This is a genomic window from Lelliottia sp. EB106-05-01-XG201 (genome assembly GCF_058791735.1).
Genome location: NZ_JBYTDV010000001.1, coordinates 4,475,555 through 4,533,225 on the forward strand (window position 1 = coordinate 4,475,555; position 57,671 = coordinate 4,533,225).

The following is a 57,671-nucleotide window of genomic DNA, read 5'->3' on the forward strand; positions in this document are numbered from 1 at the left end:
CTGAATGTGAGCTGGGATGGTGAAGTGCAGTGCGCACTCACCGTGCCGGAGAAATTAACAGGACTAAGCCAGAACGGAAATCTGTTACTGCCGTGCCAGCACTGAGCTGCCGGTACAGATCAAAACTAACTGAGTGATAAAGATGAAGATGTCTAACTGCAAAAAAACTGTTTCCGTTCTGGCCCTGAGTGTTGCCGGTATCCTGCTGGCGCAACAGGCAAATGCCGCCATTGCGCTGGACCGCACCCGCGTGATTGTGAACGGCGGAGAAAAATCCGTCAGCCTGAATATTACTAACGAAAACAAAAACCTGCCCTATCTGGCCCAGGGCTGGATGGAAGACGCGCAGGGCAACAAAATCTCCTCGCCGCTGACCGTGCTGCCACCGGTACAGCGCGTGGAAGCGGGGGCAAAAAGCCAGGTGAAGGTTCAGGTTTCTCCTGCGTTAAGCGCCCTGCCACAGGATCGCGAAACCCTGTTCTACTTCAACCTGCGTGAAATTCCGCCGCGCAGCAACAAACCAAACGTTCTGCAGATTGCCCTGCAGACGCGCATCAAGCTGTTCTATCGCCCACAGGCGATTGCCCTGGACAAAACCCAGGCTGCAAAAGGGGATTGGGTAGAAAAAGTGACCCTCACCCGCCAGGGTGACAAATATGTCGTCAATAACCCGTCAGCCTATTACCTGACCATCGTTGAGGGTCGCCCTGGCGCCAAAGGCGCGCCGGTTGGCTTCCAGCCAATTATGGTCGCGCCCAAAGGACAGGCATCCATTGAAGCCTCCGCCAGCGCGCTGGGCAATTCGCCGGTGCTGACCTACGTCAACGACTACGGCGGACGTCCGCAGATCCAGTTCTCCTGTGGCGGTGCCAGCTGCACGGCAAAACTGCTGAACGACAAATAATTCAGGCGCTGAGGAACAACGGAAGATGAACGGAAAATGGAAAACCCTGTTGGCCACCAGTCTGCTAATGGCGCTCACAGCGACAGCGAGCGCAGATGAAAAACCACTGGTCGATACCGGGGCGTTATATGTCCACGGCGATCTGCTGGAGAACACCTGCCATATGACCATGGACTCGGCCTGGCAGGATGTGGATCTGGGCAGCACAACGCGCGCCGATGTGAGCCTGGTGGGTGATACCACGCAACCCGTGACGGTGAAGATCTACCTTAGTGACTGCCCGGAGCTGCCGAACTGGAGCACCAACATTACACCAATGACCACCACCGCCAGCATGATGCAGCCGCCTTACAAAGCCCGTTTTGTCGCGGTAGCGGACGAGAATAATCCCGAGCTGATTAAAGTGACGGGCGCTTCCGGAATTGGCCTGCGTCTTCGCGACAGCCACGGCGAGACGGTAAAACTCTCGCGCATCAGCGATAGCCAGTTGCTCAATCCGGGTCAGAACGAAGTGGTCTTTACACTGCAACCAGAGCGTACCGGGGCGATATTTGTGCCGGGCCCGTACCATGCCGTGATCAACTTCAGCATGATTTATCAGTAGGAGGGGCCATGTGGAAAACAATTTTCTTAAGCGCGATATGCGCACTGGTGGCTATCAGCCAGAAAGTGTTGGCGGATGAGAATGGAAGTACGACGGCGACGATTACCATTAAAGTCACTGTGAATGCCCCACCTTGCACAATTAAGCCTGACAACATCGATGTGGATTTCGGCAGTGAAGTACCGGTTACGGACGTAACCGCAGGTCTGGTCGAAAAACCCATCGAGTACACCCTCGATTGCAGCAACATGGACATGGCGAAGTCTCTGAAAATGATTATTAAAGGCGTGGGAGCGGATTTTGATGCTGGCGTACTGAAAACCTCAGCGACCGATCTTGGAGTGCAAATTAAGGCGGCCGGTGCAAAGTACCCACTGAATACGGCCCTTAATTTTGTGAATGCCGATGGAAAGCCAACGCTGACTGCCCTGTTGGTTCAGAAAGCCGGGGCAAGACTGGAACCGGGCGAATTCAATGCAGGCGCAACAATGATGGTGGATTACCAATGAAATGCTTAATTTCACTTCTGTACCTGCTGCTCCCACTCTGCGGGTCTGCAGCCGAGAATATGCAATTTCATGGCACACTTGTTGTCCCTCCTTGTGAGATAGGTGACGCCGCTCATTCCACAATTGACGTGACATTTGGTGATGATCTGGGCGTCAACAAGATCGATGGGAATAACTATAAGCAGCCGGTGAAATATACGGTGAATTGTCAGGCAGGCTACATTGCAAATAACCTGGCGATTGTGATTGATACTACCGCTCCGGCGTCCTTTGATGCCTCAGCGGTAAAAACGGACAAAGAAGGTCTGGGCATTCGCATACTGGTGGATGGTGCCGCCGTGAATTTTGCCCAACGCGTTCCCGTTAGCGACCCTACCACACCGCCGGTTATCGAAGCGGTCCCGGTTCAGGATCAAAGTAAGATACTGACCGCAGGGGCGTTTAACGCCACCATGACGCTTCGCACGGACTACATGTAGGAAATGGGTATGAAATCACTGACTCTTTTCCCCGCCGTGCTGGCGGGAGCCCTGCTTTTTAACAGCGCACAGGCCGCCGAGGATAATGTACATTTTTCCGGCGCACTGGTAGCAGAGCCTTGCACGCTGCCTGAGAGTAAAGCAGATATAAAGCTGGATTTTGGCAGTGTAATTGAAAAATCGCTATATCAGTATCAGCGGACCAAAAGTCAGCCTTTTACCATTAATCTCGAAAATTGTGATCCCTCGATTATGAAAACGGTGAGCGTGACCTTTGAAGGCAATGCTGATGATGAATTAACGACGTTACTGGCACTCGATCCCTCAAGCACTGCAAAAGGGGTAGCGATTGGGCTGGAATTACCAAATGGTTCTCCGTTGGCGATTAATAAGACTGCGCCTTATAAACAGTTAGAGTCGGGAAATAATACACTGACGTTCGATGCCTATGTGCAAATAAAGCCCCAGGCACTTTCGGCAAAAACCGTCACATCAGGTGATTTCACCGCAATTAGTACTTTTATTTTAGGTTATCAGTAATAACCCCAGGTATTTGTGTAAATGAAAAAGATTATTATGGCTTTTCTGTTATTATCGAAATGTGTCACTGCGGGGCAATATCCTGTAGTGACAAGCATAACTTCTTCGTGGTATGGAAATAGGGTAACGGTCCATTTGAATCAGGCATTGCAAGAAATTGGTCCAGCCTCTGAGCAAATCATTTCTGCTGGCCAAAAGGTTGGGGTGTTCTATAAGTATTATAATAACGGAGCGCCACAGCTTAACCTGTTGCCCGATTCGGCATATGGTTTTAGTTATGTTCAGGATACTAATGGTCGTACATCTATCGGCGATCTAGCTGTAACTGCTTATAACATGGGGGGACAACGCGCCGTGCAGGTACAAACAGTAATTCACGACGGTGATAACCTTGAAGTATGTGCCGGATATATGAGTGCAACCCAAATGAACGGCTCTGTTTACAACTGGAATAGTTCAATTAGGCCTGCTGGCTGTACTATTGCTCCCCCTCCGGCAGACTGGTGTAAAATAACCACTCCAGAAATTGTACTGGATCATGGCACTGTGACGCTACAAAACGCCGAAGGAAGTCAGGCAACAGCGAATGTGAATATCCAATGCACCAGTCAAAGCGATGTTTCATTTAGTTTACTGGGTGATAATTATGTTTATCTCGATGACGGAAAATCTGAGATTACTGTCAACGATCAACCTTTGGGCACACCCATTTCGCTAAATGCGGGAGATACTCAACTGCAGGTTAAAGACACACTGTCTGGAGTGACCAAGGAAGGCCCTCATACTGGTTCAAGTGTATTAATGATATCGCCATATTAATTATATGGGTATCACAATAATATTTTGCCTGTGGTTTAATGCCGTTTTACTAAACGTATTACCCAACCACGGCGGCTCCGGCCTGGCGCTGCCGCAGAACCTCTTAGCCTGGTCGGTACTGGCATTGATCGCCCTGTGGTGTGCCGTGACTGCTCAACATCGCCAAACGATTTATCCTCCGGGAACAATCTGGATCGTTGTCGGTGCGGCGCTGTGGTCGCTGCCGATTCTCTGGTCCCCCTCTCCTGCCTGGCAATGGAATGCCCTGCCGAAAGTGCTGGCGCTGTGGGGGTTGGTGGCCGTCTGGCTTCTTCTGCTGAAATTGACGTCCAGTCGTCGCCTGATAAACGTCTGGTTGCTGATTCTGGTCGCGGCCACGATGTTACAGGTGGTGTACGGCGCGGTTCAGCTGAGTGACATGCCCCATTTAACCGGCGGTCGCCCGTACGGCAGCTTTCAGCAGATCAACGTTTACGCATCATTTCTGGCCACGGGGCTGCTCTGCGCACTGTGGCTGTTTACGATGAGCCGTCAGAAAGCTGTCACCCTGCTCTGCGCCGTCGCGCTGGTCGTTGTTCCTGCGATGCTGATTCTGGTACAGAGCCGCACCGGTTATCTTAGTGCTGCTCCAGGCAGTGTGATTTTACTGATGGTCTCAAGTAAAACACGTCGCACGGGCAATGCCGCTCTGCTGCTGATGGCGGGGGTGGTAGCTGGACTGGGCTTGCTCTGGTTTGGCCCGACACTGTTCCCCGGCATGATCCCCGGCTTTGTAGAGAAAGAAGGCTCGACGCTACAGCGCTGGTACATTCTCAGACTTACCTGGCAGTTGATATGCGCTCACCCAGTCATTGGTAACGGCTACGGCAGCTTTGAGGCGCTGTTTGGTCAACTGGCACAGCAGATGCCGCAGGGGCTTGAAAACTCCACGATCCAGTATCCGCATAACGAACTCCTCTATACCTGGATGGAGGGAGGGATCGTCGCACTGCTCGGGCTTCTGCTGATGGTGGCGGGCGTCTTCATCAGATTATGGGGTAAAGGCGGACGTCGCTGGACGGGCCTCGCGCTACTCCTGCCGATTGCCATCCACATGAATCTGGAGTACCCGCTGTATCAGTCCGTCACGCACGGGATCACGCTGGTGATGCTCCTGACCATTACAGGGCCCGCGGCGCGCGCGCAGCAAACCGCGAAATCATCCGGCACATTGTTTCGTATCAATGTCGGCGTGGTGGCAAGCGCCGTGCTGGTGTTTATGCTCTCCGGCGCGGTCAGCGAAGTGCAGCTCACCCACATCGAACAGCAGGGGCTGATGCCGCTGGCGCAGGACGACACTCTCTCGCTGGTGAATCCCTGGAGCCAGCACGACCGGCTGGATTTCGACAGGCACGTAGCCCTGCTGGTGAGATTTAATCGGACACAGAATGCGGCGCTGCTGACGCAATACCGCTCGTGGGCAGAAGGTTACTTGCAGGTGCACAACAACCCCGACGTCTATAACAGCCTGATGATGATCTACCACGCCTTGGGATTATCGACAGCGCAGGAACTGTGCCTCAAGGCCAAAGCCATGTGGCCGGCAGACCTGCGCTTCAATTGTACTTAACTTTCAGCCAGCGCCTGCGCGCACGCCCACGCACTTGCCCAGGCCCACTGGAAGTTATATCCGCCCAGCCAGCCCGTCACGTCCATCACTTCACCGATGAAATAGAGCCCCGGAACCTTGCGCGCTTCCATGGTGCGGGACGAGAGTTCATCCGTGTCCACGCCGCCGAGGGTCACTTCCGCCGTGCGATAGCCTTCGGTGCCGTTCGGCTGAACGCGCCAGTTGGTTAGCGTCTCGACCAGCGCCTGCTGATCGCGCACGTTGAGTTGCTTGAGCGTGACGTCCGGAATTTGCCCCAGCAGTTGCAGGCACTCGATCAAACGTTTCGGCAGTTGCATCGCCAGGGTGTTTTTCAGGCTTTGATTCGGATGAGCAGCGCGCTGTTCGTCGAGGAACGCCGCCAGATCGCAGTCCGGCACCAGATTCACGGTGACGAATTCGCCCGGCTGCCAGTAGCTGGAGATCTGCAGTACGGCGGGGCCAGAGAGACCGCGATGGGTGAACAGCAGGTTTTCGCGGAACAGGGTGCCGTCTTCGGCGGTAATGGTGGACGACACCGAGACGCCGGAGAGCGTCTGGAGCTGCTCCAGCAGCGGTTTGTGCAGAGTAAACGGCACCAGACCGGCGCGAGTCGGCAGCACCTTCAGGCCAAACTGCTCGGCGATTTTATAGCCAAAGGGCGTCGCGCCCAGGCCCGGCATCGACAGCCCGCCGCTGGCGATCACCAGTTTGTCGGCGCTGACCGTGTCGCCGTTCAGCTCCAGAATATAGCCGCTGTCGTCGCGAGAGACGCTCAGCACTTCGGTGCGCAGGCGCGTGGTGACGCCGCCCTTCTCGCACTCGGCCACCAGCAGGTCGACGATCTGCTGCGCGGAGTCATCACAGAAGAGCTGGCCGAGGGTTTTTTCATGCCAGGCGATGCCATGTTTGCCGACCAGATCGATGAAATCCCACTGGGTGTAACGCGCCAGGGCAGATTTGCAAAAATGACGGTTTTGGCTCAAATAGGCCGCGGGTTCGACATATAAATTAGTAAAGTTGCAGCGACCCCCGCCAGACATCAGGATCTTGCGACCGGGTTTCTTGCCATTATCCAGCAACAGAACGCGACGACCCGCCTGTCCGGCCATCGCCGCACAGAACATTCCCGCCGCACCGGCGCCAATTATGACGGCATCAAACCTTTCCACATCAAAATCCTCATGTTTAACAGGCGCGAATTGTAAAGTTTCCTCTGTGGTCACACCAGCGCAAAAAACTGATATGTCAGTCATATAATTGAAATATAAAATATATTTCTTTACCAGACGTAAACAATCCAGAAGGTATATCAAAAAAAAGCTATATTTCACTTTGCCCGTTGCGCATTTGTCCTGGATAATGCGCCGCGTTCATGTCCTCCAAAATGGCGTAACGTCCTATGCTACATTTGTTTGCTGGTCTGGATTTACATACCGGGCTTTTACTATTGCTTGCTCTGGCATTTGTGCTGTTTTACGAAGCTATCAATGGCTTCCACGACACTGCGAACGCAGTCGCAACGGTTATCTACACTCGCGCAATGCGATCGCAAGTTGCGGTTGTTATGGCGGCTGTCTTTAACTTCTTTGGTGTTCTACTTGGTGGCCTAAGCGTAGCCTATGCCATCGTTCACATGCTGCCTACAGACCTGCTTCTGAATATGAGTTCAGCGCACGGTCTCGCGATGGTATTTTCCATGCTGCTTGCTGCGATTATCTGGAACCTCGGTACCTGGTATTTCGGCCTGCCTGCATCCAGTTCTCACACGCTGATCGGCGCGATTATCGGTATCGGGTTAACCAACGCCCTGATGACCGGCACGTCTGTCGTTGACGCGCTGAACATCCCTAAAGTGATGGGGATCTTCGGCTCTCTGATTATCTCCCCTATCGTGGGCCTGGTCGTTGCAGGTGGATTGATTTTCATCCTGCGTCGTTACTGGAGCGGAACCAAAAAACGCGCCCGTATTCACCTGACTCCCGCAGAACGTGAAAAGAAAGATGGCAAGAAAAAGCCTCCGTTCTGGACGCGTATCGCTCTGATTCTTTCCGCTATCGGCGTCGCCTTCTCTCACGGCGCAAACGACGGTCAGAAAGGCATTGGCCTGGTCATGCTGGTCCTGATTGGTGTCGCTCCGGCAGGGTTCGTGGTCAACATGAACGCCACCGGATACGAAATCACCCGTACCCGTGATGCAGTAAACAACGTCGAAACGTACTTCCAGCAGCACCCTGAACTGCTGAAACGCGTGACCGGTGTTGATCAGCTGATTCCTTCTCCTGAACCGGGTGCGACCACCGCTCCGGGCGAGTTCCACTGCCACCCGGCAAACGCGATCAACGCGCTGGAACGCGCTAAAGGCATGCTGAGCGATATCGAAAGCTACGACAAACTCTCCGTTGAACAACGTGGTCAGCTGCGTCGCATCATGCTGTGCATCTCTGATGTGACCGATAAAGTCGCGAAACAGCCAGATGTGAACAACGATGACCAGCGTCTGCTGAAGAAACTGAAAGGCGATATGCTCAATACTATTGAGTACGCGCCAATCTGGATCATCATGGCCGTTGCGCTGGCACTGGGTATCGGGACAATGATTGGCTGGCGTCGTGTGGCGACCACCATCGGCGAGAAGATTGGTAAGAAAGGCATGACGTATGCGCAGGGTATGTCCGCGCAGATGACCGCTGCCGTTTCTATCGGTCTGGCGAGTTACACCGGTATGCCGGTTTCAACGACCCACGTTCTGTCATCTTCGGTGGCCGGTACGATGATTGTTGATGGCGGCGGTTTGCAGCGTAAAACCGTGACCAACATCCTGATGGCCTGGGTGTTCACCCTCCCGGCGTCGATTCTGCTTTCGGGCGGCCTGTACTGGCTGTCGCTGAAACTGATTTAATGCAGGATAAGCAATGAAAAAGCGGGTCAGGAAACTGACCCGCTTTTTTTTGGCTCAATGCCAGAGCGCTAACGCCACCATGCTCACCACCACCAGCCCGCACAGGGCGCTGGTCAGAATGAACTGGCGACGCAGACGCTCACAGCGACGGATAAACTCGTCGTCATGATGATCGCGATAGCGCTGGGCGTAGATGTACCACACCAGACGCATCTGTTTGCTGGGCTGTCCATGCGACGTGAAGAAGCCTCCACCATCCACATACTGATAAAGCAACGGATCGCAACCTCGAAGTACCACTAATAGCGCACGTAACGATGAGAAATAGCGCGCCATATTCACTATGCAAACCACACATAACGCCCAAAACAATGCGACGGTGCTAATCATACTTCCTCCCCGGCGTCCGCCCACGAAGCGAGACTTCTGGACAACCGCACCCCAATGCCCTGACAGACAGATCAGTGAAAGAATGACGAAAGTCGATCGGGTTCACGTTTTAATATCCGAACGGCTCATTAAATAGTGTAGGAGATCCGTTAATTTTTTTGCCACAAGGTTAATCGTTATCAACACCAAAGCTTGAAAAATTTGTTGAACTGGGCCGTAATGAAGGCAGAAAGGCGACGGCTTACCTGATAGTCATCGATAACTTAAGGAAGGAGTAACACTATGGCTTACAAACACATTCTCATCGCGGTAGACCTCTCCCCGGAGAGCAAAGTGCTGGTTGATAAAGCGGTATCCATGGCACGCCCATACAACGCGAAAGTTTCTTTGATTCACGTTGATGTGAATTACTCCGATCTCTACACCGGTCTTATCGACGTTAACCTTGGCGATATGCAAAAACGCATCTCCGAAGAGACGCACCACGCGCTGTCTGAGCTCTCCACCAACGCCGGCTATCCGATTACCGAAACCTTAAGCGGCAGCGGCGACCTGGGCCAGGTACTGGTCGATGCGATTAAGAAATACGATATGGACCTCGTCGTTTGCGGTCATCACCAGGATTTCTGGAGCAAACTGATGTCTTCCGCGCGCCAGCTGATCAACACCGTCCACGTGGATATGTTGATTGTGCCGCTGCGTGATGAAGAAGACGAGTAAGTGTGAATTGCCGGGCGGCGCTAGCGCTTGCCCGGCCTACGATCAGGTTTTGTAGGCCCGGTAAGCGTTAGCGCCACCGGGCTTTGTTATTCAGGGGTGCCGGAATAAATATCAAACCGATGCCCCTTCGTCACCACCGCGTTGGTGGTCGCGACATCCGCCAGCGGCGGCGCATAGTCCGGGCGCTTCACCACTACGCGTTTGGTTGCCAGCAGACGCGCCGGTTCGAGCAATCCATCCGCATCCAGATCCGGCCCCACCAGCGACTGAAACACCCGCATCTCTTTCTTCACCAGCGCACTCTTCTGCTTGTGCGGGAACATCGGATCGAGATAGACCACCTGCGGACGCGGGGTGATATCCGTTAGCGCCGTCAGGCTGGAGGCGTGAATCAGCTGTAAGCGCTCCTGCAACCACGAGCCAATCTCCGGGTCGGCATACCCGCGCGCCAGACCGTCGTCGAGGAGAGCGGCGACCACAGGGTTACGTTCCAGCATCCGCACGCGACAGCCCACGGAGGCCAGCACGAAGGCATCCCGCCCCAGGCCTGCCGTGGCATCTACCACGTCCGGGAGATAACTGCCCTTCACGCCGACTGCTTTGGCCACCGCTTCGCCGCGACCGCCGCCAAATTTGCGACGGTGCGCCATCGCGCCGCCGACGAAATCGACAAAGATCCCGCCAAGCTTCGGCTCATCGCTTTTGCGCAGTTCCAGATGCTCCGGCGTCATCACCAGCGCCATCAGATTTTCAGCATCGTGCTCCAGCCCCCAGCGGGCGGCAAGAACAGATAAGGCGCCGTCTCCGGCGCCTGTTTCATCCAGCAAACAAATTTTCACGAACGCGATTAGCCTTTGATTCCGTAATGTTCCAGCATCGCATCCAGCTGCGGCTCGCGGCCACGGAAGCGTTTGAACAGCTCCATTGGCTCTTCGGAACCGCCGCGCGTCAGGATGTTATCCAGGAACGACTGACCGGTATCGCGGTTGAAGATCCCTTCCTCTTCGAAGCGAGAGAAGGCATCTGCTGCCAGCACGTCGGCCCACAGGTAGCTGTAGTAGCCCGCCGCGTAACCGCCCGCAAAGATATGGCTGAAAGCGTGTGGGAAACGGCCCCACGATGGCCCAGGAATGAGCGCCACCTGCTTCTTAATCTCGCCCAGGGTTTCGAGGATTTTAGCCCCCTGCTCCGGGCTGAACTCCGCGTGCAGGCGGAAATCGAACAGGCCGAACTCCAGCTGGCGCAGGATAAACATCGCCGCCTGGTAGTTTTTCGCCGCCAGCATTTTATCCAGCAGTTCTTTCGGCAGCGGTTCACCGGTTTCATAGTGACCGGAGATAAACGCCAGCGCGTCCGGCTCCCAGCACCAGTTTTCCATAAACTGGCTCGGCAGCTCGACGGCATCCCACGGCACACCGCTGATGCCAGACACACCCGCCGCTTCGATACGGGTCAGCATATGGTGCAGACCGTGGCCGAATTCGTGGAACAGGGTGATCACTTCGTCGTGCGTGAACAGCGCTGGTTTGCCATTGACTGGACGGTTGAAGTTGCAGGTCAGGTAGGCGACCGGTTTTTGCAGCGAGCCATCGGCTTTACGCATCTGGCCGACGCAGTCGTCCATCCACGCCCCGCCGCGTTTGTTCTCACGCGCGTACAGGTCCAGATAGAAGCTGCCGCGCAGCTCGTTTTTCTCGTCGTACAGCTCGAAGAAACGCACTTCCGGGTGCCAGACTTCCACATCGTGACGCTCTTTGGCGGTGATGCCGTAGATGCGTTTCACCACTTCGAACAGGCCGTTAACGGCTTTGCTTTCCGGGAAGTACGGGCGCAGCTGCTCGTCGCTGATGCTGTAGAGATGCTGTTTCTGTTTTTCGCTGTAGTAGGCGATGTCCCACGGCTGCAGGTCATCCACGCCACACTCCGCTTTAGCGAAGGCACGCAGCTGAGCCAGCTCTTTTTCGCCCTGCGGACGCGCGCGTTTAGCGAGGTCAGTTAAGAAATCGAGCACCTGCTGCGGGTTTTCCGCCATTTTGGTGGCGAGGGATTTTTCGGCGTAGCTGTCAAAGCCCAGCAGTTGTGCCAGCTCGTGACGCAGAGCGAGAATTTCCGCCATCACCGGGCTGTTGTCCCATTTACCGGCGTTCGGGCCCTGGTCAGAGGCGCGGGTGCTGTAGGCGCGGTAGAGTTCTTCACGCAGCGCCTGGTTGTCGCAGTAGGTCATCACCGGCAGATAGCTCGGGATATCCAACGTCAGGAGATAGCCTTCCTGCTCTTTCGCTTCGGCCTGCGCTTTGGCGGCGGCCAGCGCGCTTTCCGGCATGCCTGCCAGTTCGGCTTCATCGGTGATGAGCTTCGACCAGCCCATGGTGGCGTCGAGGACGTTGTTGCTGTACTGGTTGCCAAGCTCGGACAGACGCGCGGCGATTTCACCGTAGCGCTGCTGTTTCTCTTTCGGCAGGCCGATGCCCGACAGTTCAAAATCACGCAGGGCGTTATCGACCGCTTTCTTCTGGGCGATATCCAGCTTCGCGTAGTTTTCGCCGTCGCGCAGATCGCGATATGCGTTGTACAGCCCTTCATGCTGACCGACCCAGGTGCTGTACTCAGAGAGCAGCGGCAGGGTTTGTTCATAGGCTTCGCGCAGCTCCGGGCTGTTTTTCACCGAGTTCAGGTGGCTCACCGGCGAGAAAATACGGCCCAGCACGTCATCCACTTCCGCCAGGCGCTGGCACAGATTGTCCCAGGTGTAAGGTGCGCCCTGCGCAACCACGCGCTCAACCGCCTCGCGACAGTTATCCAGCGACTGGGTCACAGCCGGGACAACGTGCTCAGGGAGGATTTTAGAAAACGGCGGCAACGAAAAAGGCGTGAGTAATGGGTTGGTCATAAGCGCTGTCCTGTTGAATAAGGTGAATGAAGCGCGCATCCGGCGCTGGGCATATTGTTTCTGTAATGGGGATAAGTGTAGTGAATTTCAATGCCAGGCGCAGCGCTTTCGCGGCGGCGGGGACTTTTCTGTATACTGTGCCAATACGCTCTTTTTTCGCCTGGGGCGCGCAGCGATCCGGGCCTACGATTCTCTACTGGAACACCTTTACCCATGCTCAGTTATCGCCACAGCTTCCACGCGGGCAACCACGCCGATGTCCTCAAACACACCGTTCAGAGTCTGATTATTGAATCTCTGAAAGAGAAAGATAAGCCATTTCTCTATCTGGACACCCACGCGGGCGCGGGCCGTTATCAGCTCAGCAGCCAGCACGCGGAGCGTACCGGTGAATATCTGGAAGGTATCGCCCGCATCTGGCAGCAGGACGATCTTCCGGCTGAGCTGGAGCCGTACATCGGCGTGGTGAATCATTTCAACCGCAGCGGCCAGCTGCGCTACTACCCTGGCTCGCCGCTGATTGCGCGCCAGCTGCTGCGCGAGCACGACAGCCTTCAGCTGACCGAGCTGCACCCGAGCGATTTCCCGCTGCTGCGCTCTGAGTTCCAGAAAGATGACCGCGCACGCGTGGAAAAAGCCGACGGCTATCAACAGCTGAAATCCAAACTGCCGCCGGTCTCCCGTCGCGGCCTGGTGCTGATCGACCCGCCGTACGAAATCAAAACTGACTATCAGGCGGTGGTCACTGGCATCAACGAAGGCTACAAACGCTTCGCCACCGGGACCTACGCCCTGTGGTATCCGGTGGTTCTGCGCGCGCAAATCAAACGCATGATCAAAGAGCTGGAAGCGACCGGCATCCGCAAAATCATGCAGATCGAGCTGGCGGTACGTCCGGACAGCGATCAGCGCGGCATGACCGCCTCCGGGATGATCGTCATCAACCCGCCGTGGAAACTCGAAGCGCAGATGAACAACGTCCTGCCGTGGCTGCATAAAACCCTGGTGCCAAGTGGTCATGGCCACGCGACCGTCAGCTGGATCGTGCCAGAGTAATCGCAGTCATCGGTGGAACCTATGGATTCCAGGTATACAATCGCGGCAATCAACGATTAAGGAAGAAGTTATGACTAAGCATTATGACTACATCGCCATTGGCGGCGGCAGCGGCGGTATCGCCTCGATTAACCGTGCAGCCATGTACGGCCAGAAATGTGCGCTGATCGAAGCCAAAGAGCTGGGCGGCACCTGCGTGAACGTCGGTTGTGTACCGAAAAAAGTGATGTGGCACGCCGCGCAAATCCGTGAGGCCATCCATATGTACGGCCCGGATTACGGCTTCGACACCACCATCAATCACTTCGACTGGGACAAGCTGATTGCCAGCCGTACCGCCTACATTGACCGCATCCATACTTCGTATGACAACGTGCTGGGCAAGAATAACGTCGATGTGATCCGCGGCTTTGCGCGCTTCGTCGATGCGAAGACGATCGAAGTGAACGGCGAGACGATCACCGCCGATCATATTCTGATCGCCACCGGCGGTCGTCCAAGCCACCCGGACATTCCGGGCGTGGAATATGGTATCGACTCCGACGGTTTCTTCGAACTGCCTGCCCTGCCAAAACGCGTGGCGGTAGTCGGTGCGGGTTATATCGCTGTCGAACTGGCGGGTGTGATTAACGGCCTGGGCGCGGATGCGCACCTGTTCGTGCGTAAACACGCGCCGCTGCGCAGCTTTGATCCGCTGATTGTCGAGACGCTGGTCGAAGTGATGAACGCCGAAGGGCCAAAACTGCACACCAACGCGGTACCAAAAGCGGTGGTGAAAAACGCCGACGGCAGCCTGACTCTGGAGCTGGAAGATGGCCGCAGCCAGACCGTCGATTGCCTGATCTGGGCGATTGGTCGCGAACCGGCTAACGACAACTTCAATCTCGCCGTCACCGGCGTGAAAACCAACGCGAAAGGCTACATCGAAGTCGATAAGTTCCAGAACACCAGTGTTCCAGGAATTTATGCGGTCGGTGATAACACCGGTGCGGTTGAGCTGACGCCCGTTGCCGTTGCCGCAGGCCGTCGTCTGTCTGAGCGTCTGTTCAACAACAAACCGGACGAGCATCTGGATTACAGCAACATCCCGACCGTGGTCTTCAGCCACCCGCCAATCGGCACCGTCGGATTAACCGAACCGCAGGCGCGCGAGCTGCATGGCGACGATCAGGTGAAAGTGTACAAATCGTCCTTCACGGCGATGTACACCGCAGTGACGTCTCATCGCCAGCCGTGCCGCATGAAGCTGGTTTGCGTCGGCCCGGAAGAGAAAATCGTCGGGATCCACGGCATCGGCTTCGGCATGGATGAAATCCTGCAGGGCTTTGCGGTAGCGCTGAAAATGGGTGCCACCAAGAAAGACTTCGACAATACCGTGGCGATCCACCCGACGGCGGCGGAAGAGTTTGTGACGATGCGTTAATGTCTTAACGACAATCTCGCTGCAGAAGAAATGAAACTGACCATGCAAAACCATGGTCAGTTTTTTTATGTTAAGAATTAAGCATGGTATGTGCTTTATCAACAATCCGTTCGACATTAATCTTATTATTATGCTTATCAAAAATAAGCTGGTGTGCGTTTTCGCCGACGGGAGCGAAAATAATATTACCCTGATAGGCGCTGTTATGATCCAGCAGCATAGAATAATAGATGCCAATCATCTTTTTATTCAGCGCACAGGCAATATGGACCATCGCGGTATCAACCGAGATAACCAGATCCGCTTTTTCAATTAATGCGATAGCATCCCAGAGGGAATTAAAATTACAGACGGTGATCCTGTCGCTGTCAAAATGTAAGTCTGATAACTTGCGGGCCTCCCCGACAATAAACACATGCGTGTTGTCTTGCTCAGAAACCAGGGTTGCCATTTTTTCCAGCTGAGCCCGTGATAAGCTTCGTTCTTCCACGCTGGCGAAGGGATTAATCACCACGATTTTTTCATAATCATATGAGGCAAGATAATCAGTGATAAAACTATCATGCTTCATAGGGACGGAGAGCGAATAGAGCAGGTCATCGGAGGCAATCCCGAGGACTTTCAGGATTTCACGCTGCGGGTGTGTGATATGAAAATCATTCGTTATCGGGATGGTCTTATTCCACGGTTTCTTCAGCCAGCCACCGAAGTTAATGGCATATTGATAGTTAACACGCTGTAATAGCTGAACATCAAAAAGTTCTTTTCGCTTCATCCATGAGTAATGGCTGATAACCAGATCCGTATCAATCATGGGCAATGACTGAATATCATTGAGATTGACGATATACACTTCGTCGATAAAAGTCATTTTCTCAAAAAGATCGCGATTGCGCTCTTCAGCAATAATTTGCAATGTATATCCGGCCTGCTTGAGCTCACGCCATATTCCTGTGTGACAGACGGCATCACCGATACCTAAATCCACAAAAGGAAATAGAATTCGACTCACCGAACTCATGTCTATTTCTTTATTACGATTATCTTTAATATTTTTAGATGCACGAAGCAGCTTAAACCGACGCTTTAACTCTTTGGTTTTTATATTTCGCTGTCTGTTTAATTGCTTTACAAAAGAAATGACCTGTTTCATTTTAAGCATTGCCCTAATTTCCACTATTGGGCACATTGTAATCTTTTATAATCTTGATTGGAATAATTAAGATACCGTATTCCCCCATCAGGAATAGTGGTAAATAGTATTGCTGACATTAAGCCTCCTCTGCGCAAAGGCATGTTATCCATTCATAAATCGTTGCAAAACGAATGCTCTGAATTTCAATGACGCGCCTCGCGCAGTCATGGCTTGATTAGAATAGAAATATCAGCGAGATACATAACATTCTGGTCGACAAGGCCAAACCACAAAACGTGATCTACCGCACACTTCGTCCTTCACACACCGAAGCGAGTGTCTAAGCTTAGTAGATGCCCGGGAAACACCCGTATGTGTGACAACGCAAACCGGAGGTCCTAACCACCATGTTCAACCAGAAATTACACGCTGCAGATATCGTCGAGTTCGAGATTGCAGAAGAGCTGCGCTACGAAACCGATCCCTGCGAGTTGAAACTGGATGAGATGATCGAGGCGGAACCGGAACCCGAAATGATTGAGGGGCTGCCCGCGTCTGACGCGCTCACCCCGGCCGATCGCTATCTTGAACTCTTCGAGCACGTCCAGTCAACGCGCCTGTTTGCCGACAGCAAAACCTTCCCCGACTGTGCGCCGAAGATGGACCCGCTCGACATCCTCATTCGCTATCGCAAGGTGCGACGCCACCGTGATTTCGACCTGAAGCGCTTTGTCGAAAATCACTTCTGGATGCCGGAATCGTTGACCACCGAATACGTCTCCGACCCGAGCCAGTCCCTCAAAGAGCACATCGATAATCTGTGGCCGGTGCTGACGCGCGAGCCGCAGGATCATATTCCGTGGTCGTCCCTGCTGGCGCTGCCGCAGGCCTATATCGTGCCCGGCGGGCGTTTCAGCGAGACCTACTACTGGGACTCCTATTTCACCATGCTAGGGCTGGCGGAGAGCGGGCGCAACGATCTGCTGAAATGCATGGCCGACAATTTTGCGTGGATGATCGAGCGCTACGGTCATATCCCGAACGGGAACCGTACCTATTATCTCAGCCGCTCGCAGCCGCCGGTGTTTGCCCTGATGGTTGAGCTGTTTGAAGAGGACGGCGTGCGCGGGGCGAAGCGTTATCTCGACCACCTGCTGATGGAGTACGCTTTCTGGATGGACGGTGCCGATTCGCTGGTGCTGAATCAGGCCTATCGCCACGTGGTGCGCATGCCAGACGGCTCGCTGCTCAACCGCTACTGGGACGACCGCGACACACCGCGCGATGAGTCGTGGATTGAAGATGTGGAAACGGCAAAGCACTCGGGCCGTCCGCCGAATGAAGTTTACCGGGATCTGCGCGCGGGCGCGGCGTCGGGCTGGGATTACTCCTCCCGCTGGCTGCGGGATGCCGGGCGTCTCGCCAGCATTCGCACCACCCAGTTTATCCCGATCGATTTGAACGCGTTCCTGTTCAAGCTGGAAAGCGCTATCGCCAATATCTCCGGCGCAAAAGGCGATAAAGAGACCGAAACTACCTTCCGCCAGAAGGCCAACGACCGCCGTGCCGCCGTGAACCGCTTCCTGTGGGACGACGAAAACGGCTGTTACCGCGATTACGACTGGCGTCGCGAAGAGATGGGGCTGTTCTCCGCTGCCAGCATCGTGCCGCTGTACGTTGGGATGTCGACCCATGAACAGGCCGATCGTCTGGCCGATACGGTGAAAGCCCGTCTGCTGACGCCGGGCGGCATTCTCGCTACCGAGCACGAAACGGGCGAACAGTGGGACAAACCGAACGGCTGGGCGCCGCTACAGTGGATGGCGATTCAGGGGTTCAAACAGTACGGCAATGACTCGCTGGGAGATGAGATCGCCTGGAGCTGGCTGCAGACGGTGAACCACTTCTACAAAACGCACCACAAGCTGATTGAGAAGTACCACATCGCCAGCGGCACGCCGCGCGAAGGCGGCGGGGGCGAGTATCCGTTGCAGGATGGCTTTGGCTGGACCAACGGCGTCGTGCGACGACTGATTGGGCTGTACGGAGAGCCCTAGCGGTTTCTGGTTTCGGTGCTGAAATAAGCCGGGTGGCGGCTTCGCCTTACCCGGCCTACAAAGGCTGAGCCCTAACCCGTAGGCCCGATAAGCGCAGCGCCATCGGGCGTTTTCTGGCTCTTGTGCCGCGCCTTACCCGGCCTACAAGGTGGTGGAGATTAGCGAATCACATCATAAATATCGGTCTGGATTGATTGCCATTTTTTCGTGCTCGCATCCGGCTGCGCCAGGGCGCGCCGCTTCGCCTGATCGGCTTCGTATTTCTGTCGCTGCACCACCGCGGGTACCGTACAGAACGCCTTCAGATATTGCTTGCGTATGGAGGTCAGCTGTTCGCCGTTCGCCATCGCATGACTCACGGTTGCAATAAAGCGTCGACAGGGTTTCTGCTCGACCATTTGCAGGCGGTAGCGCATCAACACTTCCAGCACGTCATCGTATCCGGCTGACATCGCCTGTTCGGTCCAGGACATCTTCCAGTCCATTCCGCCCTTCAAAAACAGCAGCGTCGCGCGAGTATCATTGCGATCGATGGCCGAGCGGAAGTTATTCTCATCCCAGGTCACACCCATACGCGTCAGTTTTTCCCGCGAGGACGGGGCTTCGCGCATCTCTTGCGCCACCTGCGGCGGCTCAGGGTTGGGCGCGGCGGCCGCTGACGGCGGGCTGCTGCCAAACACCAGCCAGACTCCGCCCGCAACGATCGCCAGCACCATCACCCCCACCGCACCCCACAGTGCGCCGGAGATAAGCTGGTCGCGCTGCTCGGGTGTTCGCGGCGCGCGCTGGGTCGGTTTTTCAATGCTGTCGCGAATTTCAAACAGATCGCCGCCAGTCTGACGGTCCATCTTCTGGGCATTTTCCCAGAAGTTGTGCAGCTCGCTGGCGTCGACCGCCATCAGCCCGGTCGGGTTGATGCGCGTGCGCCCTTCTTCAAACGCCCGCTGGATCGGCCCGGCAATCTGGGCGTAGTAGTTATCCAGCAGCAAAAGTTGCGCCGAACTCAGCGCCTGCTGCACGGTGAGCATATTGCGGATCTGGCGGATGTCATCGAGGAAGGTTTGCAGGGTTTTGCGCGGTTCAACCAGCAGCGTTAAATTCGAGCGGTCATTGAACAGCGACGAGTAGTAGCGGCTGAACTCTTTCTTATCGACCAGCATCTGCGCCATTTCGCTGAACATCATGCCGCTCAGCACGTCGTTGCGCTCGCTGTTCTTCAGCCAGCGGCGGACGCGGTCGGCGTTGAAGAGAGTTTTGAGGTGATTATTAAGCCGCACCGGATCGGGCCACGCCTGCATAATCAAGGATTTAATCATCAGTTCGAGCGCGCGCACCTGCTTATGGGCCTGAAGTTGCAGGGATTCGTTGCCCGGCGCGAGATCGGTGTTATAGCCCAGCAAGGGCTGCTGCAGACGAAGATGTTCCAGCGCCGTGACGAAACGCACCGCGGCAATCAGCTGGTTTTGGCTGACATCCTGGCCGCTTTCATATTTCGGCACGCGCTGCTGCAACAGGCGTAATTGCAGCGTGAAGTCGGACATTTCGGCGTCATTCAGATTCAGCCGTTTCGCCACCGGTCCCCATCCGCCCAGCGCCAGTCGGGCCGTATCGAGTTGGTCGAGGAACCAGCGCGGGTCTTTCCCTTCAGAGACGTGCACATCCAGGAGCAATAAAATCTCCACGGATGCATGACGAATAATGCCAATACAATGTTCAAACTGCTCGCCGATATGGTGCGATGTACCCGATGTCATCATTTTCCTTAAGTACTACAAAGCTGATTAAGCTGGCCTTAAAGGCAATTTTTTCTTTTATTTCTGTGCTGTTAAACCATAACTGAGATTATGGAGAAATAAAGTGACAGCTCTATAATCATTGAAAATAGTTATGGGAGAAAACGAATGCCGGTACTCACTACTTCACGCCTGACCTGCTCGCCTGTACAGGAACAAGACTGGCCGTTTTACCTGTCGCTGCAACAACACCCCGATGTGATGCGATTTATCGCCAATAAGCGGCCAATTGCCGTCATTCGGGAGGCATTCGAACCTCGTCTACAGCCGTGGGAACCTGGCAGCGCACATTGGCTGTGTCTGATTGTGCGTGACACTGCCAGCCAGACACCACTGGGGGCTACCGGTTATATTCACAGAGAAAATGACTGCGCGGAAGTGGGCTTTATTTTCGCGGCAGAATCGCAGGGGAAAGGTTACGGATATGAGTCGTTACGCGCCGTGTGTGATTACGCGTTTAACGAGGGTGGGATTCGCCGTCTGACCGCCACGGTGACGGTGGGCAACGCCGCCTCCCGCGGCCTGCTGGAGAAAGCAGGCTTTGTGCTGGAAGGCGAGTTGCGGGAAAACTACTGGCTGGCGGATAGCTGGCACAACGACTGGATTTTCAGCCTGTTAAAGCATGAATATCAGCCTGAAAGCCGTTAAGAACTTACAGGAACATCCCGCCTGACACTTCGATGCGCTGGGCATTCATCCACCCCAGTTCGTCGCTCAACAGGGCCGCGATGGCGTCACCGATGTCATCCGGCAGTCCGACGCGTCCAAGGGCCGTATTCGAGGCCACCATCTGATTAATCTGCGCATTATCGCGCACCCGTCCGCCGCCAAAATCGGTCTCAATCGCGCCCGGGGCGATGATATTTGCGGTGATTTTACGTGCGCCTAACTCTTTAGCCTGATAGCGAGTCAGCACTTCCATCGCCCCTTTCATCGCCGCGTAGGTACTGGAGCCCGGCTGGGCAAAACGCGCCAGTCCGCTGGAGACGTTGAGGATGCGCCCGCCGTCTTTGATCAGCGGCAGCAGGCGCTGGGTCAGGAAGAACGGGCCTTTGAAATGGACGTTCATCGCGTCGTCAAACTGCGCTTCGCTGGTCTCTGCAAAGGGCGCGTATAAACCCGTTCCAGCGTTGTTCAATAAATAATCGAAGGTGTCACGCTGCCAGACATGCTTAAGCTGGGAGAGCACTTCTGCGGCAAAACGTTCGAAGGCTGAGGTATCCCCGACGTTCAGCTGCAATGCCACCGCTTTCACCCCTTTTAATTCAATTTCGCGCACCACTTCCTGCGCTTCTTTCTGGCTGCTGTTGTAGGTCAGGATGATGTGGGTTCCCTTCGCCGCCAGCTTCAGCGCTGCGTTTTTACCTAAGCCGCGGCTGCCACCTGTCACTAATGCAATACGTTCACTCATGATAAACCTCGTTTCGTTTGATATGGCGATTGAGTAAGAGCTTATTAGGTGATAGAAAATCAATAAAGATGGCAGAAAACGCTTCACTGTTTCACTGACAACAATAATGAGCGCAGCCTATGGATAAAATTCACGCAATGCAGCTCTTCATCCGCGTGGCGGAAATGGAGAGTTTTTCTCGCGCCGCGGACACGTCAGGACTTCCTAAAGGTAGCGTATCGCGCCAGATTCAGGCGCTGGAAAACCTGCTCGGCACCCAGCTGTTACACCGCACGACGCGCCGCGTTAGCCTCACGCAGGACGGGATGGTCTATTACGAGCGGGCAAAAGATCTGCTGGCCAACCTCGACGAACTGGACGGTCTTTTCCAGCACGACCCCACCAGCATCAGCGGGCGCTTACGCGTCGACATGCCCGTTGGCGTTGCGCGAAATTTAGTCATCCCGAAACTACCCGCCTTTTTGCAGCAGTACCCCGGCATTGAGCTGGAATTGAGCAGCAGCGACCGGATGGTCGATGTGATACGCGAAGGGTTCGACTGCGTGGTGCGCGTCGGCACGTTGAAGGATTCGGGGTTAATCGCCCGCTCGCTCGGCAAACTGTCGATCATTAACTGCGCCAGCCCTGATTATCTGGCGCGTTTTGGCTACCCGGAGAATCTGGACGATCTGGCCTCTCACGCGGTGATTCACTACGCCCTGAATCTGGGCACGCGTCCGCAGGGGTTTGAGTTTTATAACGGCGATAGCACCCAGTGGGTGAAAACCGGCGGCATTTTGACAGTCAACAGCACCGAGACCTATCACGCGGCGTGCCTGGCCGGTCTGGGCATTATTCAGGTTCCGCGCGTGGGCGTGCGTGAGGCGATCAAGGCCAAAAAAATGGTCGAGATCCTGCCGCAATACCGCGCAGAACCGATGCCGGTTTCCCTGATTTACCCGCATCGGCGCAACCTCTCGCGCCGCGTTCATCTGTTCATGGAGTGGCTAACGACGATAATGAAAGCCTACGTTGACTAGTCGCAGTCTATAATTCAGTAAATTCCCGCCAAACGAAAAAAGGAAAATGCGCGTGACGCCGGAAAACAACCCGCAACGACCCACCCAGGAACTGGAGTACGACCCCATCAAAAAGATGGAAGCAGAGCCAGAAAAAAATCCCTCATCCAGCAAGGCCACCAAAGCGCTGGAAACCGTCACCGGAACGGCGCAGAAGATTCAGCGCCGCCCGATGATTGCGCACCTGATCCGCGCCGCAGAACGCTTTAACGACCGTATGGGCAACCAGTTTGGAGCGGCCATCACCTACTTCTCCTTCCTGTCGATGATCCCGATTATGATGGTGTCCTTTGCCGCGGCGGGTTTTGTCCTCGCCTCGCACCCGACGCTGTTACAGGACATTTTCAACAAGATCCTGATTAACGTCAGCGACCCGACGCTGGCCGCCACGCTCAAAAGCACCATCAACACCGCCGTGCAGCAGCGTACCACCGTGGGGATTGTCGGGCTGTTGATCGCCCTCTACTCCGGGATCAACTGGATGGGGAACCTGCGCGAGGCAATCCGTGCCCAGTCGCGCGACGTCTGGGAGCGCACGCCGCAGGACCAGGAGAAAATCTGGATTAAGTATTTCCGCGACTTCGTGTCGCTGATTGGCCTGCTGGTCGCCCTGGTCGTGACGCTGTCGATCACGTCCGTGGCCGGCTCCGCGCAGCAGATGATCATCTCGGCGCTGTATCTGGACTACATCGAGTGGCTGAAACCCGCCTGGCGGCTGATTGGCCTGGCGATTTCAATCTTCGCCAACTATCTGCTGTTCTTCTGGATTTTCTGGCGTTTGCCGCGCCACCGTCCGCGCAAGAAAGCGCTGATCCGCGGGACCTTCATCGCTGCCATCGGCTTTGAAGTGATTAAGATCGTGATGACCTACACCCTGCCGTCGCTGGTGAAATCCCCGTCCGGCGCGGCGTTTGGCTCGGTGCTGGGCCTGATGGCGTTCTTCTACTTCTTCGCCCGCCTGACGCTGTTCTGCGCCGCCTGGATCGCCACCGCCGAGTACAAAGACGACCCGCGCATGCCGGGCAAAACCCACCGCTAAACCCCTTATCGGGCTGAATAAGAATGCAAAATTTCAGCCCGATTCGGCATTTCAGCATATAAATCCAGCCTGTAACTTTTATTTAACCAAAAACCAGTTTTATCGACTGATATTTAAATTCTGTGAAGCATTTCATGGAAGGGTTTTCGTCAGGCTGAAGATTATCCGCTTTTTGCTGCTTTTCTCGCCGCTTCGCGCCCCTGTTACAGATTGAAATGTCGCTTTTGCTATGCGTAATATGGCCTTTCGTCAGACCAAACAATAAGAAAATTTTATGCAAGCCACCGCCACAACTCTTGATTCAGAACCGGAAAGCACGCCGGTCAACTCGCGTAATAAAGTCGTCGTTGCCTCACTGATTGGCACCGCCATCGAATTCTTCGATTTCTATATTTACGCCACCGCCGCGGTCATCGTCTTTCCGCATATCTTCTTCCCGCAGGGCGATCCGACGGCGGCAACGCTACAGTCGCTGGCTACCTTCGCCATCGCCTTTATTGCCCGCCCGATTGGTTCGGCGGTGTTCGGTCACTTTGGCGACCGCGTCGGGCGCAAAGTCACGCTGGTGGCCTCGCTGCTGACGATGGGGATTTCCACCGTGGCGATCGGCCTGCTGCCGACCTACGAAACCATCGGTATTCTGGCGCCGGTGCTGCTGGCGCTGGCGCGTTTTGGTCAGGGCCTGGGCCTTGGCGGTGAATGGGGCGGCGCGGCGCTGCTGGCGACAGAGAATGCGCCACCGCGTAAACGCGCGCTGTACGGCTCTTTCCCGCAGTTGGGCGCGCCGATTGGCTTCTTCTTCGCCAACGGCACCTTCCTGCTGCTCTCCTGGCTGCTGACCGACGAGCAGTTCATGAGCTGGGGCTGGCGTATTCCGTTTATCTTCTCGGCGGTGCTGGTGCTGATCGGCCTGTATGTCCGCGTTTCCCTGCATGAAACGCCGGTGTTCGCCAAAGTGGCGGCGGCGAAAAAGCAGGTGAAAATCCCGCTCGGCACGCTGCTGACTAAACATCTTCGCGTGACCGTGCTGGGCACCTTCATCATGCTGGCGACCTACACGCTGTTTTATATTATGACGGTCTACTCCATGACCTTCAGCACCGCCGCCGCGCCTGTGGGTTTGGGTCTGCCGCGTAACGAAGTGCTGTGGATGCTGATGATGGCGGTGATCGGGTTTGGCGTGATGGTGCCGATTGCCGGGCTGCTGGCCGACAGATTTGGCCGTCGCTCGAGCATGATCGTGATTACGTCGCTGATTATTCTGTTCGCGCTGTTCGTCTTCCCGCCGCTGCTGGGTTCCGGCAGTCCGGCGCTGGTGATGGCTTACTTACTGATTGGTTTGAGCTTGATGGGGCTGACCTTTGGCCCGATGGGGGCGCTGCTGCCGGAGCTGTTCCCGACGGAAGTGCGTTATACCGGGGCGTCATTCTCTTATAACGTGTCGTCGATTCTGGGTGCGTCTGTGGCGCCGTATATCGCCACCTGGTTACAGGCGAATTATGGTCTGTTCTATGTGGGTGTGTATCTGGCGGCGATGGCAGGGTTGACGCTGATTGCGTTGTTGTTGACGCATGAGACGAAGCATCAAGCGTTGTGATGGGTTTTGCCGGGTGGCGGCTACGCCTTACCCGGCCTACGATTAGGTTTGGATTTGGGTTTTGTAGGCCCGGTAAGGCGAAGCCGCCACCGGGCGGCAGACCGTACCTTCGCTACTTCTTCATCTGCGACAAAATCGTCCGGCACTGATTCGCATCCCCTTCTGACGGCGAAATCAACGCCAACAAGGCTGCCGCTGGCGTCACCAGCGTTGCCAGCGCGGCGGCCACGGCTCCGCGCGCAATCAACGGCCCCGCTTTCACACCCGCCTGCGGATTCTTGAACGACCCGCGCACATACAGCGGCGAGCGCAGGGTGATAATGCGGAAGCCCTTACTCTCCGGATCGATGGTCAAATCCAGCTGCTCCGAAGCCATGCTCGCCGTCCCCGTCACGTTAATCACCGCATTCTCCGTATCGAAGGCAAAAATCTGCGGACGCGCCACGCCGTTGACCAGGTCGAGGTTCGCCGCCGCGCAGTTCACCCGCACTTCGTCATCGCCAAAAATCTGCCCGATGATAAAGTTACCGACGTTGAGCCCAAGGATCTCCATCAGGTTTCGACTCACCAGCCCGTCGTTCATCAGCAGTTTGAGATTCCCGTTGCTGCTGCCGAGCAGTGCCGCCACCGAGTTCCCGACCCCACGAATATCCGCGTCGCCGTTCATCTCACCGAGGGTTTTCTGCATCAGTTCAACGTTCGGCATCAGCTCTTTCAGCTTCAGCCTGCGCGCCTGAATGTCGGCCCGCCCCTGCATCGGCTTTTTATCGCCTTCGAGGTGAATGTTGGAGGAAATCGTCCCGCCCGCGAGACCAAATTTCAGCGGCTGCAGGCGCAGGTCGGCGTTTTTCAGGATGATATGGGTCGAGAGGTCGCTGATCGGCAAGGTGCTGCCGTGCTCGATTTTACGCCCCTTGAAGCGCACGTCGGCGTCCATCACATCCCACTTGTCGGTTTCAAAGCGATCGTACGGCAGCACTTTGTCCGACGGCTGAATGTCCTTCTCGCCTTTCTTCTGTTCGGAACGTTTGGACTGCTGCGCACCTTTCCCGGAATCGACGCCAATCAGCGGGCCGAGATCGGCGAGGCGCAGCTGGCGCGATTCCACATCCCCTTCCAGCTTCGGACGCGGTTTACCGGTGGTGTAGGCGAGCGAGCCGTGAATATCGCTGTCGCCGATGCGACCATTGAAATTGCGGTAATCAAAGACCGATGATTTTTCCGTATCGATTTTGGCGACCAGATGCCCGTCCGTCTCAAACGGCGGCGTATCCGGGAGCAGCACGCCGGTTAAGTCATACAGCTCGCCCAGAGAATCGCCGGAGAATTTGAGCTGCAGATCCACGCCGCCCATTTTCATCGGATCGTTCACCGTGCCGACAAAGGCCACGCGGGTGTTACCCGAGCGGAAATCCGCCTGCACCGGGAACGGCGTGCCTTCACTGCGCAACGCCAGCACGCCGCCGATTTTACCTGTCCCGGTCAAGGGCTGATCGTTGTAACGCCCTTTCGCCTTCAGGCCAAAAACGTAATCGCCAACGCGGGCTTTATCGTCTTTTCCTTTGGTGCCGGTGACTTCGCTGAACGGCAGCGGTTTGCCGAGCGGATCGACCAGGATCTCGATATCCGCTTTGCTGACTTTGTCGTCGATGGCGATCCGCCCGCGATCGAACAGAATATTATCCAGACGGAAGGACCAGGCCGACGGCGGCGCGTTGGGATCTTTCTCTTCACCGCTGCTGGCGAGATTAAAGGTCCAGTTATTGTTCTTCTCTGACAGGCGAATCAGCCGCGCATCGGGCTGTTGCAGTTTGATCCACGGCAGATAGACCGTTTTGGTCAGCAGCGCGAGCGGGGCCAGCGTCGCTTCCACGCGCGGCAGATGGACCATCGTCACATCAGGAATATCAGGGGGGTTGCCGAGAATAATATCGTTGGCATGTACGTGCGGCCAGGGCACCCAGCTGCGCCAGCCGGTTTCGTCTTTCTGACGCTCCCAGACCACGCCGAGATCGCCGCGAATGGCGAAGGGCCGGTTCAGTTCGGTGGAGACTTTCTGGTTGATGGTCGGTTTGAGGCGGTTCCAGTCGAACGTCGCAATGATGATGATCGCGACCACAATCAACAACAAGAAGATCCCTGCTACCCAGGCAACGATCCTGGTGGTTTTGGTCATTGTTATCCCCTTTTTTATTACCTTGCCTTTCATGAATATAGTTCAGGCAGCGGCAAACAGCAGGGGTTACAGCGTGATAATGACCTTATCGAGCGTGTCCATTGGCACCGGACGGGAGAGGAAATAGCCCTGTGCCGCCGCCGCCGGTGAGTTTTGCACATCGCGCCACTCTTCGAGGGTTTCGACACCTTCGACGATCACGCCCTGGCAGTAGCGATTCATCAGCTGGAGCAGCAGCGTGAACAGGTTACGGCCTTCCGAGGTCTGGCGCAGCATGATGAACAGGTCACGCGCCACCTTGATGTAGTCGTAACGCACTTCGCTGAGCGCGGAGAAGTTCGCCATGCCGGTGCCAAAATCGTCCAGCCACAGCGGGCCGAACTCGCACATCGAAGCGAACGAAGAGTCCTGCGGCAGACGCACGTGCTCCACCAGCTCAAAGCGCATCCACGGCAGCGAGGCGACCAGTTTTTGCAGCTTCGGGTTCTGGCGCAGGGCGATAAGCGTAGGGCCGTCGACATTCACCGACGCCAGAATGTCGTGGCAGGCGAAAAAGTCCTGCTTTGTGCCCAGCATTTCGAGCTGCTCTTCCAGCACATCCAGACGCTGGCGCACGCTCACTTCGGCAAAGTAACGGTCCGGTGCGATACGCTGCGTGGGATTCGACGGATGGGTCACGACGGTCAAAATCTCAATCGCCATCAGCCTGCCGTCAGTACGGTAAATGGGCTGATAAGTATAAGCACGCTCACATTGCAGCCAATAGCGATGCTCCTGCAAGCTTTCAATACTTGCTTCCGGAGTGGTGCTTAGCCGCTGGATAACCTGCTCTGACTTCATTTCAGATGTCCTGTTGAGAAAAAGATGACGTGTCTGGACTCGTCAAAGGGTTATCGGCCCGGGAAGTGAGAACTTTATGTTCAGTTGGCGGGGAAAATGAAATTAAGATGACAGAATCTGTCCGGAACGCGCGCTGGCTCAAAAAAAATTTTGGAACGTCGTTTTAATATAGTTGACCATAAAATCCCCACAGCGCACACTTACTTTAATTTATCTGTTCAGGTTCACGACTATGTCTAAAAAAATTGCCGTGATTGGCGAATGCATGATTGAGCTGTCACAAAAAGGGGCGGACGTTAGCCGCGGTTTTGGTGGCGATACGTTGAATACTTCGGTGTACATTGCCCGCCAGGTCGCGCCAGACGCGCTGACGGTGAACTATGTGACCGCGCTGGGTACCGACAGCTTTAGCCAGCAGATGCTGGAAGCCTGGCAGAGTGAAAACGTCGGGACGTCGCTGATTCAGCGTATGGAAAACCGTCTGCCGGGGCTGTATTACATCGAAACCGACAGCACCGGTGAGCGCACGTTCTACTACTGGCGCAACGAAGCGGCGGCGAAATTCTGGCTGGAGAGCGACGACTCTGCGGCGATCTGCGAAGAGCTGGCGACCTTTGATTATCTCTACCTGAGCGGGATTAGCCTTGCGATCTTAAGCCCGTCAAGCCGCGAAAAACTGCTCTTCCTGCTGCACGAATGCCGCGCCAACGGCGGGAAAGTGATTTTCGACAACAACTACCGTCCGCGCCTGTGGGCGAGCCGCGAAGAGACGCAGCAGGTTTATCAGCTGATGCTGAACTGTACCGATATCGCGTTCTTAACGCTGGACGACGAAGATGCCCTGTGGGGCGAGAAACCGGTCGACGAGGTGATCGCCCGCACGCATCAGGCCGGTGTGTCAGAAGTGGTGATCAAGCGCGGTGCAGACTCCTGCCTGGTTTCAGTTGCGGGTGAAGCCGTAGTGGACGTCCCTGCGGTAAAACTGGCGAAAGAAAAAGTGGTGGATACCACGGCGGCGGGCGATTCGTTCAGCGCCGGGTATCTGGCGGTGCGCCTGACGGGCGGTACGGCCGCCGAGGCCGCAAAACGCGGACACCTGACGGCGAGTACGGTGATTCAGTACCGCGGGGCGATTATTCCGCGCGAGGCGATGCCGGAATAAAATGCAAAAGGGCGACCATCGGTCGCCCTTTTTAATGTTTTCTCCCTCTCCCGTGGGAGAGGGTCGGGGTGAGGTCATCAGCCCGCACACACTGACATTACTGCGCCTGCGGTATATCCGTCGCATCCGGGTGTAAATCATCCGCCGCTGGCTGCGCGGTGCGCTCTTCCTGCGTCATGATGCTGTCCCAGGTCGCCTGCAGATCTTTCACGTTGTATTCCGGCTCGCCTTTCGGCTGCAGCAGCACCAGAGCCATATCCTGCGACAGCTGCTGGCGAAGATCCTGATTAATCATCTCGACGGTCAGGCTGTTCAGGAAGTCCTGACGCAGCTTCTGATACTGCTCCGGCGCGATATCCACCACCTGGTTTTGCAGGGAGCGAATGCGCTGGCTGATCAGGATATCCGTGTCAGTACGGGCGTAAGTCGCGAACAGTTTTTGCAGCTCCAGATTCTTCTGCGCGACCAGGGCGTTGAACTCTTCTTCCCCCAGACCCTCTTTACGTACTTTCGCCAGCTCTTTAGCGACCACGCCGAGATTGGCATTCAGCTTATCGTTCGGCGATTCCACGTTGATGGCGCACTGGGCGCGCTGGAACAGCACGCGGCAGTCGAAACCGATCCCGATATCCTTCGCGTTGTTTTTGCTGAGCGTTTGCTGAACGTGCCAGAACAGCGCCTCACGCGCGAGATCTGCACGCCAGTAGCGCAGCAGCGCCGCGGACTCGCGAATCGGCTGCCACGGGGTGTCCCACATCAGCGCCAGGCGATCCTGACGCACGGTGTCGGTCATGATGCTGACCGGCTCCGCACGCAGCGGTGCGAGTGTCGAAACAGGCGCTGGCACTTCGCGTTTGCCTTTCAGCTCGCCGAAGGTTTTGCCAATCTGCTCGATCACCGCGCGGCTGTCGACGTTGCCGACCACGATCAGCGTCATTGCATCCGGGGTGTACCATTTTTGATAGAAGGATTTGACCTGCTCAATGTCGACAGGCTGTTTGATAGGCTCGGCCGGATCGTGCCCCAGCAAAGATGACCCTTTCAGGCGATAGCGCCACCAGCCGTCTTTGGTGTCAGCAGGCCAGGTCGCCACCATGTCGCTGTTGCTTAGCGCATAGTTGACCGTATCCGGAGTGATCGCCACTTTACCGGCGGTATCGCCCAGCCACGTGAGGGCCTCTTTCAGGAGGTCGTTACGGTTGTTCGGCAGGCTGAGGTTAAACATGGTGTAGTCGTAGGAGACGACCGCAGGTGGAAGTGGACGTTTCGGGTCGATGCCCTGCTGCCACAGTGAACGCACCTGTACTGCTTGCAAACTGCCGCTTTGGGTCAGCGCCAGTCGAGGAATAAAATGGCTAAGCCCGCTCTGCTGCGTGTTTTCGGTCAGTGAACCGGTGTTCACCGACAGGCGGATCTCAATGCGATCGCTGGGACGTTGCGGCGTGGCTAACACCTGCCACTGAAACCCATTCGCCAGTGTGCCCTGCTGCCAGGCTGGGTCGGGCTGGAGTGTATCTGCCTGCACATAACTGGCTGCTGCCATCATCAGCAAACCGCCGGTTAAGAGTCGAATTTTTGTGCCCTGCATGTAAACCCCTGATCAACATTCCTGGTTAAAAAGAGTGTCTCACTACATTGAGCACTCTGAAGATAACGTTCAAACACTTCGATTAGACCGCGTGTTCGGCTAAACGTCACGGCGTGAAGTGAAATATACCCGAAAAAAATCTTGTCGAAGTATGACAGGTATGAGCAGTTATTATGCGCAGGAGCCCGCTCCCCGACAAGGGTGAGCGGGCATAAGTATCGAATTTAAGAGGATAAACCGTGGGATTTGCTCTCGGTGACGCGATTATTGAGCGTGTCGTCGAGTTTTTTATGGTCGAGCTCTTTGACCCATTTCGCCACCACAACCGTCGCCACACCGTTACCGATCAGGTTAGTCAGGGCGCGGGCTTCGGACATAAAGCGGTCAATACCGAGGATCAGCGCCAGGCCCGCCACCGGCAGATGCCCGACTGCGGAAATGGTCGCCGCCAGCACGATGAACCCGCTACCTGTTACGCCCGCCGCCCCTTTCGAGGAGAGCAGGAGCACCACCAGCAAGGTTATCTGATGGAAGATATCCATGTGGCTGTTGGTCGCCTGAGCGATAAACACCGCGGCCATCGTCAGGTAGATCGACGTCCCGTCGAGGTTAAACGAGTACCCGGTCGGAATGACCAGCCCCACCACCGATTTACGGCAGCCCAGTTTTTCCATCTTATCGAGCATGCGCGGCAGCGCGGATTCAGAGGATGAGGTCCCCAGCACGATCAGCAACTCTTCGCGGATGTAGCGGATGAATTTGAAAATACTGAAGCCCGTCGCGCGCGCAATACTGCCCAGCACCACGACCACAAACAGAATACAGGTGATATAGAAGCAGATGATCAGCTGGCCGAGCTGCACCAGGGTGCCGACGCCATATTTACCGATGGTAAAGGCCATCGCCCCGAACGCACCGATGGGCGCGAGGCGCATGATCATATTGATGATGCCGAAAATCACCTGCGAGAAGCTTTCAATGACGTTGAAAATCAGCTGCCCTTTGCTGCCCAGACGATGCAGGGCAAACCCAAACAGCACGGCGAAGAGCAGCACCTGCAGGATATTCCCGCTGGCGAAGGCGCCAATCACGCTGCCGGGAATGACATCCAGCAGGAAGGCGACGATGCCCTGGTCTTTTGCCTGTTCGGCGTAAACGGCGACGGCCTTCGCATCCAGCGTGGAAGGATCGACGTTCATCCCCGCGCCCGGCTGCACCACGTTCACGATAATCAGACCGATAATCAGCGCCAGGGTACTGACCACTTCAAAATACAGCAGCGCCACCGCACCAGTCCGGCCTACCGCCTTCATGCTTTCCATGCCAGCGATACCGGTCACCACGGTACAGAAGATAACGGGCGCGATGATCATTTTGATGAGCTTAACGAAGGCATCGCCAAGCGGTTTCATTTGAGCGCCCAGTTCAGGGTAGAAATGGCCAAGCAGAATACCGATGGCAATCGCTGTCAGGACCTGAAAGTAAAGGCTTTTAAAGAGAGAGGTTTTCATAGGGTGTCCTTGGGAAGAAAAACCACAGGATTTTTATGGGTAAGACTTACCTGCGGCTTTAAAATAACACCCGTAAAACATGACAGAAATGAACTTAGATCAAATATGAAACATGAATGTTAAAAACTGTGTGCTGACTCGTACAAGCCAGCAACAAAGTTAGACTTTTGCGGGGGGATTGTCGTCACTGAAGTAACGTTTTTCGAACTCTTCCGCCGGAACGGCTTTGGCAAACAGGAATCCCTGACCGCTTTCGACGCCCGCTTTCGCCAGCCAGTCGCGCTGGGCTTCGGTCTCGACGCCTTCGGCAATCACGTGCAGATTCAGGCTGCGCGCCATCTGGATAATGGCTTCCACCATGCTGCTGTCATCCGGCAGCCCGTCGACAAAGGTTTTGTCGATTTTCAGCACGTCCACCGGCAGCGTTTTCATATGCTGCAGCTGACGCAGACCGGCGTAGCCCATGCCGAAATCATCCAGTGCGATGCGGATCCCGGCGTTACGTAACGGTTTGAGGATCGCCACCGCCTCGTTCGGGTCGTCGATGCGACGGCTCTCGGTGACTTCCAGAATCAGGGTGCCCGGCTTGATACGGTAGCGATTGATCAGCTCCAGCATCTCCGAAACCATCGTCGGGTGCATCAGCTGTAGCGCCGAGAGATTCACCGACAGCGGCATGTTGATCCCGCGCTCCTGCCAGGCCGACAGCTGGCGGCACGACTCTTCCAGCACCCAGTAGCCGACGGTCACCATCAGGCCGCAGGACTCAATGCGCTCGATAAGCCCCTCAGGCAGCTCCCAGGTACCGTCCGCCTGCTTGACGCGCAGCAGCGCTTCCGCACTGGTGACTTCGCCCGTCGCGAGGTTGACCTGTGGCTGGAGCCAGATCGCAAAATGGTCGTTATCCAGCGCGGTGAGAATATCGCTCTCTTCCGTCAGGCGCTGCTGCGCCTTTTCCATCTGCTCCGGCTCGAAGAACTGGATCTGGTTTTTGCCTTTGCGGCGGGCGGTGAAGGCCGCCGAGAAGGCGCGGCGATAAAGCTGTTCCGCCGTGAGATCGCCGTAATACATCGCCAGTCCAATACTGGCGCTCGGGCGCAGCTGGATGCCCTGAATCGGCAACCGCTCATTAATGACAGTGAGTACTTGCTGACCTAATGTGATGGCGTGCCACGGCTCTTTGACGCCGTGAGCCAGAATAACAAAGTCGTAGCCGCTTACCTGGGTGAGGATCATGCGCGGCGCCAGCACCGATTTGATCTTCTCCACCAGCGTTAAGAGCAGCATCTCGCGCTGGCTCTCTTTCAGCACGCCCGCCGTGTCCTGCAGGGTTTCACAGGCGACGGCCATCAGCGCGGTGGTCTGCTGGCGCGCGACGGTCTGCTCCAGCAGTGCCATCAGGAAGGCTTTGTTCGGCAGGTCCGAGACCGGGAAGCGGGTCGCGTTGCTGTTGAGTTCATCATGCTGGCGCAGGAGGCGCTGCTGGTTGATGTTGTAGCTGCGCACCAGCATGCCGATCTCATCGTCGTGGTGCAGGCGTGGGAGTGCCAGCTGGTGCCCGACCTGATCCTGAGGGGCGAGACTGTCCAGCTCGCGGGCGATTTTACGCAGCGGATGGACAATCAAGCGGTTGATACACCAGGTCAGGGCCACGGTGAGGATCAGCGTCAAAAGTAAGTAAGTAGTTACTAACGTTGAGATCCAGCTCATAACAAACTTGTGCATGCGATAGGCATCGGCCTGCAGCACCAGATAGGCCAGCGGCTGCGGGTTGGCCGGGCGTTCGAGGGAGTAAAGCGGGAGCGAGATCTGCACCGGCAGTTCAAACAGGCGCATGATCATCATCGGCACCGGACGTTCGGGAATAAAGCTCATCCGCAACGCCTGGAATTGATTCGGTAAGACCACGTCTGCGCGGCTGACAATCCCCGCAGGCTGAATGCGTTTGATGATGGTTTCTGCGTCGGGGATATCCCCTTTGAGAATGGCCGCAGAGAGCGGTTCACGGACCGATCGGGCAATACTTTCCAGTTGCGAAGCCGTGTTGTAGCGATTCTGCTGTACGGAATGAAACAGCAAAATGACGCAAAAGACGAATACAAACACCATGGTGACGGCAGAAACCATCGCCATTTGTTTGATAGTTAAAGAACGGCTGACACGCAAATTGACTCTCCACAAAACCCGAAGCATAGGGTAACAAAACGTTACCCTATTCCCGGAGGAGTATACCCGATTGCGACGATTTTAAGAGAGACTAAGAAGTGGATTAAAGATAAATCCGGTTACCAGTCCGCGTAAGGGGTTAACGGCTGCGGAGGCAGGTCCATATCGCCCTGCCAGCCCTCTGCCGAGTAGCGCACGTAAAGCAGCGCATGGCTCGGGGTGTAATCTTTCGCCTGCTGAATATCGACGCCCATACCGACAAACCAGTTTGAGGTGACGCGACGTTCGATGATGGCACGGGCGGTGTAACCGGTGCCCTGGCTGCTGCTCCCTGACTCCGTCTGTTCACTCGCCTTCTCGCGGTAATCCGCAGGGATAAGGTTCAGCAGCGGGTAGCGCGGCATGGTTTTGGTCCGTGAATGTGACCACGACACCGAGCCACCCAGTTCCCACGACCAGTTCTCAGTGCGCTGACGCCACAAAACAGGTACGGAGAACGAGAGATATTCCTGAGGGCTGTAGTAACCGCCCTGTCCAAGGGTGTAGTTGCTCAAGTCCTTGTCGTAGTGCCAAATCATGTTGTTGAGGCCGACCGTCACCCGTCGGTTATTTTCATTGATAAGCTTGTAGTAATAGCCCGTCATCCAGCGCACGCGCCAGTTATCCTCAACATTTTTGCCTTCCAGCGTATCCGCCCCCAGACTCGCCCAAACGCCGTTGGCTTCACCTTTATCGTAACTCGCGCTGACTACCCCACCGTTAGCTCTGACGCCGCCCCAGGTTTCGCCCGTGTTGCTGTTAGGATCTTTTTGCCCACCGAAAGCCAGTAAGGAACTTGAGATCGGCCGACGATGCACATTCAGCGTATAACCGATGGGGCCCAAATCGTTGCTGTAACTTAACCCGCCGACAACATCGACGACGTCAAAGCCCATTGGCGTTGTGCCAATATCCATCGCCCAGGTGTCATTTTCCCAACCCACCGCGACGCTTGCGCCGCTATCAGATTGACTGCGATCGCCGCCCACACAAGGAACGTCATAGCAGGTCCCGAAATGCGGGGAATAGGTACCGTCGCTTTTTTGGCTAAAGGTCCCAACATCCATGTTCACCATGTCGGTACGGAAGAACATCCGTCCGTCCGACAGCGGTGCGTCCACGTGCAGCATGGTGGTGTGCGCTTTCAGGTCGGAGTAACCGCCCGTGCCGCTGGAGCCCCAGTAATCATGCTGCAGGGTGACGTTCACGTCCTGCTGTTTATACAGATCCGCCGCGTCGCTGCGCACGCCGCGTTTCAGCCAGTCGTCTTTTTCGTCATTGCGCGTCAGACGGGTAAAGCTGTCGTTATCTTCAGGGCGCGTGGTGGTGACGCCGGAGGCGACCATTGCATCTTTGTAGGTTTCCAGCGCCTGCTTCGGCTGGCCGCTCTGGGCCTGGAAGTTGGCCGCATCGCGCAGGACCAGCGCACTTTCCATCGACGGTGGCTGGGATTTGGCCTGCGGAATGATTTTGTTGAAGGTCTGCTGCGCGGCAGCCGTATCGCCGAGATCGGACTGTACTCGCGCCACGCGGCGCTGCATGTTGATCGACGGCGCTTCGCCGTTCTGCCCGGCGGGCAGTTTCGCCAGTTCAGCACGGGCCGCGTCCTTGTTGCCTTCCGCGATATACACTTCCGCAAGACCCAGCAGCGCGTCTTCGTTTTGCGCTTCGCGTTGCAGCACGCTGGTGTACGCCGCTTTGGCCGAGGCGTTATCCCCGCGCTGCTGCGCCCAGTCGGCCAGCGTTAATTCGATGCGCGTGGAAGGCGGCTGCTGACGCAGCAGGGTTTCCCCCTCGCGCTCCTGACCGCTGTCGCGCAGGCGGTTGGCGGTTTCCAGCACCTGATCGCTTTGCAGACGGTCGGCCAGCTCCTGAATGTTGCCGCTCCACTTCTCGCGCGGGAGGGTGTTCAGATGGGCGAGCGCGGCGCGGTCCTGATTATTGCCAGAGAGGTATAACCCGTAGGCGTACACCTGCTCCGGATCGTTCGGTTTTTGGCTGGCCAGCTGGCGCATCAGGGTGTCCGCCTGGCTGCGCTGTCCGGCGCTGTAGAGATCCCGCGACAGGCGATAGGTGATCCACACATCGCCTGGCGAAAGCGCCAGACGGCGGCGCTGAATCTCTGCTGCCTGGGCAAATTTGCCCTCGTTTTCCAGCTGTTCCGCCTGAGCTGAGAGCCGGTCGTTGGTCAGGCTGCGCTCGATATCATCGATGCTGCGACGCTGGCTGTTGGAGAGCGAGCGGATAAACTGATCGGCTTTTTCCGGCGATTCGGCGCGGTAGATATTCGCCAGCCCGCGCACCGCGTTGCTGTTCCCGCTGTCCATCCGCAGAGCCTGGCGATAGAAGCGCTCGGCGGCGGCGTTATCTTTGCGCGCCACGGCGGCATCGCCGAGGCCCAGCACCGCATAGCTGTCGGTGTTGTCGATATTCCGCGCCTGCTGATAATAGCGTTCCGCCTGCGGGACGTTGTTGGCTTTCAGCGCCGCGTCACCCTGCTGGATCAGCAGCCAGTAGCGGTTCACTTTCAGCAGACTGTCCCATTTGCCGCGATTGTCGCTCTGCGGATCGAGGGCGATCGCTTTTTCAAACTGGGCAACGGCGCGGGCACGATCCCCGCGCTGAGAATAGGCTTGCCCCAGCGCGCCCACGGCTTCGCTGTCGGCGTGATTGGCGCTAACCGCCTGCTGCAGGTCCGACACCGCTTTTCCGCCCTGTCCCGCCTCTACGGCGGCCAGCCCTTCGGCTTTGGCGCGGAACGCGGGATCGGCCAGCTGTTTTTGCTGGGCTTCGAGCTGGGAGCGTGCAGCGGTGACGTTATCGCCCGCGCTGAACACCTGCAGATAGTCCTGAAGCGCTTTTACGCTGCCGGAACTGACCGGCAGGTCTTTGATTTGCTGATACCAGATATCGGAGGCGGCATCGCGTCCGGCGTTGGATTTCGCCATCTGCTCAAGCACGGCAAAGCCTTCGTCGCGGCGTCCGCTCTGGAACAGCAGCTGCGCCAGCGTGTTTTGCAGATCCGTATTGCCAGGGTTACTGGCGTTGATGCGTCTGAGATGGTCAATGGCTTCGTTGCGGCGAGCCGGGCTTTTCGCCACCACGGACCAGTATTCTGTCGCGAGAGTGGCGTCGGGAGGATTCCCGGCGAACAGTTTATCGTAGGCGTCAATCGCCTCCTGGGTATGGCCGGTGGTCGCCAGCAGACGCGCCTGCTGCAGCTCCTGACGCCCTTCCGGCGTGGAGAGCGTCATGGCGTTGCGCGATGATTTGTACGCGCCTGAGGTCGGGGCAAGTCCTTTCAGCCGGTCTAACTCTTTCTGCGCGCCGGCGTTATCGCCCTGACGCAGCAGGTAGCGAAAACGCGCGGCGATGACGTCCGGGTTATTGGGGTCAATCAACTCAAGGCGATACAGCGACTGGCGAACCAGATCTTCGCGGTGGGTCGATTCGCCCAGACGCACCTGCTCCAGCAGCTGTTGTTGCTGCGGGGAGTTGGCGGCCTGCGCCAGCGGCATCAGCGTTAAGCCGAGCGATAAACTGAGTAAACTTAATGAGAACTTGCGCATTCCTGGCCCCAGTCAGGGTGTAACTCACCCTTTGCGGTGAAACGAAAACGATGCTGATCCCATCCTTGTCCAAACAGGGTCAGTACGTAGCTGTAATAGGCGTCATTACCGGGGAAATGATCGGCAACTCGCTGGCGTTGCACCGCTTGTGCGTCGCGGTCTTGTAAAAACGGCAGCAGTGAGGCGGAGAAACCGACCGGGCCATCGCCCGTGGTTTTACCGCTGGCGACATCGACCTTCTCCGGCGGAACGCCTTTTTTTGTTGTCATCGTCGTCATGGGTTTAAAACGTGCCAGCAGCCGCGCTTTCTGCGGATCCCGGTCGTGCAACATGCCCGCCCAGAGATAGACGCGAATCGCATCGTAGCTGCCGATAAACGTTTTTTCTGGCTTCAGCTGCCAGCCCTTATTTTTTTGATACTGCACCCAGTCGGGTGAAAATCCCTTTGGCGCGGTTTCCAGCAGCAGTCGCAAATTGGTTTCGCGAAGCGTGGTCCAGGGTGCGCCATAGCGGGTGAAATAGTTCGCCAGCTGCGGCGGGAGATAGCTCGGGTTGAAGCGCCAGGAGGTCTCTTCGGCAAAGCCGATTTTACCGGGCAGCAGCATCAGCCCCAGACCCGGCACTTTGACCACCTCTTCGCGGGCAATGCGCTTGAGCAGCGCTTTCCCGGTCGCGGTGTAGTCCGGCGCGTTCCATAAACGCCCCGCTTCCAGCAGCGACCAGGCGATCCAGATATCGGCATCCGACGCCGAATTGCTGTCAATCACCGCCCAGGCGTCTTTCTCTTTTTGCCCCCACAGCCAGGCGGGGAGATGCTGGCTCAGATCACCCTGCGCGAGGTTGTCGCGCGTCCAGTCGAGCAGCAGGTCAAAGGTCTTACGGTCGTTCGCCGCGAGGGCAAAGAACAGCGCGTAGCTTTGCCCCTCAGAGGTGCTGATTTTGCGCGCGTCACTGGGGTCAATGACGCGCCCGCCCTCGCTGATGTAGTCCTTTTTAAACTGATCCCAGGCAGGCCAGGTGCAGGCGGCGCGAACGTTCGCCGCCGCCATTACCACCATCGCCATTACGCACCAGCGAAACCCTTTCATCACCGGTTACTCACGATCCGAATGCAGACGACGACGGCTGATGATACGCAGCAGACGCCACATCACCCACGCCAGCAGTACGACGCTGATCGCCGCGAATACCGCCAACAGCACCGGGTGGTTCGCCAGGGCATACCACAGGCGCTCGAACCACGGCAGATGGCCGACGTAGTAGACGTCGCCGACGCGCAGGCTGTTGACGCCCGATTCACGGATCACCGCCACCGAACCAAACATTGCCGCACGCTTGCCGCTGTCGTTCATCGCCGTGTTCAGCAGCTCGTAGCCACGCGGGCTGTCTGCCAGCAGGGCGATGACGCTACGCTGATCGTTGTACGGAGACTGGAAGCCGACAATCGCCGCCATCGGGCCTTGCGAATTGACGTTAGTCTGTACACTCGCTTCGCGGTCGGCTTTATCCGGCATGATGCTCGGGAAGGCAGTCTGGCGCAGCGGCGTGTTGACCCAGGACTCAGTCGCATGGACCAGCAGGTCGATACGTTTGTCGTCTTTCAGCTTATCCGGGATGTTCCCGATGAGCATGATATCGGCGTCTTTGCCCTGAATCTGGCTGCCATCATCCGTCAGCGTGACGTTAATCGCCGGTAAGCCGGTTTGCGCCCCCACGGAGGCCATGGCGTCGAGCAGGGTCGTGACCTGGCCTTCGTTTGGCGCTTTTGGCATCACCACGATGGTTTCAGACAGGTCGGCCATGCGGCTGAACGGGAAGCTGGCGTTGGCAAAGGCACGCAGATCCGGCAGGGCGATGAAGTGGTAATACTTCGAGAAGTCGATGGTGGAGTCGTCACCGATCACCACGTGGTTCGCCACCGGCTGGAAGGTGATGCAGTTATCCACCGAGCCGCCCGGCATCGGGTTCATGTACTGGAAATCAAAGCGTAACTGGTTCATCGCCCCGAGTTTCAATGCCGGAATGGAGACGTCCGTTTTGCCGTCCAGCAGACCCTGAAGCACCGGCAGACGCAGCAGCAGTTTGTTGGTGTCCTGGCTGCTGGTCAGCGGGAAGGATTGCAGGAACTGGTTGTTCAGGCTGATATCCATCCGCGAGCTGTCTTTGGTCGGCGGCGCGGTGTAGCGGTAGTTCAGATCGATATCGATCCCGTTGCTCCGCAGCAGATAAAGATCCGGTGGCAGGTTCAGAGAGACGTTGATCGCGGAGGGTTCAAGACCCGTGGACTGGAGCTGCTCTTCATAAGTTTTCAGCTCGCCGAAGGTGACCGCGCGATCGGTGCGGATCCAGTTTGGCGCGTCATACGGCTTACGCGCCAGCAGCGGTTTCACTTCGCCAATGTCGACGCTGTTGCCGCGGAACAGAACGTTACCCTGGGCAATGCCCTTCGCGGCCTGGACCAGATCTTTGTCATCACGACCGAAGACCACTAACAGCTTCACATACGGCTTATCCGGATGACTCATCATTTCGACGGTCGGACCTTTCACTTCCGGATGGTCGCGCAGGAATGACGGGCGTTTGTCGTTGGTGGCAAACACAATGGCGTTTCTGTCCGGCAGCTTGTCGAACAGCACCGGGAAGCTCTGTCCGCGCCAGCCGGAGCGGGAACCAAACCAGGAGGAGACAATAGTCGCCGCCTGCTGCTGGGCGATATCAGGCGAACCGGCAAAGACGATCGGCAGGTTCAGTTCGCGATTGTCGCGCGGGTCAAAGAACGGCACCGGGAAGGCGGAGAGATCGTTTTTCACCGCCAGCGTCTGGTAGGTCATGTTCAGGGACGAGTTACGACCGACGTCCATCCACAGCGTGCTGCTGGCCGGGTTTTCGCAGACGTCACGGTAGTGGCCGACAAACTCAAGACGCACGCGGTTAAAGTCGGTGATAAACAGCGGGTTGATCGGCACCTGGGCCAGGGTTTTCTTGCCCAGCTGTTCTTTGGTGACCGGCAGCACGCCCATCAGCTCATCGTTGAGATAGACCTTCAGCTGCGACTGCACCGGCAGCAGGGATGGCGATGGCGTGTATTCCAGATTCAGCAGCGCGCTGGAGACCACTTCATCGCTGCGCATGCCAAACTCAACGCCGCCGTTCGGGTTGATCCCGCGCAGGACCATGCTGCCCGGAGGCGGCGCAATCTGCGCAAAGGTCAGCTTCACGTCACGCGACGGAATGTTATCCGCAACGATAGGCGCGTTGGCGCCGTTCACACCCGGCATCACCTGGCCGACCGCCTGAGCGCCTGTTGGCGTGCCCGGAAGGGTGTTGCCTTCCGTTGGCTGATTCGGTACCACGTTTTCGGTCTGCGAAGGCGCAGCGGTGACCACCGGATCGGTCGCTTGCGCGACGACAGGTACGGTCGGTGCAGGCGTATTTTCAGGCGCCGCCTGAGCCATCATTGCGGGCAGCGCCGCCACAGCACATATCCAGGAAAGTTTTCTTTTCATCGCGTTATCATCATTGTTGAGCCATAACCGGGTCCGGTTGCTGTTTCGCCTCATCCCGCTCAGGACGACGAGGGATAAACGACACCACCCAAGAAACCAGCGAGGTAAGTGACCGGAAAATTATTTTCACTGACGGCGGAGCAAATTCTGCAAGGTGGCGATAACCACGGAACCCCAACTTCAGAATATCCAGCAGACTTTCCAGTGGTTTATCTTCCGGGAAGCTGTCCTGCCAGAGCGCCCACGTATCCGCGCGGGCGAACGTGCACTGTACAAAATCGATATGTTGCTTTTTGGTGAGCGGCATCAGCTGCAGCCCCACTTCATTGCCCGCCACACGCATGACCTGCGTCGGGAATACGTACTCCTGCTGGCCGCGCTTGAGCAGCAGTTTGACCTTCTGCCCTTCGAGCACTTTTGCCTGGCCGTTGATCTTGATGCCTAAGCCGCCGTCGGAGAAGTCCTGAACGGTACAGGAGAAGAGATGGCCGTCCTCACGGGCAATGGCCGCAGGCATGGAGATTTCGACGCGATGGGAGCGACGAACCTGTTTGCTCTCCACCGATACCGCCACCGCGCCGCCGAGGATAATCAGGTTGTAGAAGACCCACGCGAGACTAACGAACACGGTCAGCACTTCGTTTTCCGGACCGTAGAAGTAGCGCCAGATCCCCACCAGCACGCCAAAGATATTCAGCAGCACGAGGAAGATGTACGGACGGGAGATCACCCAGTCGACATACTCCTCTTCCACCAGGCCACCTTTAGCAGTGACGTTGAATTTCCCTTTGTGCGGGTTAATCAGCGCCACCAGCGTCGGCGGCGCGATATACCAGGCCAGTACCGTTTCGTAGATTTCACTCCAGAACGAGTGGCGGTATTTCCCCTGAATCTTCGAGTTAGTCAGGCTGGCGTGGATCATGTGCGGGAGCACGAACAGGGCAATCATCAGCGCCGGGGCAAAGATGATGTACGCGTGCAGCAGCAGAAACGCCAGCGGCGCGGTGAGGAAGATCAGCCGCGGGATACCGGATAAGAAGTGGAACATGGCGTTGACGTAGCACAGGCGTTGCGCGAGCTTCAGCCCTTTACCCGTCAGCGGATTATCGAGACGGAAAATCTGCACCATCCCGCGCGCCCAGCGGATACGCTGGCCGATGTGCGCGGACAGGGATTCGGTCGCCAGCCCTGCCGCCTGCGGAATACGCATGTACGCCGAGGTGTAGCCGCGACGGTGCAGACGCAGAGAGGTGTGCGCATCTTCGGTGACGGTTTCGACGGCGATACCGCCGATTTCATCCAGCGGTTTACGGCGAATGACCGCACAGGAGCCGCAGAAGAAGGTGGCATCCCACATGTCGTTCCCGTCCTGCACCAGACCGTAGAACAGCGTGCCTTCGTTTGGCGTCTTGCGAAAACGCCCGAGGTTGCGCTCAAACGGGTCCGGCGAGAAGAAGTGGTGCGGCGTCTGCATCATCGCCAGCTCTTTCTCTTTCAGGAACCAGCCCATGGTCATCTGCAGGAACGAGCGCGTCGGCACGTGGTCACAGTCGAAAATCGAGACGAATTCGCCGGTGGCGTATTGCAGCGCGTTGTTGATGTTCCCGGCTTTGGCGTGTTCGTGGGTGGTACGGGCGACGTATTTCACCCCGACGCTGTCGGCGAACTGACGAAACTCTTCGCGGCCGCCGTCGTCCAGGATCCAGATGTTGAGCTTATCTTTCGGCCAGTCGATACCGAGAGAGGCGTAGATGGTGTTTTTCACCACGCTCAGATCTTCGTTGTAGGTCGGAACGAAAATATCCACCGTCGGCCACTGTTCGGTGTCTTTTGGCAGCGGAACCGGCTGGCGGTTGAGCGGCCAGACCACCTGGAAATAGCCGAGTACCAGGACAATCCACGCGTAGGTTTCGGCGAACAGCAGAATCAAACCGCAGGTCAGGCTGACCGGGTCATCCCAGTTCAGGGTCGAGGTATAGCGCCACCAGATGTAGCGGCAGGAGACGGTGAGCGAGAGCACAATCAGCATCATTGCCGAGAAGCGCCCCGGAATACGCCGCACCAGCAGCGCCACGCCCCACAGCAGCATCAGGAAGATAAACTGCGCCAGCGGGTTAAACGGCTGGGTGATACAGACCAGCGCCAGAATGAGCGAGAACACGACGATCACGCCCAGAATAAAACGCCGCAAGCCGGGGTGCAGATGCCCCAGCTCTTTTTGCTTATCCAGATGGCTGGTCTGGTCGCTGACGCGCTCAGGCAGCGTTTCCAGCCACTGATGGTAACGACCACGCAGGTTTTTTAAGCGGCTCATGCTGCGCCAGCGCGGCTCGGTTCTTTGCTGTTTCGCCTGGGTCGCAATCAGCCATAACGCCTGCAGGGCGTATCGCGCTGGGTCCAGCGGGCGCGGGCGGTCGGGGTCGAGATGCGGATACAGCTCGCGATGGCGCGCGCGAATATGCTGCCAGCGCGGGTGTTCGAGGGGGATAAACATCCACGCCAGAATGATCCAGAAACAGCCCATCGCGGCGCTGAAGGCTGACGCACCGTGACGGCGATAGTTCCGGTAGCGCTCGCCTAAACGCGCGCTGACGGGCGGGATGAGTAACCAGCTGGAGAGCCGACTCATAGATGCCCTCCAGCGGGCTCCGGACGTCCGGTATAGTGCAGCAGGCACCAGTTCGCCAGGGTGAGGATCTCTTCTGCGGCCAGGGAATCGCTACGGTATTCGCCCAGCGGCTGTTTGGAGGCCAGGCATTCGGCGATCGCTTCATCGCGATGGACCACCATCGGCAGCAGGCGGCGCTGGCTTTGCAGCCACACCTGATAGAGATCGTCCTGAATCTGGCTGCTCAGACGTAAGTCGTTGATCAGAATATGTGCCCCGTTCGGCAGCACCTGCTGGTGCAGGCGAATATGGCAGTTGGCGTCCGCGTTCACCACGGTCAGGGTGTGGTCGCAGTGTTCGATTAACTGGCGAGTCAGCGGGGAGAATCCGCTCGGGAGATCGAGCAAAATCCACTTGTAGTGGCTTTTTTCCTGCAACAGCTGCAGCGCATCGGCAAAATAGCCCAGCGTGCCATAGCGAGTATACATCGACTCCTTTTCGCTGGCGGTTAGCTGGCCGAACGGCAGGATATCGAGCTGGGAGGTGTAACGTTGTGCGGTATCACGCCAGTCCCGGCCATCGAACAGTGCGCGCGCCCAGCCGTCAGAAGTGTCGTAATCGACGTTAAAAGACATGCGAAGCAAATTATCGGGACAGGCATCAATGACCAGTACCGATTCACCTAAAATCTGTAATGCCCATCCTAGCGCTGCTGTTATAGATGTTGTACCAACACCGCCACGAATGCCCTGTAATCCGAGTATGGCCATCAATGGCTCCCTTATTGTTGACGGGCAAATTCAGCTAATAATGGCCAGCGTTTAATAGCCGCTGCCAACTGTTCTCGCTGTGAAATATCGGTGTAGTCTATTTCAGGCAATGAGAAAGCCTGGCTTAACGCCAAAAAATCGTTTTGGAATGTGTACCCAAGGCCAGAATCAACCGGCGTCGCTGGTTCGTTATTATGCATTTTAGTTTCATTCCTTTATTAAATCTAAACGAACAACAGACGTAGCACGGCTTCCTGCCCGCGAAAATTCATTCATATGCTAAATCTGATGGTCTTTAATTTCAATGTTAGGTTTATTTCTCTGCTTTCGCTAGTAAACTGAGATACAGGTAAATTAGTCGCCAAGAGGGACATCGTGAACCCCATATTTTCAGTTGGTATCCAGTCATTATGGGACGAATTGCGCCACATGCCAGCCGGCGGAGTCTGGTGGATCAGTACGGATCGCAATGAAGATGCTATAAGTCTGGTAAATCAAACAATTGCGGCGCAAGAGCGCGACGCGAAAGTCGCTGTGATCGCGATGGGTGAAAACCCGAAGAAAATCTTTAGCCTCAATGATGAATGCGGGCCGGACAAAGTCCGCTTATTTTCCATGCCGGATGGGCAGGATGGTCTATACTTTTTGCCCCGCGATATTCAATGTAGCATTGACCCGCATCATTATTTAGTGGTGCTTAAATGCGCGAATAACGCCTGGCAAAATATATCCACAGAAAAATTGCGACTCTGGCTGGAAAAGATCAATAAATGGGTGCGAGATCAAAATTGCACGCTGCTGGTGGTCAGTCCCGGCAGTAATAATGATAAGCAGTTCTCATTTTTAATGAGTGAATATCGTTCTCTGTTTGGCCTGGCGAGTATCCGCCATCAGGCCGATAGCCATCTTTACGATATTGCGTTCTGGTGCAATGAAAAAGGCGTCAGCGCCCGACAACAGCTGTCACTGAAACATATTGATGACGAGTGGCATTTAGCCCAACAGGAAGAGACCGTCGTCCAGCCGCGTAACGATGAAAAACGTATCCTGAGCCACGTCGCGGTATTAGAAGGTGCGCCTGCCCTCTCTGAACACTGGTCTTTGTTCGATACCAACGAAGCGCTGTTCAATGAAGCGCGTAACACTCAGGCCGCCACCATCGTCTTTTCGCTGACGCAAAATAACCAAATCGAGTCGATTGCCCGTCAGATCCATACCCTGCGCCGCCAGCGCGGCAGCGTGTTGAAAATTGTGGTGCGTGAAAACACCACCAGCCTGCGCGCTACGGACGAACGTCTGCTGCTCGGCTGCGGCGCGAATATGGTGATCCCGTGGAACGCCCCGCTCTCCCGCTGCCTGACGCTGCTTGAAAGTATTCAGGGCCAGCAGTTTAACCGTCACGTGCCGGAAGATATCACGACGCTGCTCTCCATGACCCAGCCGATGAAGCTGCGCGGCTACCAGAAATGGGACACCTTCTGCGACGCGGTAAGCAACATGATGAGCAACACGCTGTTACCGGCAGACGGCAAAGGGGTGATGGTCGCGCTGCGTCCGGTGCCAGGGATTCGCATCGAGCAGGCGCTGACCTTATGCCGTCCGAACCGCACCGGGGACATCATGACCATCGGCGATAATCGTCTGGTGCTGTTTTTATCCTTCTGCCGCATCAACGATCTCGATACCGCCCTCAACCATATCTTCCCGCTGCCCACCGGGGATATCTTCTCTAACCGAATGATCTGGTTCGAAGACAATCTGATCAGCGCCGAAATTGTGCAGATGAAACAGCTGGCACCAGAACAGTGGGGCAAACCGCTGCTGGTGGCGAGCGATACCAAGCCGGTGCTGAACGCCACCCACGATGGACACGTCTGGCGCAGGGTGCCTGAGCCGCTGCGTCTGCTGAGTGATGCCGAGGAGAGAGCCTCATCATGAACAACACCGACATTATTCAGCTGGTGATCCTCTGCGCGATCATCTTCTTCCCGCTTGGCTACTACGCGCGCCATTCGTTACGCCGTACCCGCGATACGGTGAGATTGCTGTTTGCAAAACCTCGCTATGTTAAATCAGCCGGAACACTGAAACGGGCTTCACACGTCAAGGCAAACCGAAAACATGACTAATTCTACCTATACCGCTTCGGCACCTTCGCCGCTTTGGCAATACTGGCGCGGCCTTTCCGGCTGGAACTTCTACTTTCTGGTGAAATTTGGCCTGCTCTGGGCGGGCTATCTCAATTTCCATCCGCTGCTGAACCTGGTGTTTATGGCATTTTTACTGATGCCGATTCCAAACCTGAAGCTGCACCGCCTGCGTCACTGGGTGGCGATCCCGATCGGCTTCGGGCTGTTCTGGCATGACACCTGGCTGCCTGGCCCGGAAAGCATTATGAGCCAGGGCTCGCAGGTCGCGGGTTTTAGCAGCGATTACCTGCTCGATCTGACGGAACGTTTTATTAACTGGCAGATGATTGGCGCTATTTTCGTGCTGCTGATTGCGTGGCTGTTCCTCTCTCAGTGGATCCGCGTCACGGTGTTTGTGGTGGCGATTATGATCTGGCTGAACGTCCTGACGCTGGCGGGCCCGAACTTCTCCCTGTGGCCAGCCGGTCAACCGACGAATACCGTGACCACGACGGGCGGCAGTGCGGCACCGACGGTCGCCACTGCCGGTGAGACGGCAGTGATTGGCGATATTCCGGCGCAGACCGCCCCACCGACCAGCGCCAATCTCAACACCTGGCTCTCCAGCTTCTATAACGCGGAAGATAAGCGTCAGACCAACTTCCCGGCGTCACTGCCTGCCGATGCGCAGCCGTTTGAACTGCTGGTGATTAACATCTGCTCCCTGTCGTGGGCAGACGTGGATGCGGCCGGTCTGGCGTCGCATCCGCTGTGGAAGCACTTCGACATTCAGTTCAAAGATTTCAACTCGGCGACCTCCTACAGCGGCCCGGCGGCGATTCGTCTGCTGCGCGCCAGCTGCGGTCAGCCGTCGCACAAAAACCTGTATCAGCCTGCGGGCAACCAGTGCTACCTGTTCGATAACCTCGAAAAACTGGGCTTCTCGCAGCACCTGATGCTCGGTCACAACGGCGTCTTCGGTGACTTCCTGAAAGAAGTGCGCGAAAACGGCGGGATGCACGCCCCGCTGATGGATCAGACCGGCCTGCCGGTTCCGCTGCTGGGCTTTGACGGTTCGCCAGTTTACGACGACACCGCCACGCTGCAACGCTGGCTGCAAACGGTCGGCAAAGAAGATAACGCCCGTAGCGCGACCTTCTACAACACCCTGCCGCTGCACGACGGGAACCACTATCCGGGCGTGAGCAAAACGGCGGATTACAAGGTTCGTGCGCAGAAGTTCTTTGATGAGCTGGATGCGTTCTTCACCGAGCTGGAGAAATCTGGCCGTCGGGTGATGGTGGTGGTCGTGCCGGAGCACGGCGGCGCGCTGAAAGGCGACAGAATGCAGGTCTCTGGTCTGCGCGACATCCCAAGCCCGTCGATCACCAACGTCCCGGCCGGGATTAAGTTCTTCGGCATGAAAGCGCCGCATCAGGGCGCGCCAATCGAAATCACTCAGCCGGTCAGCTATCTGGCGATTTCCGAACTGGTGGCGCGTGCGGTAGACGGGAAGTTGTTTGTGGAAGACAGCGTGAACTGGAATCAGCTCACCAGCGGTCTGCCGCAGACGGCGGAAGTGTCTGAGAACGCGAATGCGGTGGTGATTCAGTACCAGAATAAACCGTATGTGCGGTTGAATGGTGGGGATTGGGTGCCGTATCCGCAGTAGGGTGCGGTCATTTTCCCCTCACCCTAACCCTCTCCCAAAGGGAGAGGGGACTTTCTTTTCTCCCTCTCCCTGTGGGAGAGGGCCGGGGTGAGGGCACCAGACCGCACTACAGTTACCGCCCCGACACCCACACCAGCATCTTCAGACTCGCCGAATAATAGTCATCCTTCGCCGTAATCTCCGGTTCGCTCATCGCCTGCCCCATCGTTAAATCACGCACCGCCAGCAGACCGCCTTCCATCATGTAAGGCGCATACTCGTTGGTCGTAACATTCACCCAGGCCGGGGTTTTCTCGCGGCTGAACTGCCCAAACCAGCTGCGCCACGGCGTGAGCTGCGGGCTTTGCGGGTTATACCAGTGCAGATACAGCGGAATGCGGATCGCATCGTAGCTCATGCGCGGCGGCCAGGCTTTGGCGGGCGTGAGTTTGCCGCCTGCCGCCAGCGAAACCCAGTCGGTCGGCAGATTGGCCGTGCCGGAGCCCATCTTGCCGAGCAGCGTTTGTCCGTCTTTGATCAACTCGCGCCACACCTGCAGATGGGTGCGATCGGCAAAGGCCTGCCACGCGGGGAAGATAAAGTACGACGGATTGAGGATCACTTCGCTGTTGAGGTTAAATCCGTTCGCGCCAGGCAGCATCACGCGTTGGCCCGCGTAGCGGATCACCGTGTGCGAGACCAGCGCTTTGGTGATGGCATCCGAGGCGGCGCTGTAACGTGGGTCATGCCAGCGGGCGTCGGCTTTTAACAGCGCCCAGGCGATCATCGTATCGCCATCGGTGGCATCGTTTTTGTCAGTAATCGGGTCTGGTTCGACGGGGTTATAGCGCCAGTAAAACAGACCGTTCTCTTTGTTCTTGAGCGTCGTGTCAGTCCACTGCCAGAGCTTATCAAACGCCGCTTTGTCGTCGCTCGCCACCGCCATCAGCATGGCAAAACCTTGCCCTTCCGTGTGGGAGACGTTGCCGTTGCCGGTATCGACAATGCGGCCATCCGGCATTAAAAAGCGCGCCTTATAGCTCTCCCAGGCCTGACCGGCCTCGGAAAACGACGAAAAACAGAGACTCATCATGACCGCCAGTGCGGCGCATGCGGGCTTTCTCATCATTCACTCACTGTGGGTTGTGGTAACGGAACTGCACGTCCGATATCGAAAAAATGCGCTCGCGACTGACCGTCACATGCGCTTTCCCGCCCTGCCCTTGCATCCAGCGGACATAGAGCCCTTCCAGTATTGCACAGAAGGCGTGACACCAGCGGGTTTGCCGATCCTCGTTGCGGCTGACGGGCAGCGCCTGATGGCGCAGGGTTAAATCGGTCTCGCGGGTGTCTAACTCCACGCAGCCCCAGCCAAAACGCGCCAGTTGGGCGTTGATGTTCGCTTCCAGCTCGCCGACGGTTGCTGACGGCGGAAGCGGGAACTGTTCGGCCAGCGCCACGCCCATCTGATGCAGGAACGGCTGGCTTTCGAGTTCGCCGACGTTGCGCACCATGCCGTCTACCATCAGCGCCAGCAGATCGAACCAGCCTTCCGGCGTTTGCTGCGCGCGAAACCAGCTCAGCACCGCGGGATTATCCATCGTCGTTGTCATTATTTATCTCCCAGCATGTAGCGGAAATAGAGTCCCGCTGTACTTTCGTTATAGCTGCCAAAGGTGTCGTAACCCACTTTGCCGCCGATGGTCATGTCTTTGTTGACGGTGTAATCGACCCCGGCGCGCATCGTGTAGCCGATCCCGTTTTCGGAGGTGCCTTTGTAGCGGGCCTCTTTGGCAAACCCGCTCTCCACGGCCCCTTCCAGCAGCTGCTGCCAGCTGTCGTTAGTCGGGAAGTAATCGCTGCTGTCCTGGCTGTAAGACTGGTAGCCCACGGAGCCGCCCAGTTTCAGCTTCCAGTTGTCGATTTTTTGCGAATAGTCGACAGGCAGCGAGACGCTGACGTAGTTTTGCGGGCTGAAATAGCCGCCCTGACCGAAGGTGAACTGGCTAAGGTTTTTCGAGAAATCCATCCAGCTCATGCTGAGCCCGGTTTTCACCTCGCGGAAATCGTCGTGATACGGGCGCAGATAAACCCCGGCGTTGGCATTGATGCTGGTGTTGCTTGCCACGTTTTCGCCGAGATAGCTGTAACCGCCGCCGCCCGCGTAGAAACCGGCGTCGCCGTCGTCATAGCTTAGCTGCAGGCTGCCGCCGTTTTTGGTGACGCGCCCCCAGCGTTTACCGGAGTATTTGTCCTCCAGACCGACGTAGGACAGCAGGCTGTCCGTGACCGCGCGGCGCTCCCCGGTCATGATCAGCGACAGATAATTGGTGAGTTTCGGCGACCATTTCACGCCGCCCACCAGCGTACTGAGATCTTGCCCGAGAGGCGTACTACCGACATCCAGACGATAATCCTTCCCGCTCAGCGCCATGTTCAGCTCCACGCCGTTCGCTTTTTGCGAGTCCGTCGAGACATCACCCGGCTGATTGACGTTCGCTTTCAGGTTTGAGGCTTCAAGGTACTCCCCGACCCGACCGCTGTCGTAAGCCCCGAGCTTCGCCAGGTTCAGCTGACCGTCGGAACTGGTGAGGTTGAAGTCGTTGCTGTCCAGCGTGCCTAAATCCACCAGCGCGGCGGCCCCCGGATGCGCGGCGAGATAAGTCGCGCGCTCCGTGGCGTTCATTGCCGCAATGGCTTTCTGCTCGTTGGTCGCCGTGGAAACCATGTTCGATGCGGCGTTCGCCAGCGGATTGGAGCCGAAGCGACGCCATGCGTCACCGCTGGCGCTGCCTGCGCTGAGGGTGATCGGCGTGGCGGTAAATTCAAAGCGCGATTCGCCAAACGGCGAGCTGGACCAGGTAAGCGGCGCTTTGGCTTCCGTCAGCTTGCTGGTGCCCGATTCGCCATCGCGCCCGCGCACGTCGACCTCGCCCTGCAGCCACATGCCTGTCTGCTCGTTCATCTGCTGCATCATGTCGTCGACCTGACGCAGAGTGCGGCTTTGGGCCGTCTCCTGAGGCAGATCGGGGCGCGTGGTGCCCGGCAGCGTCGAGCCTGGCTCGCGTGCCGTTTGCGCCAGTTGCCACGGCAGCCCGCTGTCGCTGGAGGCCGTGGTGCCCACCGCCTGCGCGGTGCGGCTGGTGGTGGTGAACGGGTTATCCGCCAGCAGCAAACCGCCCATCGTCGGCGTGGCCGAACTGTTGGTGGATTGCAGCCCCAGCAGTTTGCCGCGCGCGCTGCGCAGATAGGTCATCGCCTGCTGATGGTTGCCCTGCGCCTCTTCCAGACGCGCCAGCAAGACCAGACGCTCAGGAGAGTTATTGGTTTGCAGACCGTTGGCGAGCTGTTTCGCCTTCGTCACGTTGTCTTCGGCCAGCGCCACGTCGATAGCGCCCGCGCGCGCATCCTGATCCGGCGTGTCGCGCGTCATCAGGTAGTCGTAAACCACGCCCGCCTCTTTGTTCATCTTGCCGGTCTGATACAGACGCGCCATCGCGAACATCAGGTCAGTGTTTTGCGGGTCGCTTTGCAGGGCGCGGATCAGCTTGTCGTACGCCGCCGCATAGTTACCCTGCTCGCGCAGCTGGTCCGCTTCGTTGATGACGTATCCGTTCCGCACACCCGCCAGCTGAGTTGGCGTGCTGCGCGACAGCAGTTCCGGGTTCGAGAGGAAGCTCTGGGCTTCGCTACTCAGCCCGGCCTGGTTGAGGACGGAAACCTGATCGGCGTAATCGCCCGCGTTACCCTGCACGCCCTCACGCATGTTGCTGCGCACGACGGCCACCGCGCCGGTCAGATCGCCGCTCTGCGCCAGCATTCTGGCGAGTTTGCCCGCATCCGCCGGGTTTCCCGGGGGACGCGTGGAGAGGGTTTTCAGGGTATTGGCCGCCGCAACGGAATTGCCCTGCGCCAGATAGCGTTCTGCTGTCGCCATCTGCAGGTTGTAGTTCACCCGCTGGGCCAGCTCACGCATCTGCGGCGTCTGGCTGGCCGGAGAGATGCGCGACAGAATGGTTTGCGACTGCTGCCACGCCCCGTTTTCGCTGGCGAACAACGCCGCCGCGTACAACGAACTGGCCCCCGCACCCTGACGGAACGCAGGCTGCATCACCGAGGCGGCTTCGCCGTCGGCACCGGATTTTTGCAGCAAACGCGCCAGATCGAGACGTAACCAGGGATCGTCCGGCAGTCGGGAAATCCCCTCGCGCAGAATCGCAATCGCCTGCGGGGTGTTGCCATTGGCGGCGGCCTGCTGCGCCTGACGGCGGATCGGATCGCCCGGCAAACCGGACACTACGCGCGGCTGGAGTTTCGCCTGCAAGCTGGCCGGAAGCGTGCGCAGCATCGCCTGGGCTTCGTCGGTTTTGTTCTGCTCTTTCAGGACGTAATAGAGATTTTCCCGCGCGGCACCGTTGTTCGGCTGCTGGTTCACCAGCTCGCGCAGAGTCTGTTCGGCCTGCGGATAATCTTTGTTGTGGCGCAGGACATCGGCGCGGAACAGCTTCGCCGCCGTGCCGCGTTCGCCGCTCTGCTGCACCAGCGGGGCCGAGAGCGCCAGCGCCTGGCTGACATTGCCCTCTTTCAGCGCCTGCTGCGCCTGGGCGAGCTGACCGTAAAAGGCGGCGTCATCGGCCTGCTGCTGGCGTTCCGTAGAGGCATCGCCGCCCTGACTGGCGGCACGTCCCAGATATTGTGCGGCGGCCTGATAATCCCCGCTGCGCTGAGCGATGTAGCCCATCCCGGCGAGTGCATCGGCGTCCTGCGGGTTGGTTTGCAGCACCTGTTCAAACTGGCGCTTCGCCGCGTCCGTATTCCCGCTGTTGAGCGCGGTATAGCCTTCGCCTTTCGCCGTACCGCCGACGTTTTTGCGGTAGTAGGCCTGGACTTCGCTGTCCTGCGGATGGCGCTGCAGCCAGGTGTCGTAGAACTGCTCGTCGCCCGCTTTTGGGCCTAACCACAGCAGAGCCTGACGTAAACCGGCGTCCGCGTCTTTGCTGCCACTCGCCATCTGCTGGAGCTGGATAATCCCGTCGCGGCGCGTGCTCTCCTGCCAGGTAAGCATTTTACCCAGCGCCACACGCGCGGCGTTGTCCTGCGGATTCTGCGCCGCAAAACGCTGCAGTTCGGTCAGCGCTTGTGGATAGAGCGATTTATCGCTGCCCATCGTCTGGTAATACTCCGGCGCCAGGCTTGCGGGCGGGGTGTCGCCGTTGAACAGGGTTTTCCAGGTCTCAAGGGCCGCCGGAATATTGCCGCTGCGCGCCTGCTGACGGGCCAGGGTCAGCGTGCCCTGCGGAACCTGCGTCATCTGTTTGGCGTTATCCAGCGCCTGCAAACCGCCATCATTCGGCGAGACTTTTGCCAGCCGCGCGCGCCACAGCGCCGCCGCCTGCAAATCGCCGTTTTGCTGCGCCCACAGCGCCATCAGATAGAGCGCCTGGGTGTTGTTGGCATCGACCATCAACACTTTTTTCAGCGACTCGCTCGCCAGATCGTCGTGAGACTTTTCGTGCCAGTAGTTGGCCTGGTCAAACAGCGCTTTCAGCGCCGCCTCGTTTTGTGCGGCCTGCGCCGCGCCGCCAAACGCCAGCACGCCGGAAAGACAGATCGCCGATTTTAAGGTTATTTTTTTCACTTTCCGCTCTCCGGATTCAGGCGCTTACGCGCACGCTTTTTCAGCCAGGCGTACAGGCCCAGACCGGTCAGCGAACTCATGATCAGACCCAGGATCGCCAGCAGGGCCGAGTGCTGGTTGGCGTACCAGACAATCATCATTTGGGTCGGCATTTCGCCGCTCGGGAACTGCGAGCCGACGCGGAAACTGCGTACGCCGTTTTCGTTGGTGATGATCGCCGCGTCGCCGCGGATCCCGGCGTTGATGCGCGCGGAGGTTAAGTCGTCATGCAGACGGGAGAGCTGGTCGTCGTTGCTGCCGAGCGCTATCACCACCAGGCGATCGCTGCTCCACGGGGAGCGGAAGCTGACAAACCCGCGCCACGCTTCGTTGGAGGAGAAGTAACGATCAGCTTCAACGCCGTCGGAGGTCCAGTCGCCCGCCAGCCAGCGCTGCAGTTTTTGCCAGGTGGTCGGCGTGCGCACGCCCAGGGTGTTGTCGTGGGAGGTAAACGGCGATTCGTTCAGCAGGGCCTGGTTGAAATCGTGCTGCGCCATGCCGCTCACCGCCAGTACGTCGCGGGTGCGCAGCAGTTCAAGGTTGCCGCCCGCCGTTGGCACGCCGAGTACCACGCGGTTGTTGTAAAGCGCCGTGCCGGTGGCGTTACCGGAGCGCGCGGCCATATCCAGCAGCGTGGCGATCTGGGTTTCCGTCGGCTGTTCCGGCAGGAGCAGCACCGTCTGGGAGTAGTCCGCCAGACGGGTGAACGGGAACGACGCGCCGACGAAGTACGACAGATTCGGCAGGAGCGAGAAGTGACGCGTGTGGCTCAGATCGATCCACGAGTCCTCATCGATGCGGCTCTTGATGTTGTTGTTCAGCAGCACGCTGCACGGCGCGTTCTCTTTCGCGGTGATGTTGAAGTAGAGCGAGAGCTGGTTATCACCGTAGATCATGTACGGCTCCAGCGGCATATCGAACTTCTCCTGCCGCGCGTCGCCGCCCACTTTGTGCCACAAGGTTTCCAGCGCGCCCTGTTTGTTGACCGGCAGGTTGTGCAGGAAGGTGTCGTTCATGGTCATGCTGAGCCAGGAGCGATTTTCGTCAATCCAGCTCTCCGTCGGGAAGCGGTAGCCGATGTGCAGCGGAATGGTTTCGCCGTCCCACAGGAACAGATCCGGCGCGGCGCGGAACGCCACGCGCAGAGGCGCATGCCAGATCCCGGTGACGGTCAGGCTTTGATCCTTGCGGATCAGCTCCGAGAGCTTCACCGGACGATCCGTCGGGATCCAGCGCGGGGCGTCGTAAGGTTTGCTCGCCGGGATCGTCTGCGCAGGGATCGTGGTGCTGGCGGTTTGCAGGGCAAAGTTGCCGCGCGTCAGTCGCCATGCCGCGGTGCGCAGCGCCGCTTCGTCGTTCCCGACAACCAACAGCAGTTTGTACACCGGATTCGCCGGGTTATCGATCACCTGTAGCATCGGCTGGGTGGATTGCGGCAGTGTCAGGCCGCCGATTTTGTCGCCCGGATGGCCGATCAGAATGCCGTTTTTCTCCGGTAGCCGGTCGTGCAGCGCCGCGAAGGAGACGCCGCGATAATCGGCCTGAATACCGAGCCACGAGGAGATCAACGCCGCGGCGCTGAGGGCATCGCTGCTGAGCGTCGAGCCAAAGGCAAAGGCGATCGCCGCAGGGGTCATCTGCATGCTGTCGAAGAACGGGCGCGGGAAATGGCTCAGGTCCGAGCCGATATCCAGCTGCTGCCCTTCCAGCTCGAAGCGCGAATCCGGCAGGATGGTGACGCGATATTTATCCGACAGATCGCGCTGGCACTGCATCGCGTCGCCGTCGTTGATTTTCAGGCTCAGGTTGTTGCTGGAGACCAGCAGCGCCGCCGGAATGTCCAGCTGGAAGCGGGAGATGTCGCTGTCCGCCGCGCCCAGCGGCACGGTGCCCAGCGGCTGGCCGTTGAGCATCAGCTGCATAGTGGCGTTGCGCGTCGCCATCGCGGGCGAGACTTTCACATTCAGCGAAAGCTGGGCGTTGGTGATCACCTGGTCGACCGGCAGGGTGAAGTTCATCCCGCCCTGCAGCTGGCCGCCGCTCAGCACCAGCCCCTGCGGCTGGCCCATTTGCGCCACGCTGATGCTGTTCACCGTCGAGGGAACGAACGTCGGGAGCGCCGCCGGTGCCGGTGCAGGCATGTCTACCGGCAGCAGCGATTCGACGGTGGTTTCTTCGCTGTGCAGCGGCAGCGCAAACAGCGATGCCGCAAGCAAAGTGAGTTTTGTCAGCTGTTTCATGCGTTGCCGTCCTCCTGGACCTGCGCCTGCGCGCGGCGGTTCTCCCGGCGCGTTTTCCACGTCAGCCAGAAGAGATCAAACACGCAGCGCACGATGGTCAGCAGCGAACGGAACGGGTTGTCCTGCGGTTTTGGCGGCTGGATCCATGCATCGGCACGGGCCAGCACCACGCGCACCAGCTCACGGCGGCGCGCCAGGGGGATATCTTCAAACATCAGGCGGATAAACTGTTCGTCCGTGGCGACCACTTTCACCGGAATGCTGATCGCGCCGGATTGCAGGAGCAGTTCGACCTCTTCGATGTCGTCCGTCAGATGGCGCTCGTCAGGGAGCTCCACGCGGCAGCCGCCCATCGACAGATCGGCGGTCTGGCTGCGGGAAGAGATACCGCTGGCGTAGTGGATCAGCACCGGGATTTTGACGTCGATGCGGATGGTTTTGCGCGTCTGGCGCGTTTCACGGGCGACGGCGATCGCCGCCAGCAGGAAGATCAGGCTGTAGAGTCCCCAGCCGACGTTCAGGGCGATCACGCTTGGGTCCACGCCGTAGTAGTCATGGGCGCAGGCGCGGACAATGCCGGCGATGACGCCAATACCTAACAGGATCGCAATCACCAGATGCGGGCGCACGACGCGGAAATCGAAGTAACCGACGTTGAGCAGCGCCCCTTTGTCCGTCACGTTGAACTTGCCGCGTTTCGGGAACACCATGGTGACGACGGTCGGCAGCACCAGGTGGAACGCCAGCACTAAGTCGTAGATTTCACCCCAGAAGCTGTAGCGATAGCGGCCGTTCATGCGCGAGTTGAGGTAAATCGCCAGGAACAGATGCGGCAGCGCGTAGGCAAAGACCAGGCCCGCCGACGAGTGGATGATGTTGAGATTAAACAGCAGATAGGCCAGCGGCGCGGTCAGGAAGGCGATGCGCGGCAGAGCAAACTGGTAATAGAGCATGGCGCTGAGGTAGCACAGGCGCTGCTGAATGGTCAGGCCGCGACCAAAGAGCGGGTTGTCCAGACGGAAAATCTGCGTCATCCCGCGCGCCCAGCGGGTACGCTGAATCACGTGCAGGACCAGACGCTCGGTG

44 protein-coding genes (2 of these 44 running past the window's edge) are annotated in these 57,671 nt (G+C 57.3%); 21 read left to right on the forward strand and 23 right to left on the reverse strand.

Features of this window, described 5'->3' with window-relative positions:
* The 8 genes in view from AC3WS9_RS20985 to AC3WS9_RS21020 are tightly spaced (at most 59 nt apart) and all read left to right on the forward strand, a layout consistent with a single transcriptional unit that may run on beyond the window.
* Nucleotides 1-105, forward strand: partial view of an outer membrane usher protein gene (locus AC3WS9_RS20985; protein WP_492490187.1) — the 3' end only. 2,409 nt of this gene lie to the left of the window's left edge; only the last 105 of its 2,514 coding nucleotides appear in the window; its start codon lies off the left edge, out of view; the stop codon is at nt 103-105.
* 43 nt (nt 106-148) lie between these two features.
* Nucleotides 149-904, forward strand: a complete 756-nt coding sequence (locus tag AC3WS9_RS20990; protein WP_492490188.1) for a fimbria/pilus periplasmic chaperone — start codon at nt 149-151, stop codon at nt 902-904.
* A gap of 25 nt (nt 905-929) precedes the next feature.
* On the forward strand, nt 930-1,508 hold the full coding sequence (locus tag AC3WS9_RS20995) for a fimbrial protein (protein WP_390888580.1): 579 nt from the start codon (nt 930-932) through the stop codon (nt 1,506-1,508).
* Between the two features lie 8 nt (nt 1,509-1,516).
* Entirely contained in the window at nt 1,517-2,017 is a 501-nt protein-coding gene (locus tag AC3WS9_RS21000; protein WP_492490189.1) for a fimbrial protein, read from the forward strand.
* 59 nt (nt 2,018-2,076) lie between these two features.
* Nucleotides 2,077-2,496, forward strand: a complete 420-nt coding sequence (locus AC3WS9_RS21005) for a fimbrial protein (RefSeq protein ID WP_492490353.1) — start codon at nt 2,077-2,079, stop codon at nt 2,494-2,496.
* A 9-nt stretch (nt 2,497-2,505) separates the two neighbouring features.
* Nucleotides 2,506-3,036, forward strand: a complete 531-nt coding sequence (locus AC3WS9_RS21010; RefSeq protein ID WP_492490190.1) for a fimbrial protein — start codon at nt 2,506-2,508, stop codon at nt 3,034-3,036.
* 21 nt (nt 3,037-3,057) lie between these two features.
* On the forward strand, nt 3,058-3,855 hold the full coding sequence (locus AC3WS9_RS21015) for an MrpH family fimbial adhesin (RefSeq protein ID WP_492490191.1): 798 nt from the start codon (nt 3,058-3,060) through the stop codon (nt 3,853-3,855).
* A 4-nt stretch (nt 3,856-3,859) separates the two neighbouring features.
* Nucleotides 3,860-5,464, forward strand: coding sequence for a PglL family O-oligosaccharyltransferase (locus AC3WS9_RS21020; RefSeq protein ID WP_492490192.1), 1,605 nt, complete (start codon nt 3,860-3,862; stop codon nt 5,462-5,464).
* On the opposite strand, the gene AC3WS9_RS21025 is transcribed toward AC3WS9_RS21020, so the two are convergent.
* Nucleotides 5,461-6,654, reverse strand: a complete 1,194-nt coding sequence (locus AC3WS9_RS21025; RefSeq protein WP_492490193.1) for a BaiN/RdsA family NAD(P)/FAD-dependent oxidoreductase — start codon at nt 6,652-6,654, stop codon at nt 5,461-5,463. The genes AC3WS9_RS21020 and AC3WS9_RS21025 overlap by 4 nt on opposite strands.
* Nucleotides 6,655-6,884: 230 nt before the next feature.
* Here AC3WS9_RS21025 and pitA point away from each other — a divergent pair, with 230 nt between their 5' ends.
* Nucleotides 6,885-8,384 carry an inorganic phosphate transporter PitA gene (gene pitA, locus AC3WS9_RS21030; RefSeq protein ID WP_282492865.1) on the forward strand — a complete coding sequence of 500 codons (1,500 nt, stop codon included), beginning with the start codon at nt 6,885-6,887 and terminating at the stop codon, nt 8,382-8,384.
* Between the two features lie 54 nt (nt 8,385-8,438).
* On the opposite strand, the gene uspB is transcribed toward pitA, so the two are convergent.
* The gene (uspB, locus tag AC3WS9_RS21035) at nt 8,439-8,774 is read right to left on the reverse strand and encodes a universal stress protein UspB (protein WP_282492864.1); all 336 of its coding nucleotides are present in this window, start codon (nt 8,772-8,774) and stop codon (nt 8,439-8,441) included.
* A gap of 282 nt (nt 8,775-9,056) precedes the next feature.
* Here uspB and uspA point away from each other — a divergent pair, with 282 nt between their 5' ends.
* Entirely contained in the window at nt 9,057-9,494 is a 438-nt protein-coding gene (gene uspA, locus AC3WS9_RS21040; protein WP_003861223.1) for a universal stress protein UspA, read from the forward strand.
* A gap of 86 nt (nt 9,495-9,580) precedes the next feature.
* Here the strand turns inward: uspA and rsmJ are convergent, their stop codons facing one another.
* Both rsmJ and prlC read right to left on the reverse strand, forming a co-directional pair.
* On the reverse strand, nt 9,581-10,333 hold the full coding sequence (gene rsmJ / locus AC3WS9_RS21045) for a 16S rRNA (guanine(1516)-N(2))-methyltransferase RsmJ (protein WP_492490194.1): 753 nt from the start codon (nt 10,331-10,333) through the stop codon (nt 9,581-9,583).
* 8 nt (nt 10,334-10,341) lie between these two features.
* Complete coding sequence (prlC, locus tag AC3WS9_RS21050) at nt 10,342-12,384, reverse strand: oligopeptidase A (protein WP_282492862.1); 2,043 nt, start codon at nt 12,382-12,384, stop codon at nt 10,342-10,344.
* 213 nt (nt 12,385-12,597) lie between these two features.
* Between prlC and AC3WS9_RS21055 the strand changes: the two genes are divergently transcribed.
* Both AC3WS9_RS21055 and gorA read left to right on the forward strand, forming a co-directional pair.
* Nucleotides 12,598-13,440 (forward strand): 23S rRNA (adenine(2030)-N(6))-methyltransferase RlmJ, encoded by an 843-nt coding sequence (locus AC3WS9_RS21055; protein ID WP_282492861.1) that lies wholly within the window; start codon nt 12,598-12,600, stop codon nt 13,438-13,440.
* 70 nt (nt 13,441-13,510) lie between these two features.
* On the forward strand, nt 13,511-14,863 hold the full coding sequence (gene gorA, locus AC3WS9_RS21060; RefSeq protein ID WP_282492860.1) for a glutathione-disulfide reductase: 1,353 nt from the start codon (nt 13,511-13,513) through the stop codon (nt 14,861-14,863).
* 70 nt (nt 14,864-14,933) lie between these two features.
* On the opposite strand, the gene AC3WS9_RS21065 is transcribed toward gorA, so the two are convergent.
* Nucleotides 14,934-16,025 carry a glycosyltransferase family 9 protein gene (locus AC3WS9_RS21065; protein WP_492490195.1) on the reverse strand — a complete coding sequence of 364 codons (1,092 nt, stop codon included), beginning with the start codon at nt 16,023-16,025 and terminating at the stop codon, nt 14,934-14,936.
* Between the two features lie 380 nt (nt 16,026-16,405).
* Between AC3WS9_RS21065 and AC3WS9_RS21070 the strand changes: the two genes are divergently transcribed.
* Entirely contained in the window at nt 16,406-18,055 is a 1,650-nt protein-coding gene (locus AC3WS9_RS21070; protein WP_492490196.1) for an alpha,alpha-trehalase, read from the forward strand.
* Nucleotides 18,056-18,213: 158 nt separating this feature from the next.
* On the opposite strand, the gene AC3WS9_RS21075 is transcribed toward AC3WS9_RS21070, so the two are convergent.
* Nucleotides 18,214-19,809 carry an STY4199 family HEPN domain-containing protein gene (locus tag AC3WS9_RS21075; RefSeq protein ID WP_492490197.1) on the reverse strand — a complete coding sequence of 532 codons (1,596 nt, stop codon included), beginning with the start codon at nt 19,807-19,809 and terminating at the stop codon, nt 18,214-18,216.
* A 147-nt stretch (nt 19,810-19,956) separates the two neighbouring features.
* On the opposite strand from AC3WS9_RS21075, the gene AC3WS9_RS21080 reads away from it, so the two are divergent.
* Nucleotides 19,957-20,496, forward strand: coding sequence for a GNAT family N-acetyltransferase (locus tag AC3WS9_RS21080; RefSeq protein ID WP_492490198.1), 540 nt, complete (start codon nt 19,957-19,959; stop codon nt 20,494-20,496).
* A 4-nt stretch (nt 20,497-20,500) separates the two neighbouring features.
* Here the strand turns inward: AC3WS9_RS21080 and AC3WS9_RS21085 are convergent, their stop codons facing one another.
* Complete coding sequence (locus tag AC3WS9_RS21085; protein ID WP_285146085.1) at nt 20,501-21,259, reverse strand: SDR family NAD(P)-dependent oxidoreductase; 759 nt, start codon at nt 21,257-21,259, stop codon at nt 20,501-20,503.
* 119 nt (nt 21,260-21,378) lie between these two features.
* Between AC3WS9_RS21085 and AC3WS9_RS21090 the strand changes: the two genes are divergently transcribed.
* From AC3WS9_RS21090 to AC3WS9_RS21100, 3 genes are all read left to right on the forward strand, one after another.
* Nucleotides 21,379-22,278: a LysR family transcriptional regulator gene (locus AC3WS9_RS21090; RefSeq protein ID WP_282492854.1), complete on the forward strand. Its 900-nt coding sequence runs from the start codon at nt 21,379-21,381 to the stop codon at nt 22,276-22,278.
* Nucleotides 22,279-22,330: 52 nt separating this feature from the next.
* The gene (yhjD, locus tag AC3WS9_RS21095; protein WP_282492853.1) at nt 22,331-23,356 is read left to right on the forward strand and encodes an inner membrane protein YhjD; all 1,026 of its coding nucleotides are present in this window, start codon (nt 22,331-22,333) and stop codon (nt 23,354-23,356) included.
* Nucleotides 23,357-23,630: 274 nt separating this feature from the next.
* Nucleotides 23,631-24,953 (forward strand): MFS transporter, encoded by a 1,323-nt coding sequence (locus AC3WS9_RS21100; RefSeq protein ID WP_285150152.1) that lies wholly within the window; start codon nt 23,631-23,633, stop codon nt 24,951-24,953.
* A 112-nt stretch (nt 24,954-25,065) separates the two neighbouring features.
* On the opposite strand, the gene AC3WS9_RS21105 is transcribed toward AC3WS9_RS21100, so the two are convergent.
* Together AC3WS9_RS21105 and pdeH are read right to left on the reverse strand one after the other, a co-directional pair.
* Nucleotides 25,066-27,129, reverse strand: coding sequence for an AsmA family protein (locus AC3WS9_RS21105; protein WP_492490199.1), 2,064 nt, complete (start codon nt 27,127-27,129; stop codon nt 25,066-25,068).
* Nucleotides 27,130-27,195: 66 nt separating this feature from the next.
* The gene (gene pdeH / locus AC3WS9_RS21110) at nt 27,196-27,969 is read right to left on the reverse strand and encodes a cyclic-guanylate-specific phosphodiesterase (RefSeq protein WP_282492850.1); all 774 of its coding nucleotides are present in this window, start codon (nt 27,967-27,969) and stop codon (nt 27,196-27,198) included.
* Nucleotides 27,970-28,201: 232 nt separating this feature from the next.
* Between pdeH and kdgK the strand changes: the two genes are divergently transcribed.
* A complete protein-coding gene (kdgK, locus tag AC3WS9_RS21115; protein ID WP_492490200.1) occupies nt 28,202-29,131 on the forward strand; it encodes a 2-dehydro-3-deoxygluconokinase in 930 nt (309 codons plus the stop codon).
* Nucleotides 29,132-29,228: 97 nt separating this feature from the next.
* On the opposite strand, the gene AC3WS9_RS21120 is transcribed toward kdgK, so the two are convergent.
* The 9 genes from AC3WS9_RS21120 to bcsR form a co-directional block, all read right to left on the reverse strand.
* Entirely contained in the window at nt 29,229-30,719 is a 1,491-nt protein-coding gene (locus AC3WS9_RS21120; protein WP_285146079.1) for a M16 family metallopeptidase, read from the reverse strand.
* Nucleotides 30,720-30,943: 224 nt separating this feature from the next.
* On the reverse strand, nt 30,944-32,230 hold the full coding sequence (dctA, locus tag AC3WS9_RS21125; RefSeq protein ID WP_282492847.1) for a C4-dicarboxylate transporter DctC: 1,287 nt from the start codon (nt 32,228-32,230) through the stop codon (nt 30,944-30,946).
* Between the two features lie 159 nt (nt 32,231-32,389).
* The gene (gene hmsP / locus AC3WS9_RS21130) at nt 32,390-34,396 is read right to left on the reverse strand and encodes a biofilm formation regulator HmsP (protein WP_492490201.1); all 2,007 of its coding nucleotides are present in this window, start codon (nt 34,394-34,396) and stop codon (nt 32,390-32,392) included.
* A gap of 119 nt (nt 34,397-34,515) precedes the next feature.
* Nucleotides 34,516-38,004, reverse strand: a complete 3,489-nt coding sequence (bcsC, locus tag AC3WS9_RS21135; RefSeq protein WP_492490202.1) for a cellulose synthase complex outer membrane protein BcsC — start codon at nt 38,002-38,004, stop codon at nt 34,516-34,518.
* Complete coding sequence (gene bcsZ / locus AC3WS9_RS21140) at nt 37,986-39,092, reverse strand: cellulose synthase complex periplasmic endoglucanase BcsZ (protein ID WP_282492872.1); 1,107 nt, start codon at nt 39,090-39,092, stop codon at nt 37,986-37,988. Before bcsZ ends, bcsC begins: the two co-directional genes overlap by 19 nt.
* A 6-nt stretch (nt 39,093-39,098) precedes the next feature.
* Entirely contained in the window at nt 39,099-41,510 is a 2,412-nt protein-coding gene (gene bcsB / locus AC3WS9_RS21145) for a cellulose biosynthesis cyclic di-GMP-binding regulatory protein BcsB (protein ID WP_285146076.1), read from the reverse strand.
* Nucleotides 41,511-41,520: 10 nt separating this feature from the next.
* A complete protein-coding gene (gene bcsA, locus AC3WS9_RS21150) occupies nt 41,521-44,139 on the reverse strand; it encodes a UDP-forming cellulose synthase catalytic subunit (protein ID WP_492490203.1) in 2,619 nt (872 codons plus the stop codon).
* The gene (gene bcsQ / locus AC3WS9_RS21155; RefSeq protein ID WP_492490204.1) at nt 44,136-44,888 is read right to left on the reverse strand and encodes a cellulose biosynthesis protein BcsQ; all 753 of its coding nucleotides are present in this window, start codon (nt 44,886-44,888) and stop codon (nt 44,136-44,138) included. The genes bcsA (AC3WS9_RS21150) and bcsQ overlap by 4 nt, the downstream gene beginning before the upstream one ends.
* An 11-nt stretch (nt 44,889-44,899) precedes the next feature.
* On the reverse strand, nt 44,900-45,088 hold the full coding sequence (gene bcsR / locus AC3WS9_RS21160; protein WP_282492841.1) for a cellulose biosynthesis protein BcsR: 189 nt from the start codon (nt 45,086-45,088) through the stop codon (nt 44,900-44,902).
* Between the two features lie 175 nt (nt 45,089-45,263).
* Between bcsR and bcsE the strand changes: the two genes are divergently transcribed.
* The 3 genes from bcsE to bcsG are packed head-to-tail and all read left to right on the forward strand — an operon-like array spanning nt 45,264 to nt 48,689.
* A complete protein-coding gene (bcsE, locus tag AC3WS9_RS21165) occupies nt 45,264-46,826 on the forward strand; it encodes a cellulose biosynthesis c-di-GMP-binding protein BcsE (RefSeq protein ID WP_282492840.1) in 1,563 nt (520 codons plus the stop codon).
* On the forward strand, nt 46,823-47,017 hold the full coding sequence (gene bcsF / locus AC3WS9_RS21170) for a cellulose biosynthesis protein BcsF (RefSeq protein WP_282492839.1): 195 nt from the start codon (nt 46,823-46,825) through the stop codon (nt 47,015-47,017). The genes bcsE and bcsF overlap by 4 nt, the downstream gene beginning before the upstream one ends.
* Complete coding sequence (bcsG, locus tag AC3WS9_RS21175) at nt 47,010-48,689, forward strand: cellulose biosynthesis protein BcsG (RefSeq protein WP_492490205.1); 1,680 nt, start codon at nt 47,010-47,012, stop codon at nt 48,687-48,689. The genes bcsF and bcsG overlap by 8 nt, the downstream gene beginning before the upstream one ends.
* Before the next feature lie 112 nt (nt 48,690-48,801).
* On the opposite strand, the gene AC3WS9_RS21180 is transcribed toward bcsG, so the two are convergent.
* The 5 genes in view from AC3WS9_RS21180 to bcsA (AC3WS9_RS21200) are tightly spaced (at most 7 nt apart) and all read right to left on the reverse strand, a layout consistent with a single transcriptional unit that may run on beyond the window.
* Nucleotides 48,802-49,794: a family 8 glycosyl hydrolase gene (locus tag AC3WS9_RS21180; RefSeq protein ID WP_492490206.1), complete on the reverse strand. Its 993-nt coding sequence runs from the start codon at nt 49,792-49,794 to the stop codon at nt 48,802-48,804.
* Nucleotides 49,795-49,801: 7 nt separating this feature from the next.
* Complete coding sequence (bcsD, locus tag AC3WS9_RS21185; RefSeq protein WP_282492836.1) at nt 49,802-50,281, reverse strand: cellulose biosynthesis protein BcsD; 480 nt, start codon at nt 50,279-50,281, stop codon at nt 49,802-49,804.
* Complete coding sequence (locus AC3WS9_RS21190) at nt 50,281-54,306, reverse strand: cellulose biosynthesis protein BcsC (protein ID WP_492490207.1); 4,026 nt, start codon at nt 54,304-54,306, stop codon at nt 50,281-50,283. Before AC3WS9_RS21190 ends, bcsD begins: the two co-directional genes overlap by 1 nt.
* Complete coding sequence (gene bcsB, locus AC3WS9_RS21195; RefSeq protein WP_492490208.1) at nt 54,303-56,585, reverse strand: cellulose biosynthesis cyclic di-GMP-binding regulatory protein BcsB; 2,283 nt, start codon at nt 56,583-56,585, stop codon at nt 54,303-54,305. Before bcsB (AC3WS9_RS21195) ends, AC3WS9_RS21190 begins: the two co-directional genes overlap by 4 nt.
* On the reverse strand, nt 56,582-57,671 hold the 3' portion of the coding sequence (gene bcsA, locus AC3WS9_RS21200) for a UDP-forming cellulose synthase catalytic subunit (RefSeq protein ID WP_285150161.1). Its footprint extends 1,010 nt past the window's final position; 1,090 of the gene's 2,100 nt are visible here — the last part of the coding sequence; its start codon lies off the right edge, out of view; its stop codon occupies nt 56,582-56,584. Before bcsA (AC3WS9_RS21200) ends, bcsB (AC3WS9_RS21195) begins: the two co-directional genes overlap by 4 nt.

What these genes read in the sequence shown, in the direction of transcription:
- dctA (WP_282492847.1), bottom strand. Translation starts at nt 32,230, where the DNA reads ATGAAAACCTCTCTCTTTAAAAGCCTTTACTTTCAGGTCCTGACAGCG.
- AC3WS9_RS21010 (WP_492490190.1), top strand. Translation starts at nt 2,506, where the DNA reads ATGAAATCACTGACTCTTTTCCCCGCCGTGCTGGCGGGAGCCCTGCTT.
- bcsC (WP_492490202.1), bottom strand. Translation starts at nt 38,004, where the DNA reads ATGCGCAAGTTCTCATTAAGTTTACTCAGTTTATCGCTCGGCTTAACG.
- AC3WS9_RS21065 (WP_492490195.1), bottom strand. Translation starts at nt 16,025, where the DNA reads ATGCTTAAAATGAAACAGGTCATTTCTTTTGTAAAGCAATTAAACAGA.
- bcsZ (WP_282492872.1), bottom strand. Translation starts at nt 39,092, where the DNA reads ATGAAAGGGTTTCGCTGGTGCGTAATGGCGATGGTGGTAATGGCGGCG.
- kdgK (WP_492490200.1), top strand. Translation starts at nt 28,202, where the DNA reads ATGTCTAAAAAAATTGCCGTGATTGGCGAATGCATGATTGAGCTGTCA.
- pitA (WP_282492865.1), top strand. Translation starts at nt 6,885, where the DNA reads ATGCTACATTTGTTTGCTGGTCTGGATTTACATACCGGGCTTTTACTA.
- bcsD (WP_282492836.1), bottom strand. Translation starts at nt 50,281, where the DNA reads ATGACAACGACGATGGATAATCCCGCGGTGCTGAGCTGGTTTCGCGCG.
- AC3WS9_RS20995 (WP_390888580.1), top strand. Translation starts at nt 930, where the DNA reads ATGAACGGAAAATGGAAAACCCTGTTGGCCACCAGTCTGCTAATGGCG.
- bcsQ (WP_492490204.1), bottom strand. Translation starts at nt 44,888, where the DNA reads ATGGCCATACTCGGATTACAGGGCATTCGTGGCGGTGTTGGTACAACA.
- bcsG (WP_492490205.1), top strand. Translation starts at nt 47,010, where the DNA reads ATGACTAATTCTACCTATACCGCTTCGGCACCTTCGCCGCTTTGGCAA.
- AC3WS9_RS21180 (WP_492490206.1), bottom strand. Translation starts at nt 49,794, where the DNA reads ATGAGAAAGCCCGCATGCGCCGCACTGGCGGTCATGATGAGTCTCTGT.
- AC3WS9_RS21055 (WP_282492861.1), top strand. Translation starts at nt 12,598, where the DNA reads ATGCTCAGTTATCGCCACAGCTTCCACGCGGGCAACCACGCCGATGTC.
- AC3WS9_RS21005 (WP_492490353.1), top strand. Translation starts at nt 2,077, where the DNA reads ATGCAATTTCATGGCACACTTGTTGTCCCTCCTTGTGAGATAGGTGAC.
- AC3WS9_RS21105 (WP_492490199.1), bottom strand. Translation starts at nt 27,129, where the DNA reads ATGACCAAAACCACCAGGATCGTTGCCTGGGTAGCAGGGATCTTCTTG.
- AC3WS9_RS21120 (WP_285146079.1), bottom strand. Translation starts at nt 30,719, where the DNA reads ATGCAGGGCACAAAAATTCGACTCTTAACCGGCGGTTTGCTGATGATG.
- AC3WS9_RS21015 (WP_492490191.1), top strand. Translation starts at nt 3,058, where the DNA reads ATGAAAAAGATTATTATGGCTTTTCTGTTATTATCGAAATGTGTCACT.
- AC3WS9_RS21020 (WP_492490192.1), top strand. Translation starts at nt 3,860, where the DNA reads ATGGGTATCACAATAATATTTTGCCTGTGGTTTAATGCCGTTTTACTA.
- bcsB (WP_492490208.1), bottom strand. Translation starts at nt 56,585, where the DNA reads ATGAAACAGCTGACAAAACTCACTTTGCTTGCGGCATCGCTGTTTGCG.
- bcsB (WP_285146076.1), bottom strand. Translation starts at nt 41,510, where the DNA reads ATGAAAAGAAAACTTTCCTGGATATGTGCTGTGGCGGCGCTGCCCGCA.
- AC3WS9_RS21000 (WP_492490189.1), top strand. Translation starts at nt 1,517, where the DNA reads ATGTGGAAAACAATTTTCTTAAGCGCGATATGCGCACTGGTGGCTATC.
- AC3WS9_RS21090 (WP_282492854.1), top strand. Translation starts at nt 21,379, where the DNA reads ATGGATAAAATTCACGCAATGCAGCTCTTCATCCGCGTGGCGGAAATG.
- AC3WS9_RS21085 (WP_285146085.1), bottom strand. Translation starts at nt 21,259, where the DNA reads ATGAGTGAACGTATTGCATTAGTGACAGGTGGCAGCCGCGGCTTAGGT.
- AC3WS9_RS21080 (WP_492490198.1), top strand. Translation starts at nt 19,957, where the DNA reads ATGCCGGTACTCACTACTTCACGCCTGACCTGCTCGCCTGTACAGGAA.
- uspA (WP_003861223.1), top strand. Translation starts at nt 9,057, where the DNA reads ATGGCTTACAAACACATTCTCATCGCGGTAGACCTCTCCCCGGAGAGC.
- AC3WS9_RS21075 (WP_492490197.1), bottom strand. Translation starts at nt 19,809, where the DNA reads ATGACATCGGGTACATCGCACCATATCGGCGAGCAGTTTGAACATTGT.
- uspB (WP_282492864.1), bottom strand. Translation starts at nt 8,774, where the DNA reads ATGATTAGCACCGTCGCATTGTTTTGGGCGTTATGTGTGGTTTGCATA.
- bcsA (WP_492490203.1), bottom strand. Translation starts at nt 44,139, where the DNA reads ATGAGTCGGCTCTCCAGCTGGTTACTCATCCCGCCCGTCAGCGCGCGT.
- AC3WS9_RS21070 (WP_492490196.1), top strand. Translation starts at nt 16,406, where the DNA reads ATGTTCAACCAGAAATTACACGCTGCAGATATCGTCGAGTTCGAGATT.
- prlC (WP_282492862.1), bottom strand. Translation starts at nt 12,384, where the DNA reads ATGACCAACCCATTACTCACGCCTTTTTCGTTGCCGCCGTTTTCTAAA.
- bcsR (WP_282492841.1), bottom strand. Translation starts at nt 45,088, where the DNA reads ATGCATAATAACGAACCAGCGACGCCGGTTGATTCTGGCCTTGGGTAC.
- bcsF (WP_282492839.1), top strand. Translation starts at nt 46,823, where the DNA reads ATGAACAACACCGACATTATTCAGCTGGTGATCCTCTGCGCGATCATC.
- AC3WS9_RS21100 (WP_285150152.1), top strand. Translation starts at nt 23,631, where the DNA reads ATGCAAGCCACCGCCACAACTCTTGATTCAGAACCGGAAAGCACGCCG.
- gorA (WP_282492860.1), top strand. Translation starts at nt 13,511, where the DNA reads ATGACTAAGCATTATGACTACATCGCCATTGGCGGCGGCAGCGGCGGT.
- pdeH (WP_282492850.1), bottom strand. Translation starts at nt 27,969, where the DNA reads ATGAAGTCAGAGCAGGTTATCCAGCGGCTAAGCACCACTCCGGAAGCA.
- AC3WS9_RS20990 (WP_492490188.1), top strand. Translation starts at nt 149, where the DNA reads ATGTCTAACTGCAAAAAAACTGTTTCCGTTCTGGCCCTGAGTGTTGCC.